The 52,720-nt window shown below is 64.6% G+C and carries 65 protein-coding genes and 2 tRNA genes (2 of these 67 running past the window's edge); 29 read left to right on the top strand and 38 right to left on the bottom strand.

Going from position 1 to position 52,720, the window contains the following annotated elements:
* Window positions 1-438, bottom strand: partial view of a DUF2125 domain-containing protein gene (locus tag AC0L4C_RS07425; protein ID WP_473402985.1) — the beginning only. 567 nt of this gene lie to the left of the window's left edge; the window shows 438 of its 1,005 coding nt (coding positions 1-438); it begins with the start codon at window positions 436-438; its stop codon lies beyond the left edge, outside the window.
* A gap of 85 nt (window positions 439-523) precedes the next feature.
* Between AC0L4C_RS07425 and AC0L4C_RS07430 the strand changes: the two genes are divergently transcribed.
* Window positions 524-1,066, top strand: coding sequence for a gamma-glutamylcyclotransferase (locus tag AC0L4C_RS07430; protein ID WP_473402986.1), 543 nt, complete (start codon window positions 524-526; stop codon window positions 1,064-1,066).
* Window positions 1,067-1,069: 3 nt separating this feature from the next.
* Here the strand turns inward: AC0L4C_RS07430 and AC0L4C_RS07435 are convergent, their stop codons facing one another.
* The 5 genes from AC0L4C_RS07435 to ftsE form a co-directional block, all read right to left on the bottom strand.
* Window positions 1,070-1,336, bottom strand: coding sequence for a hypothetical protein (locus tag AC0L4C_RS07435; protein ID WP_473402987.1), 267 nt, complete (start codon window positions 1,334-1,336; stop codon window positions 1,070-1,072).
* 80 nt (window positions 1,337-1,416) lie between these two features.
* On the bottom strand, window positions 1,417-1,758 hold the full coding sequence (locus AC0L4C_RS07440) for a hypothetical protein (RefSeq protein WP_473402988.1): 342 nt from the start codon (window positions 1,756-1,758) through the stop codon (window positions 1,417-1,419).
* A gap of 112 nt (window positions 1,759-1,870) precedes the next feature.
* The gene (locus AC0L4C_RS07445; protein ID WP_473402989.1) at window positions 1,871-2,707 is read right to left on the bottom strand and encodes a lysophospholipid acyltransferase family protein; all 837 of its coding nucleotides are present in this window, start codon (window positions 2,705-2,707) and stop codon (window positions 1,871-1,873) included.
* Window positions 2,708-2,761: 54 nt separating this feature from the next.
* Window positions 2,762-3,697: a cell division protein FtsX gene (locus AC0L4C_RS07450; RefSeq protein ID WP_473402990.1), complete on the bottom strand. Its 936-nt coding sequence runs from the start codon at window positions 3,695-3,697 to the stop codon at window positions 2,762-2,764.
* Window positions 3,690-4,349 (bottom strand): cell division ATP-binding protein FtsE, encoded by a 660-nt coding sequence (gene ftsE, locus AC0L4C_RS07455; protein ID WP_473403475.1) that lies wholly within the window; start codon window positions 4,347-4,349, stop codon window positions 3,690-3,692. Before ftsE ends, AC0L4C_RS07450 begins: the two co-directional genes overlap by 8 nt.
* Window positions 4,350-4,482: 133 nt before the next feature.
* Here ftsE and AC0L4C_RS07460 point away from each other — a divergent pair, with 133 nt between their 5' ends.
* The 3 genes from AC0L4C_RS07460 (at window position 4,483) to lysA (ending at window position 7,258) form a co-directional block, all read left to right on the top strand.
* The gene (locus AC0L4C_RS07460) at window positions 4,483-5,517 is read left to right on the top strand and encodes an MJ0042-type zinc finger domain-containing protein (protein ID WP_473402991.1); all 1,035 of its coding nucleotides are present in this window, start codon (window positions 4,483-4,485) and stop codon (window positions 5,515-5,517) included.
* Window positions 5,517-5,927: a response regulator gene (locus AC0L4C_RS07465; RefSeq protein WP_473402992.1), complete on the top strand. Its 411-nt coding sequence runs from the start codon at window positions 5,517-5,519 to the stop codon at window positions 5,925-5,927. The genes AC0L4C_RS07460 and AC0L4C_RS07465 overlap by 1 nt, the downstream gene beginning before the upstream one ends.
* A gap of 80 nt (window positions 5,928-6,007) precedes the next feature.
* Window positions 6,008-7,258: a diaminopimelate decarboxylase gene (gene lysA / locus AC0L4C_RS07470; protein ID WP_473402993.1), complete on the top strand. Its 1,251-nt coding sequence runs from the start codon at window positions 6,008-6,010 to the stop codon at window positions 7,256-7,258.
* Here lysA and AC0L4C_RS07475 read toward each other — a convergent pair whose 3' ends face one another.
* The 3 genes from AC0L4C_RS07475 to argH form a co-directional block, all read right to left on the bottom strand.
* Window positions 7,259-7,972: a gamma-glutamylcyclotransferase gene (locus AC0L4C_RS07475; RefSeq protein WP_473402994.1), complete on the bottom strand. Its 714-nt coding sequence runs from the start codon at window positions 7,970-7,972 to the stop codon at window positions 7,259-7,261.
* Window positions 7,969-8,706, bottom strand: a complete 738-nt coding sequence (locus AC0L4C_RS07480) for a gamma-glutamylcyclotransferase (protein ID WP_473402995.1) — start codon at window positions 8,704-8,706, stop codon at window positions 7,969-7,971. The genes AC0L4C_RS07475 and AC0L4C_RS07480 overlap by 4 nt, the downstream gene beginning before the upstream one ends.
* Before the next feature lie 118 nt (window positions 8,707-8,824).
* The gene (gene argH, locus AC0L4C_RS07485) at window positions 8,825-10,267 is read right to left on the bottom strand and encodes an argininosuccinate lyase (RefSeq protein ID WP_473402996.1); all 1,443 of its coding nucleotides are present in this window, start codon (window positions 10,265-10,267) and stop codon (window positions 8,825-8,827) included.
* 21 nt (window positions 10,268-10,288) lie between these two features.
* Here argH and AC0L4C_RS07490 point away from each other — a divergent pair, with 21 nt between their 5' ends.
* Both AC0L4C_RS07490 and AC0L4C_RS07495 read left to right on the top strand, forming a co-directional pair.
* On the top strand, window positions 10,289-10,942 hold the full coding sequence (locus AC0L4C_RS07490) for a TlpA disulfide reductase family protein (protein WP_473402998.1): 654 nt from the start codon (window positions 10,289-10,291) through the stop codon (window positions 10,940-10,942).
* A gap of 144 nt (window positions 10,943-11,086) precedes the next feature.
* Entirely contained in the window at window positions 11,087-11,977 is an 891-nt protein-coding gene (locus AC0L4C_RS07495) for a PfkB family carbohydrate kinase (protein WP_473402999.1), read from the top strand.
* Here AC0L4C_RS07495 and AC0L4C_RS07500 read toward each other — a convergent pair.
* The 7 genes from AC0L4C_RS07500 to AC0L4C_RS07530 form a co-directional block, all read right to left on the bottom strand.
* Complete coding sequence (locus AC0L4C_RS07500; protein ID WP_473403000.1) at window positions 11,967-12,572, bottom strand: sugar O-acetyltransferase; 606 nt, start codon at window positions 12,570-12,572, stop codon at window positions 11,967-11,969. The genes AC0L4C_RS07495 and AC0L4C_RS07500 overlap by 11 nt on opposite strands.
* 136 nt (window positions 12,573-12,708) lie before the next feature.
* Window positions 12,709-12,963, bottom strand: coding sequence for a hypothetical protein (locus tag AC0L4C_RS07505; RefSeq protein WP_473403001.1), 255 nt, complete (start codon window positions 12,961-12,963; stop codon window positions 12,709-12,711).
* A 24-nt stretch (window positions 12,964-12,987) separates the two neighbouring features.
* Window positions 12,988-13,179 carry a hypothetical protein gene (locus tag AC0L4C_RS07510; protein WP_473403002.1) on the bottom strand — a complete coding sequence of 64 codons (192 nt, stop codon included), beginning with the start codon at window positions 13,177-13,179 and terminating at the stop codon, window positions 12,988-12,990.
* Window positions 13,180-13,238: 59 nt separating this feature from the next.
* On the bottom strand, window positions 13,239-13,922 hold the full coding sequence (locus AC0L4C_RS07515) for a rhomboid family intramembrane serine protease (RefSeq protein WP_473403003.1): 684 nt from the start codon (window positions 13,920-13,922) through the stop codon (window positions 13,239-13,241).
* Window positions 13,923-14,531: a cob(I)yrinic acid a,c-diamide adenosyltransferase gene (locus AC0L4C_RS07520; protein ID WP_473403004.1), complete on the bottom strand. Its 609-nt coding sequence runs from the start codon at window positions 14,529-14,531 to the stop codon at window positions 13,923-13,925.
* 42 nt (window positions 14,532-14,573) lie between these two features.
* Window positions 14,574-14,765, bottom strand: a complete 192-nt coding sequence (locus tag AC0L4C_RS07525; protein WP_473403005.1) for a twin transmembrane helix small protein — start codon at window positions 14,763-14,765, stop codon at window positions 14,574-14,576.
* Window positions 14,762-15,658 (bottom strand): LysR family transcriptional regulator, encoded by an 897-nt coding sequence (locus AC0L4C_RS07530; protein ID WP_473403007.1) that lies wholly within the window; start codon window positions 15,656-15,658, stop codon window positions 14,762-14,764. The genes AC0L4C_RS07525 and AC0L4C_RS07530 overlap by 4 nt, the downstream gene beginning before the upstream one ends.
* Window positions 15,659-15,766: 108 nt before the next feature.
* On the opposite strand from AC0L4C_RS07530, the gene AC0L4C_RS07535 reads away from it, so the two are divergent.
* Entirely contained in the window at window positions 15,767-16,711 is a 945-nt protein-coding gene (locus tag AC0L4C_RS07535) for an NAD-dependent epimerase/dehydratase family protein (RefSeq protein WP_473403008.1), read from the top strand.
* Here AC0L4C_RS07535 and gluQRS read toward each other — a convergent pair.
* Complete coding sequence (gene gluQRS, locus AC0L4C_RS07540; protein WP_473403009.1) at window positions 16,708-17,556, bottom strand: tRNA glutamyl-Q(34) synthetase GluQRS; 849 nt, start codon at window positions 17,554-17,556, stop codon at window positions 16,708-16,710. The genes AC0L4C_RS07535 and gluQRS overlap by 4 nt on opposite strands.
* On the opposite strand from gluQRS, the gene AC0L4C_RS07545 reads away from it, so the two are divergent.
* From AC0L4C_RS07545 to AC0L4C_RS07565, 5 genes are all read left to right on the top strand, one after another.
* Complete coding sequence (locus AC0L4C_RS07545; RefSeq protein ID WP_473403010.1) at window positions 17,555-18,217, top strand: DNA-3-methyladenine glycosylase family protein; 663 nt, start codon at window positions 17,555-17,557, stop codon at window positions 18,215-18,217. The genes gluQRS and AC0L4C_RS07545 overlap by 2 nt on opposite strands.
* The gene (locus AC0L4C_RS07550; protein WP_473403011.1) at window positions 18,214-18,864 is read left to right on the top strand and encodes an alpha/beta hydrolase; all 651 of its coding nucleotides are present in this window, start codon (window positions 18,214-18,216) and stop codon (window positions 18,862-18,864) included. Before AC0L4C_RS07545 ends, AC0L4C_RS07550 begins: the two co-directional genes overlap by 4 nt.
* Before the next feature lie 94 nt (window positions 18,865-18,958).
* The gene (locus tag AC0L4C_RS07555; RefSeq protein WP_473403012.1) at window positions 18,959-19,516 is read left to right on the top strand and encodes an HNH endonuclease; all 558 of its coding nucleotides are present in this window, start codon (window positions 18,959-18,961) and stop codon (window positions 19,514-19,516) included.
* Between the two features lie 58 nt (window positions 19,517-19,574).
* Window positions 19,575-19,835, top strand: coding sequence for a type II toxin-antitoxin system ParD family antitoxin (locus AC0L4C_RS07560; RefSeq protein WP_473403013.1), 261 nt, complete (start codon window positions 19,575-19,577; stop codon window positions 19,833-19,835).
* Window positions 19,832-20,134: a type II toxin-antitoxin system RelE/ParE family toxin gene (locus AC0L4C_RS07565; protein WP_473403014.1), complete on the top strand. Its 303-nt coding sequence runs from the start codon at window positions 19,832-19,834 to the stop codon at window positions 20,132-20,134. The genes AC0L4C_RS07560 and AC0L4C_RS07565 overlap by 4 nt, the downstream gene beginning before the upstream one ends.
* On the opposite strand, the gene AC0L4C_RS07570 is transcribed toward AC0L4C_RS07565, so the two are convergent.
* Both AC0L4C_RS07570 and AC0L4C_RS07575 read right to left on the bottom strand, forming a co-directional pair.
* Window positions 20,131-20,655 (bottom strand): disulfide bond formation protein B, encoded by a 525-nt coding sequence (locus tag AC0L4C_RS07570; RefSeq protein ID WP_473403015.1) that lies wholly within the window; start codon window positions 20,653-20,655, stop codon window positions 20,131-20,133. The genes AC0L4C_RS07565 and AC0L4C_RS07570 overlap by 4 nt on opposite strands.
* A gap of 73 nt (window positions 20,656-20,728) precedes the next feature.
* The gene (locus AC0L4C_RS07575; protein WP_473403016.1) at window positions 20,729-21,592 is read right to left on the bottom strand and encodes a DUF72 domain-containing protein; all 864 of its coding nucleotides are present in this window, start codon (window positions 21,590-21,592) and stop codon (window positions 20,729-20,731) included.
* Between the two features lie 120 nt (window positions 21,593-21,712).
* Between AC0L4C_RS07575 and AC0L4C_RS07580 the strand changes: the two genes are divergently transcribed.
* Window positions 21,713-21,797 (top strand) — tRNA-Leu (locus tag AC0L4C_RS07580).
* A 15-nt stretch (window positions 21,798-21,812) separates the two neighbouring features.
* Here AC0L4C_RS07580 and AC0L4C_RS07585 read toward each other — a convergent pair.
* The 5 genes from AC0L4C_RS07585 to AC0L4C_RS07605 form a co-directional block, all read right to left on the bottom strand.
* On the bottom strand, window positions 21,813-22,406 hold the full coding sequence (locus AC0L4C_RS07585) for a hypothetical protein (protein WP_473403017.1): 594 nt from the start codon (window positions 22,404-22,406) through the stop codon (window positions 21,813-21,815).
* 57 nt (window positions 22,407-22,463) lie between these two features.
* Entirely contained in the window at window positions 22,464-22,766 is a 303-nt protein-coding gene (locus tag AC0L4C_RS07590) for an AzlD family protein (protein WP_473403018.1), read from the bottom strand.
* On the bottom strand, window positions 22,756-23,472 hold the full coding sequence (locus AC0L4C_RS07595; protein ID WP_473403019.1) for an AzlC family ABC transporter permease: 717 nt from the start codon (window positions 23,470-23,472) through the stop codon (window positions 22,756-22,758). Before AC0L4C_RS07595 ends, AC0L4C_RS07590 begins: the two co-directional genes overlap by 11 nt.
* 81 nt (window positions 23,473-23,553) lie before the next feature.
* A complete protein-coding gene (gene aac(3), locus AC0L4C_RS07600; RefSeq protein ID WP_473403020.1) occupies window positions 23,554-24,321 on the bottom strand; it encodes an aminoglycoside 3-N-acetyltransferase in 768 nt (255 codons plus the stop codon).
* Between the two features lies 1 nt (window position 24,322).
* Entirely contained in the window at window positions 24,323-24,766 is a 444-nt protein-coding gene (locus AC0L4C_RS07605) for a winged helix-turn-helix transcriptional regulator (RefSeq protein ID WP_473403021.1), read from the bottom strand.
* Window positions 24,767-24,955: 189 nt separating this feature from the next.
* On the opposite strand from AC0L4C_RS07605, the gene AC0L4C_RS07610 reads away from it, so the two are divergent.
* Window positions 24,956-25,384, top strand: a complete 429-nt coding sequence (locus AC0L4C_RS07610) for a DoxX family protein (protein WP_473403022.1) — start codon at window positions 24,956-24,958, stop codon at window positions 25,382-25,384.
* A 30-nt stretch (window positions 25,385-25,414) separates the two neighbouring features.
* On the opposite strand, the gene AC0L4C_RS07615 is transcribed toward AC0L4C_RS07610, so the two are convergent.
* A complete protein-coding gene (locus AC0L4C_RS07615) occupies window positions 25,415-25,987 on the bottom strand; it encodes a DJ-1/PfpI family protein (protein WP_473403023.1) in 573 nt (190 codons plus the stop codon).
* Between the two features lie 77 nt (window positions 25,988-26,064).
* Between AC0L4C_RS07615 and AC0L4C_RS07620 the strand changes: the two genes are divergently transcribed.
* Both AC0L4C_RS07620 and AC0L4C_RS07625 read left to right on the top strand, forming a co-directional pair.
* Window positions 26,065-26,757: a helix-turn-helix transcriptional regulator gene (locus AC0L4C_RS07620; protein ID WP_473403024.1), complete on the top strand. Its 693-nt coding sequence runs from the start codon at window positions 26,065-26,067 to the stop codon at window positions 26,755-26,757.
* A gap of 113 nt (window positions 26,758-26,870) precedes the next feature.
* Window positions 26,871-27,941 (top strand): D-alanyl-D-alanine carboxypeptidase family protein, encoded by a 1,071-nt coding sequence (locus tag AC0L4C_RS07625; protein ID WP_473403025.1) that lies wholly within the window; start codon window positions 26,871-26,873, stop codon window positions 27,939-27,941.
* On the opposite strand, the gene AC0L4C_RS07630 is transcribed toward AC0L4C_RS07625, so the two are convergent.
* The 3 genes from AC0L4C_RS07630 to AC0L4C_RS07640 all read right to left on the bottom strand — a co-directional run bounded on the left by AC0L4C_RS07630 (window position 27,938) and on the right by AC0L4C_RS07640 (window position 29,443).
* Window positions 27,938-28,186: a sulfurtransferase TusA family protein gene (locus AC0L4C_RS07630; RefSeq protein WP_473403026.1), complete on the bottom strand. Its 249-nt coding sequence runs from the start codon at window positions 28,184-28,186 to the stop codon at window positions 27,938-27,940. The two genes, AC0L4C_RS07625 and AC0L4C_RS07630, sit on opposite strands and share 4 nt — an antisense overlap.
* Complete coding sequence (locus tag AC0L4C_RS07635; RefSeq protein WP_473403027.1) at window positions 28,176-28,643, bottom strand: CAP domain-containing protein; 468 nt, start codon at window positions 28,641-28,643, stop codon at window positions 28,176-28,178. Before AC0L4C_RS07635 ends, AC0L4C_RS07630 begins: the two co-directional genes overlap by 11 nt.
* An 89-nt stretch (window positions 28,644-28,732) precedes the next feature.
* Entirely contained in the window at window positions 28,733-29,443 is a 711-nt protein-coding gene (locus AC0L4C_RS07640; RefSeq protein ID WP_473403028.1) for a flavodoxin family protein, read from the bottom strand.
* 160 nt (window positions 29,444-29,603) lie between these two features.
* Between AC0L4C_RS07640 and ribD the strand changes: the two genes are divergently transcribed.
* From ribD to AC0L4C_RS07660, 4 genes are all read left to right on the top strand, one after another.
* Window positions 29,604-30,659, top strand: coding sequence for a bifunctional diaminohydroxyphosphoribosylaminopyrimidine deaminase/5-amino-6-(5-phosphoribosylamino)uracil reductase RibD (gene ribD, locus AC0L4C_RS07645; protein WP_473403029.1), 1,056 nt, complete (start codon window positions 29,604-29,606; stop codon window positions 30,657-30,659).
* Window positions 30,656-31,270, top strand: a complete 615-nt coding sequence (locus tag AC0L4C_RS07650; protein WP_473403030.1) for a GTP cyclohydrolase II — start codon at window positions 30,656-30,658, stop codon at window positions 31,268-31,270. Before ribD ends, AC0L4C_RS07650 begins: the two co-directional genes overlap by 4 nt.
* 74 nt (window positions 31,271-31,344) lie before the next feature.
* Window positions 31,345-32,526: a mandelate racemase/muconate lactonizing enzyme family protein gene (locus tag AC0L4C_RS07655; protein ID WP_473403031.1), complete on the top strand. Its 1,182-nt coding sequence runs from the start codon at window positions 31,345-31,347 to the stop codon at window positions 32,524-32,526.
* Between the two features lie 256 nt (window positions 32,527-32,782).
* Complete coding sequence (locus AC0L4C_RS07660) at window positions 32,783-34,312, top strand: P-loop ATPase, Sll1717 family (protein ID WP_473403032.1); 1,530 nt, start codon at window positions 32,783-32,785, stop codon at window positions 34,310-34,312.
* 223 nt (window positions 34,313-34,535) lie between these two features.
* Here the strand turns inward: AC0L4C_RS07660 and AC0L4C_RS07665 are convergent.
* Window positions 34,536-34,612 (bottom strand) — tRNA-Arg (locus AC0L4C_RS07665).
* A gap of 389 nt (window positions 34,613-35,001) precedes the next feature.
* Between AC0L4C_RS07665 and AC0L4C_RS07670 the strand changes: the two genes are divergently transcribed.
* From AC0L4C_RS07670 to AC0L4C_RS07685, 4 genes are all read left to right on the top strand, one after another.
* Entirely contained in the window at window positions 35,002-36,012 is a 1,011-nt protein-coding gene (locus AC0L4C_RS07670; RefSeq protein WP_473403034.1) for a glycine betaine ABC transporter substrate-binding protein, read from the top strand.
* Window positions 36,013-36,082: 70 nt separating this feature from the next.
* Entirely contained in the window at window positions 36,083-36,955 is an 873-nt protein-coding gene (locus AC0L4C_RS07675) for an ABC transporter permease (protein WP_473403035.1), read from the top strand.
* Window positions 36,952-38,022: a quaternary amine ABC transporter ATP-binding protein gene (locus AC0L4C_RS07680; protein WP_473403036.1), complete on the top strand. Its 1,071-nt coding sequence runs from the start codon at window positions 36,952-36,954 to the stop codon at window positions 38,020-38,022. The genes AC0L4C_RS07675 and AC0L4C_RS07680 overlap by 4 nt, the downstream gene beginning before the upstream one ends.
* 1 nt (window position 38,023) lies before the next feature.
* Window positions 38,024-38,875 carry a universal stress protein gene (locus AC0L4C_RS07685; RefSeq protein WP_473403037.1) on the top strand — a complete coding sequence of 284 codons (852 nt, stop codon included), beginning with the start codon at window positions 38,024-38,026 and terminating at the stop codon, window positions 38,873-38,875.
* On the opposite strand, the gene AC0L4C_RS07690 is transcribed toward AC0L4C_RS07685, so the two are convergent.
* Together AC0L4C_RS07690 and AC0L4C_RS07695 are read right to left on the bottom strand one after the other, a co-directional pair.
* Window positions 38,858-39,133 carry a DUF6894 family protein gene (locus AC0L4C_RS07690; protein ID WP_473403038.1) on the bottom strand — a complete coding sequence of 92 codons (276 nt, stop codon included), beginning with the start codon at window positions 39,131-39,133 and terminating at the stop codon, window positions 38,858-38,860. The genes AC0L4C_RS07685 and AC0L4C_RS07690 overlap by 18 nt on opposite strands.
* Window positions 39,130-39,849: a Crp/Fnr family transcriptional regulator gene (locus AC0L4C_RS07695; RefSeq protein ID WP_473403476.1), complete on the bottom strand. Its 720-nt coding sequence runs from the start codon at window positions 39,847-39,849 to the stop codon at window positions 39,130-39,132. Before AC0L4C_RS07695 ends, AC0L4C_RS07690 begins: the two co-directional genes overlap by 4 nt.
* A gap of 295 nt (window positions 39,850-40,144) precedes the next feature.
* On the opposite strand from AC0L4C_RS07695, the gene AC0L4C_RS07700 reads away from it, so the two are divergent.
* The gene (locus tag AC0L4C_RS07700) at window positions 40,145-40,900 is read left to right on the top strand and encodes a thermonuclease family protein (protein WP_473403039.1); all 756 of its coding nucleotides are present in this window, start codon (window positions 40,145-40,147) and stop codon (window positions 40,898-40,900) included.
* A gap of 20 nt (window positions 40,901-40,920) precedes the next feature.
* On the top strand, window positions 40,921-42,375 hold the full coding sequence (locus AC0L4C_RS07705) for a M48 family metalloprotease (RefSeq protein ID WP_473403040.1): 1,455 nt from the start codon (window positions 40,921-40,923) through the stop codon (window positions 42,373-42,375).
* A gap of 68 nt (window positions 42,376-42,443) precedes the next feature.
* Here the strand turns inward: AC0L4C_RS07705 and AC0L4C_RS07710 are convergent, their stop codons facing one another.
* From AC0L4C_RS07710 to AC0L4C_RS07735, 6 genes are all read right to left on the bottom strand, one after another.
* Window positions 42,444-43,010, bottom strand: coding sequence for a CarD family transcriptional regulator (locus AC0L4C_RS07710; RefSeq protein WP_473403041.1), 567 nt, complete (start codon window positions 43,008-43,010; stop codon window positions 42,444-42,446).
* 306 nt (window positions 43,011-43,316) lie between these two features.
* On the bottom strand, window positions 43,317-43,655 hold the full coding sequence (fdxA, locus tag AC0L4C_RS07715) for a ferredoxin FdxA (protein WP_473403042.1): 339 nt from the start codon (window positions 43,653-43,655) through the stop codon (window positions 43,317-43,319).
* 172 nt (window positions 43,656-43,827) lie between these two features.
* Window positions 43,828-44,202, bottom strand: a complete 375-nt coding sequence (locus AC0L4C_RS07720) for an RNA-binding S4 domain-containing protein (RefSeq protein ID WP_473403043.1) — start codon at window positions 44,200-44,202, stop codon at window positions 43,828-43,830.
* A 14-nt stretch (window positions 44,203-44,216) separates the two neighbouring features.
* A complete protein-coding gene (locus AC0L4C_RS07725; protein WP_473403044.1) occupies window positions 44,217-47,357 on the bottom strand; it encodes a helicase-related protein in 3,141 nt (1,046 codons plus the stop codon).
* Between the two features lie 1,059 nt (window positions 47,358-48,416).
* Window positions 48,417-48,824: a hypothetical protein gene (locus AC0L4C_RS07730; RefSeq protein ID WP_473403045.1), complete on the bottom strand. Its 408-nt coding sequence runs from the start codon at window positions 48,822-48,824 to the stop codon at window positions 48,417-48,419.
* A 118-nt stretch (window positions 48,825-48,942) separates the two neighbouring features.
* Window positions 48,943-49,737, bottom strand: a complete 795-nt coding sequence (locus AC0L4C_RS07735) for an outer membrane protein (protein ID WP_473403046.1) — start codon at window positions 49,735-49,737, stop codon at window positions 48,943-48,945.
* A 222-nt stretch (window positions 49,738-49,959) separates the two neighbouring features.
* Here AC0L4C_RS07735 and AC0L4C_RS07740 point away from each other — a divergent pair, with 222 nt between their 5' ends.
* Entirely contained in the window at window positions 49,960-50,718 is a 759-nt protein-coding gene (locus AC0L4C_RS07740; RefSeq protein ID WP_473403047.1) for a hypothetical protein, read from the top strand.
* Between the two features lie 80 nt (window positions 50,719-50,798).
* Here the strand turns inward: AC0L4C_RS07740 and AC0L4C_RS07745 are convergent, their stop codons facing one another.
* Window positions 50,799-51,590, bottom strand: coding sequence for a DUF3108 domain-containing protein (locus AC0L4C_RS07745; protein ID WP_473403048.1), 792 nt, complete (start codon window positions 51,588-51,590; stop codon window positions 50,799-50,801).
* A 212-nt stretch (window positions 51,591-51,802) separates the two neighbouring features.
* Here AC0L4C_RS07745 and AC0L4C_RS07750 point away from each other — a divergent pair, with 212 nt between their 5' ends.
* Both AC0L4C_RS07750 and rpmB read left to right on the top strand, forming a co-directional pair.
* Window positions 51,803-52,426, top strand: a complete 624-nt coding sequence (locus AC0L4C_RS07750) for a hypothetical protein (RefSeq protein ID WP_473403049.1) — start codon at window positions 51,803-51,805, stop codon at window positions 52,424-52,426.
* A 141-nt stretch (window positions 52,427-52,567) separates the two neighbouring features.
* Window positions 52,568-52,720, top strand: the 5' portion of a protein-coding gene (gene rpmB / locus AC0L4C_RS07755; protein ID WP_473403050.1) for a 50S ribosomal protein L28. The gene runs 132 nt beyond the window's last position; the window shows 153 of its 285 coding nt (coding positions 1-153); it begins with the start codon at window positions 52,568-52,570; the stop codon falls past the right edge of the window.

Here is a 52,720-nt window from a genome sequence, read left to right on the forward strand (position 1 = left end):
AACGCGGGCGATGCGCCAGCCCTCGCCGGACAGACCCTTGAGGATATCGTCCGTGGTGGCGCGGAAGCTGCCCTGCAGGCTGTCGAACTCGAAACGGCTGGAACTGCCGTAAAAGGCGTCGGCCGAGGTCACGGGCGACTTGAGCGACACCAGCACGTGGCTGGGGTTGTCGACCTGGGCGCTGGCCCTGATGCCGGCCACCGTCACCGTCAGGTCGTCGGCAACGATCGTGACGTCCTCGCAGGTGACGTCGATGCGGAACGGAAAGCCGCCGACGCCGGAACTGGCGCAGGTGACGCGCGGGCTGGCGGCCGAGCCGTCATTGCTCGCCAGATTGGCGAGTTCCTGCTGCACCTGGCTGGCGACAAAGAACCAGCCGCCTCCCCACAGGACGGCAACCAGCGCGACGATCAAGAAAAGCCCGGCGAATCGTTTCATGGTGTTGTCCTAATCCGGCTATATGGCGCCGGAAAGAGCGTAGGCGAGGAAATCACGGAGCGACAGGGCCGGAATGGCGGGCAGGATGACGCATTGGGTGTTCGGCTACGGCTCGCTGATCTGGCGGCCGGGATTTCCGTTCATTCGGCAGGCACCGGCACTGCTCAGTGGCGCGCATCGCAGCCTCTGCATCTACTCGCATCGCCATCGCGGCACCGAAGCGCAGCCCGGTCTGGTGTTCGGGCTGGTGCGGGGCGGTTCGTGCCGGGGCATGGGGTTCGAGGTCGAGGACCGGCTGTGGCCCGAGGTGGTCGACTACCTGCGCGAGCGCGAACTCGACAAGGGGGTCTATCGCGAGACCCTGCGGCCGGTGCGTGTCGATGAGAACGGGGCCGTGGACGCGCTGACCTTCCTCGTCGACGAACGGCACGCCCAGTATGCCGGCCGGCTGGCGATCGCCGAGCAGGCCCGGCTGGTGCGCGGGGCGCATGGCGAGTCCGGTCCCAATACCGAATATGTGCTCGAAACGGCCCGCATCCTCAACGCCATGGGGATTCGCGACCGCTATCTCGACGAACTGGTCGAGACGCTGAACGGCGCCGATGTGGCGGTGATGCCCAGCATCTAGCGCTCAGTCGGCAACCTTGATGGCGTCGGAGACGATGCTGACTTCGCCAATATCGCCCTGGTTGCCGCGCTTGATCGCCCGGCCCATGGCTTCTTCGTCCTTCTCGGCCTGGCCGAGCGCGCGTTCATCGGCAATGGCGTCGTCGATGACGAGGACATGCTTTTGCGCTTCGATCACCGCTTCGGCGTCGCCCTGCTTGGCGGCCTGACGGCGTTTTTCGACCAGCGTGTCGCGCAGCGTGCGGAGCGCCTGGATGTTTCCCTGAGTCATAGATGTCTCCTGTTGCTAGCCAGGAGGAATGGCCGAAGGCAGATGTGAGTTGCGCAGGGGGACGGTTTGACGCGTCCTGTCTATGCAGCCACGACCCCGGATACGGGCTCGGCACCTTCGAGATCCCAAATGGTGGTGAGGCGTTCGACCTCATCCTGGCTCACCCCTACGAGGAAAGCGCGGTCGGCGCAATCGACGGCGAGGCGGAAGCGGGCGCGGCTGGTGCTGTCCTGGACAATGTCGTGCGCCGAGCCAGCCCAGAGCACATGGTTGCCCAGGGCCACCAGATAGAGTTCGCCCTCGCGCAGCGCGAAGTCGTGCAGGCGCAGCGGCTGCAGGGCGTAGAAGCGGCCGGACCGTCCACGCCAGTTGACGTGACGAAGTGGCAAGGCCTGCACGTTACTCGAAACCCAGACGCCCATTTGATCCTCCGACTCCCGACTGCGAAGAGAACAAAGATAGAACAAATGCGAGACAAATGTCAAGCGTATTTGTGCGACTCATCAAGATGTATGGTCGCGTTCGCGCGTGACGTCAAGATATAGTGGGTGCAACCGTTTCAGCCGCTTCTGGTGGTTTGCCGTCCGCAAGCCGCTGCAGCTTTTCGGCAAGGTCGGCGGGGAGCGGTCGACCGAGGCCCTCGCGATAGGCTTCGAGGATCAGTGCGTTGGTCTCGGTCTCGATCGCCTCGACCAGCCGGGCGTGAAAGGCATTGGCACTGAGCCCGGGCTGAATGGGTGGCAGGAAGCGGGCGCGCGCCGTGCCGGGCCAGAGGATCGGGCTCTTGCGGCTCCAGTAGAGGCCGGAGGTCAGGGCCACCGGCACCACGGGTACGCCGAGTTCGAGATACATGCGGACGATGCCGTAGCGGTAGTCGTGCGGGGCAAGTGGCGCCTTGCGCGTGCCCTCGGGGAAGATGACGATGCGGCATTTCTTGTCGACCGCCTGCCGGGCCTCCTTCATCATCAGCGGAATGGCGTCGCCGCCCTTGGAGCGATCGATGCGGATGGTGTCAAAGCTCAGTGCCGCCCAGCCGAAGAACGGAATGTCCATCAACTCCTTCTTGGCGATGAAGGCGGGGCGGCGCGTATGCGGCAGGATGGCGAAGATATCCCAGTCGCTCATATGCTTGGCGGCGAGGATGCAGGCGCCGGGCGGGATGTGCTCCTCGCCCTCCACCCGGGTCTTGATGCCGACGACATGATGCAGCAGCCAGAGGTTGGAATTGCCCCAGTACTGCGCCAGAACCCAGGTGAAACGGGTCGGCCCCTTGAGGATGCCGACGGTCCCGATAATGATGGCGAGCACGGCCGTCTGGCTAAAAAACAGCAGATAGAACACAGCGCTGCGCAATGCCTGGATGATGGTCATGCGAACTCCCTCGGGGTGAGAGTGCATGGCGCAAAGGTCGGGCGCAAGCGGGTGCTACGAGGTCTGGGTCAGGAAGCGGCGCACTGTGAGCCGCGAGGTGATGGCGGTGAGCGCTGCAATCACCGGTACCACGGCGGCAATGCCGATAATGCCGTCGACACCGAGTGCGAAGCGTCCGAACAGGATGCCGAGCTGCTGGTTGGATTCGGCCGGCATGACACTGCCGGCGGTCAGCGACACCAGCACGAAAAAGAGGATCGCTCCCAGCCCGCCGACAATGCCGCCGCGGAAGCCGATGGAGAGGAAGCGGCCCTGGAATTCGCCGGCAATGAAGCTGTTGGAGGCGCCGATGAAGTGCAGCACATCGACGATCTCGCGGTTCGAGGCCATGGTGCCGCGGGTGGCAAAGATGATCGCCAGCACGGTGGCGATGACGATCAGCGTCAGCACCAGCAGTCCGGAGACGACGATGGTGCCAGCCATGGCGTTGAGCTGCTGCCGCCAGGCGGCGTGACGGTCGAGGCTGGCGCCCTTGACGGTGAGCAGGTCGCGCTCGAGCTTGTCGATATCGGCCTCGCCCGGGTCGCCCAGTTGCACCACCACCAGCCGCGGGATCTCGATCGCCGAGAGGTCGAGGCCGCTGCCGAGCCAGGGTTCGAGCAGTTTCTGGCTTTCCTCAATGGTGAGGGCATGGGCGCTGGAGACGCCAGGAGTCTGCTCGGCGAGGGCAACGGCGGTGCGCAGGTTGGAGTCCATCACCTCGCCCTCCATCGGGCGGATCTGGATGGTGACTTCGCGCCCGACATCGGACGACCAGGCAATCGCCGATTTCTGCACCAGCACGACTCCGCCCAGCGTCACGCCGGAGAGGAAGGTCATGATGGCGATCAGCAGCACCAGCGTACGGCCGGCTACCGAGCGTTCGGGGACGATGGGGGCGGTACGGTTGCGCGTCGGCGCGGCCGCAATGTCGGGGGTGGCATCAGTCACGGAACACGACCTGCCCGTCGTCGAGCTGGATACGGGGGAAGGGGAAGCTGTCGAGCAGCGGCAGTTCGTGGGTGGCCAGGATGATGGTGGTGCCCATCTTGTTGAGCTCGGCAAACAGCCGAACCAGCCGCAGCGACAGCTCGGGATCGACATTGCCGGTCGGTTCGTCGGCGAGCAGGATGTCGGGGCGGCCGATGACGGCGCGAGCGATGGCGGCCCGCTGCTTCTCGCCGCCCGACAGCAGCGGCGGATGCGCATCCATGCGCTCGCCCAGCCCGACCCATTCGAGCAGTTCGCTGACATTGCCGCGATAGGCGCTCTCGGGCTGGCCGAGGACGCGCAGCGGCAGGGCAACGTTCTCAAACGTGGTGAGGTGGTCGAGCAGGCGGAATTCCTGGAAGACGATGCCGATATGACGGCGCATCTGCAGCAGCGAATCCTGGTCGAGCGCGCTGACGTCGCGGCCGAAAAGCTTGACCTCGCCGCGACTTGGCTTGAGCGACAGCAGCAGCAGCTTGAGCAGCGAGGTCTTGCCCGACCCCGACGGACCGGTCAGGAAATGAAACGAGCCCGGCTGGATGCGGAACGTCAGGTCCTTCAGGATTTCGGGGCCGTGGCCATACCGCAGGCCGACATTGGTGAACTCGATCACGCTCGTCATTGTCTCCGAATCAGTTTGGGCATCATACCTCAGCCGGCCCGCTTGTGCCGCGACCCGGTGGCGCGGGCTTTTCAGGCGAATGCAGCAGAATTCGGACCACGGGGGAATTTGAGGGTTCTTAACCGTGGAGCGCTACGATGCGGCCATGGCGTCACCGCAAAGCAAGACCGTTGTCATTGTCTGCCCGCACTGTACCACACGGTATCAGGTGCCGGGTGACACTGTGGGCCCCAAGGGCCGGCAGGTGCAGTGCGCGCATTGCAGCAAGACCTGGCAGGCGTTCGCGGAAAAGATCATCGAGCCGGTGGCCAAGCCGCCGCCGCCCAAGGTCGAGGTACCGTCCACAGCCCGGAGCACCGACGACGACCGGATGTTCGACGCCGATGCCGAGGCTGAACTCGACGCCCAGTTCGACGCCGAGCAGAAAGCGGCGGCCGAAGCGGCAGCGGCGCTCGATAATGGTGCGCTGGCCGATGTGCTCGCCGAGGACGTCACGGCAGCCATCGCGCCCAAGCCGCGCGAGCCCGAGCCCGAGGTGAAAAAACCGCCATCGGCGGCGGTTCGGAAGCTGCAGAAGGCGTTCAGCAAGCGGCAGCTGCAGCTGACGCGGCAATTGCCGATGGCGCGGGTGCGCCGCACCCTGCGCGTCGTCGGCCTTGCCACACTGGCGCTGCTGCTGGTCTCCGGCTTCACCTTCCGCTCCAATATCGTGCTGATCTTCCCCGACCTGGCCGGCGCCTATGCGGCGCTGGGTCTGAAGGTCAATGTGGTCGGCCTCGAGTTCCGCGATGTCACCACGCTGCGGGCGCTGCATGCCGGCGCCGAAGTCATGGAAGTGAACGCGCGCGTCTATTCGGTGGCCGGCAAGAAGGTCAAGATGCCCCCCGTGGTGGTGACGCTGCTCGATGCCGAAGGCGCACGCCTCTATGAATGGAGCGTCGCACCGACCGAGCCCTCGCTCGGGCCGGGCGAGGCGATCGACTTCCATACCCAGATCACATCCCCGCCGCAGGGCGCCGCCAGGGTGCGGCTGAGCTTTGCCAACGGGCAGGGGCAGTCGCAAGGCGTGACGCCGGCATCGCAGTCTGCCAGTGTGGCGCTGCCCTCCGACGCCCTCGCAGAACCCTCGCCGGCACACTCAAAGGAGTCCGCGCACTGATGGCCAAAATCCTGATTGCCGAAGATGACGACAATGTGCGGCAGTTCGTTGCCCGCGCACTCGCCCATGCCGGCCACGAGGTGACCGAGGCCGAAGACGGCGGACTGGCGGCGGAAATCCTGCAGGACGAGGCCGGGGCCTTCGATCTGCTGCTCTCCGACATCAAGATGCCGGTGATGGACGGCATCGCGCTGGCGCTCAATGTGGCGTCGACCTGGCCGGACCTGACCATCGTGCTGATGACCGGCTTTGCCGATCAGCGCGAACGGGCGCACGGGCTCGACGCCCTGATCTATGACGTCATCCCCAAGCCCTTCACGCTGCAGGCGCTGATGGCAAAGGTCGAAGATGCGCTCGAAGGCCGCCCGGTCGAGGTCATCTCCCTCGCCCGGCAGGCGATGCAGCAGTAACGATCAACCGCGGCGGTGGCTTTGCGGGCGGGCTGTTGTGGTTTACAGAGCGGCGGTAACCTGCCAGCCGGAAACCCGCCGTGACCCGACCCAGCGTCCTGCCTCTGCATCTGATCCAAGCCGCACTGCAGGCGGCGGGCGAAGTCGGAACGCCGGTCTGGCTCTATGACGCGGCGATGATCCGCGCGCGCGTGGCGCAGCTCAAGTCGTTCGATTGCGTCCGCTATGCGCAGAAAGCCAACAGCAACACCCATATCCTGGGGCTGCTGCGCGGCATGGGGGTGATGGTCGACGCGGTCTCGCTGGGCGAGATCGAGCGGGCGCTGCGGGCCGGCTACCGGCCGGGGACGCCGGACCACGAGATCGTCTTTACCGCCGACATCATCGATCAGGCGACGCTGGCCCGGGTGCTGGAACTCGGCATCCCGGTCAATTGCGGCTCGCCCGACATGCTGCGACAGGTCGGCGCGGCGAAGGCGGGGCATCCGGTCTGGCTGCGCATCAATCCGGGCTTCGGCCACGGCCACAGCCGCAAGACCAATACCGGTGGCCCATCGAGCAAGCACGGCATCTGGCATGACGATCTCGAGGATAGCTTGCGCATTGTCGACGAATTCGAGCTCGATCTGGTCGGCCTGCACATGCATATCGGCTCGGGCGTCGACTATCAGCACCTGCACCGGGTGTGCGACAGCATGGTCGACGCGGTGCGGCGGGCCAACCGGCCGCTGCACGCCATCTCGGCCGGTGGCGGCCTTTCGGTGCCTTATCGGGATGGCGACCCGGAGATCGACATCGAGGAATACCATTCGGCCTGGGACAAGGCGCGCAAGCAGGCCGAGGCGATTGCCGGCGGCCCACTGCGGCTCGAACTGGAGCCCGGCCGCTTCCTCGTCGCCAATGCCGGCCTGCTGGTCGCCGAAGTGCGCGCCGTCAAGAAGGTCGCCAACAACCACTTCGTCGTCGTCGATGCGGGATTTAGTGATCTGGCGCGCCCGGCAATGTACGGCAGCCATCACGATATCGGCTTCGTCACGCGTGAGGGCGAGCCGGTCTCGGGAGCGGTGGCGCCGGTGGCGGTCGCCGGACCGCTCTGCGAATCCGGCGACGTCTTCACCCAGGCCGACGGCGGCTATATCGAGTTCCGCGACCTGCCGATGCCCAAGGTCGGCGACCTGGCGCTGATCCGCGATGCCGGCGCCTACGGGGCCAGCATGTCGTCGAACTACAATTCGCGGCCGCTGGCGCCCGAAATGCTGCTCGACGAGGGCGCGCTGCGCGTCATCCGCCGACGACAGACGATCGACGAACTGCTGGCGCTCGAAGCCTGATCATTCCGCCGCTTCGTAGGCCGCCTCGATGCGGTCGGCGACGAGGTGCTGCAGGCGCCAGAGATGCGGGTCGTGGATGCCCATCTCCTCCAGGTGCGCCACCGTAGCAAAGAGATATTCGGCCATCGAGCCGCGGGTGCCCACCGCCGTCGCCAGCACGTCGGCGATCCGCTCGTCCGACAGCCCCGAGACATAGCGTCCCGAATTGCGATCGATGCAGAAGGTGAGGGCGCGGATGGTCCGTTCACCGGTCCGCACCGTCACCATGCGGGGCGGAAACGGGCTCGGCCGCCAGCCCATCTCGCGCTCGAAGAGCTTGATCAGGCTTTCGTCGCGCCGGTCGGGCGGCAGCCGGTAGAGCGCGCCCTTGCAGGCGCCGCCACGGTCGAGCGCCAGCATCAGGCCGGGCCGCTCCGGGCTGCCGCGGTGGCGGTTGTTCCAGCCGAGGCAGAAGGCGCGGTGCCAGCCATGCAGCAGGCCGATGCGCATTTCGACGAAGTCGCAGGCCGGTTTCCAGATCAGCGAGCCATAGGCAAAGATCCAGGTCTCGTCGTGGTCGGCGCTGTCGCCGAAGAATTCTGCGATGGAGCGGCGATGATCGTCTTCGGTGGCCGCGACCATGCCCTCGGGTGGCGGCGGCAGCACCTCGCTGATTTCGGTGGGCTGCAGATAGGCGACGTGGCGCGGCGTCAGCCGCATCTGGCGCTTGCTCATGCCACGGCATCCGGCTTGGCGTGAGCGGCCTCGACCTTTTCGGCGACCAGGGCCTGCAACTTCCAGAGATTGCGGTCGCGAATGCCCATGCTGTCGAGAATGGAGACTGTGGAAAACAGATATTCGACCATCGAGCCGCGGAAGCCGCAGGCGGTGGCGAGGATGCCCGCCAGCTCGTCGTCCGAAAGTCCGCCGATATAGCGCGGGGATTGCCGGTCCATGGCAAATGTCAGGACGCGCAACGGCCCGTCGTCGGTGACCACATCGATCCAGCGCCACGGAAAAGCCGAGGGCACCATGCTCATCTCGCGCCGGATGAGCTTGTGCAGTTCGGCCTCAAGCTCTGCCTCGGGCAGCTGGTAGATGACGCCCTTGCACTGGCCGCCGCGATCGAGCGCCATCATCAGCCCGGGGGTCTCCGGGCTGCCGCGATAGCGATGGTCCCAGCCCAGGCAGAAGCGGCGGTGCCAGCCGCGGGCCGTGGCGACCCGCTTGTCGACAAAGGCGGTTTCCGGACGCCAGATCAGCGAGCCATAGGCAAACAGCCAGAACGGTCCTTCCGGGCGGGTGCGCTGCATCTGGTCGACGATGCCGGCGAAGTCCTCGTCGGTGGCGGGACGAAAGCCGTCGATCAGCTGCGGGCCGGGATCAGGAATCTCCCGCTGCAGCAAATCGACATGGCGTTGGCTGAGGCGCATGGTCCTCGACACTGGTCCGGCTCGCATCTTTGTCATACGATAAACCTGCGTCCACGAGCGCGCCGGTTCAAGCCGTTTCTGACACAGCCGCGTGCATGGCGGGTCTGCGCGCAGAGGCGGCAGATCGGGGCGGAAGGCAGGAGCGTGGCGGCGCCTACTCCGTCGCGCCCTCGCCATGGCCGCCGGGCTTTCTGACCTTGCGGGGCTCGGTCTTTTCGCCGGTCAGCAGTTCCTTCCAGCGGGCGGCCTGGGCCAGCACGTTTTCCGGAGCCGTGCCGCCGTAGGATTTGCGGCTGGCGACCGAAGCCTCGACGCTGAGCACCTTGTGGATGCGGCTGTCGATGCGCTCGTCGATGGTCTTGAAGTCCTCGATGGTCAGCCCGTCGAGGCCGCAGCCCTTCTGCTCGGCCAGCGCCACCACCTGGCCGGTGATGTGATGGGCGTCGCGGAAGGGAATGTTGGCCTCGCGCACCAGCCAGTCCGCGAGATCGGTGGCGGTCGAGAACCCGGCGGCAGCCGAAGCATGCATGCGGTCGCGATTGGCAACCAGATCGCCGACCATGCCGGTCATGGCGGCGAGCGACAGGCTGAGCGAATTGAGGGCGTCGAAGGCGACTTCCTTGTCTTCCTGCATGTCCTTGGAATAGGCGAGCGGCAGGCCCTTCATGACCACCAGCAGCGAGGTCAGCGCGCCGAGGATGCGGCCGATCTTGGCGCGCACCAGTTCGGCGGCGTCGGGATTGCGCTTCTGCGGCATGATCGAGGAGCCGGTGCTGAACTTGTCGGAGAGCCTGACGAAGTTGAACTGCGCCGAGGACCAGATCACCAGCTCTTCGGAAAAACGGCTGAGATGCACGGCGCAGAGGCTGGCTGCGGCCAGCGTCTCGAGCACGAAGTCGCGGTCGGAGACGGCGTCGAGCGAGTTGGCGGTGGGGCGATCAAAGCCGAGCGCTGCGCTCGTGGCGTCGCGATCGATGGGGTAGGGAGTGCCGGCGAGAGCGGCAGAGCCGAGCGGGTTCTCGTTGAGCCGCTTGCGCGCATCGGCAAAGCGGCCGGCATCGCGGCCCAGCATCTCGACATAGGCCAGCAGATGGTGGCCGAAGGTCACCGGCTGGGCGTTCTGCAGGTGGGTGAAGCCGGGCATGATGGTCTCGGCCTCGCGCTCGGCGCGGTCGACGAGGGCGATCTGCAGCGCCTTGATCTGGGCGGCGATGGTATCGATGGCGTCGCGCACGTAGAGGCGGAAGTCGGTCGCTACCTGGTCGTTGCGGCTGCGCGCCGTATGCAGGCGGCCGGCGGCATCGCCGATCAGTTCTTTCAATCGGCTCTCGACATTCATGTGAATGTCTTCGAGCGAACGCGAGAACGTGAATTTCTGTGACTCGATCTCGGCGAGAACATCGCCCAGACCCTTGACGATCGCGTCGCGGTCGCCCTCGGTCAAAATGCCGCTGGCCGCCAGCATGCGGGCGTGCGCAATTGACCCGGCAATGTCCTGCCGGTAGAGCCGATGGTCAAAACCGATGGAAGCGTTGATCTCTTCCATGATGGCGTCGGGGCCGGAGGAAAACCGTCCACCCCACATGCGATTGCTCATCAGAACTCCGTGGAACCTGCAATGACCGACCAGCCGACCCCGCAGCCCCCAAGATTGCAGCCGCGGCGCGTGGTGATCATTGCCCTTATCTGTGCGGCGATAGCCTTAGCGATTACCCTTTGGCTTGGCAATAATTCGAGCCAGGCGGCCTCTTGCCCGCCCAACCTCGAGGCGGCGCAGAAGCTCGATGCGGCGGCGCTGGGCGAGTTGGCCGCCGTCAACGGCACCGGACAGGGGCGGTCCTACGCCGACATGGCGCTCAAGGATGACGCCGGCCAGGACCTGACCGTCGCCGACTTTGCCGGCAGGAAGCTGCTGGTCAATTTCTGGGCCAGCTGGTGCATCCCGTGCCGCGAGGAAATGCCGGCGCTCAATGCGTTGGCCGCGCAATATAACTCGGACCAGTTTATGGTACTGCCGGTCAATACCGGCGACACCCAGGAGGGCAAGGCAGCCAGCTTCCTCGCTTCCGGCAACTGGGAACACCTGCCGCTCTACGCCGATCCGACAGGTTTTTCGATCATCGAGCGCCTCAAGACCTCGGCGGTCTCGGCCGGCCTGCCGGCGTCCGTGCTGGTCGACGAGAACGGTTGTGAGCTGGCAGTGCTGCAGGGTCCCGCCGAGTGGGACACCCCCGACGGTCACAAGCTGATCGAGACATTTCTTGCGCTCTGAGATGTCCAGACGTTTGCGCCGACTTCCCAGTCGACCTTCCCTCCCCCTTGAGGGGAGGGATCGAGGGTGGAGGTGGTTCGTTTGGTCACTGATGGACCCCCACCCCCTCCCCTCAAGGGGGAGGGGAGTCGATCCGGCGTACTCATGACCTTCAAAATCCTCTGCGTCGGTGCACTGACGATGGACACCATCTTCCGGCTCGAGGCGCTGCCGCGCGGGCCGGGCAAGTTCATTCCGCTCGACGCGGTGGAAGTGGCCGAAGGCATGGCCGCGGCGCAGGCGGCAACCATCGCGCGGCTGGGCGGACAGGTCGCGCTCTGGGCCTCGGCCGGCGACGATGCCATCGGCGATCGGCTGGTCGAGCAGATTGCCGGCGAGGGCGTCGATGTCAGCCGGGTGCGGCGGGTTGCCGGCGCGCGCTCGGGCTTTTCGACCATTTTCATGGATCTGGCGGGCGAGCGCACCATCGTGCCGAAATACGATGCCGATCTGATGGCAGCGCCCGAGGCGGCGCCGGATCTCACCGGGTTTGCCGCGGTCATGACGGATGTGCGCTGGCCCGGGGCGGCCGCGCTGGCGCTGAAGGCGGCGCGGGCGGCGGGCGTTCCCGGCATTCTCGATGCCGATGTGGGGCCGCGCGAGGTGATCGAGCGCCTGGTCGGTCTCGCCAGTCACGTGGTCGCCTCCGAGGGTGGCGCTGCGCTGGTGACCGGCGGGACGACGCCGCTGCTCTCGGCCGAGCGGCTGTCGTCCGGCCATCCGGGCTTTGTGGCGGTCACGGCCGGCGAGCAGGGCTGCTGGTGGGGTGAAGGCGGCACCGTGCGCCACACCCCGGCGCCGCAGATCCAGCCGGTGGATACGCTCGCCGCCGGCGACGTGTTCCACGGCGCCTTTGCCTTCGGGCTCGTCGAGGGTTTTGCGATGGAGCAGGTGATCGCCTTTGCCTCGGCCGCCGCGGCGATCAAATGCACGCGGTTCGGCGGCCGGCTCGGCGCTCCGACACGCGCCGAGGTCGAGGCGCTCCTCAGGCGCTAGCAGTCACTCCCAGCGTGCGGATGACGCGGCACGGATTGCCGGCGGCGACGACGCCGGGCGGAATATCCCTCGTCACCACGCTGCCTGCGCCGATCGTCGTGCCGTCGCCGATGCTCACGCCGCCCACGATGATGGCGCCGGCGCCGATCCAGCAGTCGCGACCGACGGTGATGGGCTTGTTGAGGCCGATGCCGCCGGTGCGTTCTCCGGTCAACGGGTCGAAGATGGTCCGTTCCATGGGATCGACCGGGTGGCCGGCAGTCAGAAACTGCACGCGCGGCGCCACAACCGTGCCGTCGCCAATGCGGATATCGGCGCCATCAAGGAAGATGCACTCGAAATTGACAAAGACCGCGTCGCCGAGATGGATGTGCTCGCCATATTCCCAGGTGACGGGAGAGAGCACGAAGGCCCGGCCGGCGCTGCCCAGCATCTGCTTGAGCATGGCGCCGCGCGCTTCCATGTCCGCCATGGGAGCAGCGTTGTAGCGGTTGAGTTTGTCGCGTGCGGCCGCCTGGCGGGCGATCAGGTCCCAGTCGGGGTTCGCATAGGGCTCGCCGGCGCGCATCCTGTCGTATCCAGTTCGGCTGGACATGATGAACACTCCTCGTCTGCGCCCCTCGCAGTGGGCGCAAATGACCGATCATCGGGCGTGCCGCAAGTCGATTATTTCGCGGTCGCGGCGCAGCGGGCCGCAACCGTTCAGTCGGCGTTCAGAGTGGTGACGATTTTCAGACGGTCTTGTTGACCACGGCACCGGACGTGTCGTCGGGGTGGAGCCTGCGCTGCAGCTCGGAGCTGCGCTCCTCCATGTCCTTGAGGGCCTGATCGATGGTGGCGTTGGCTGCCTCGGGACCCTTGGTCACGGTCTCGCGGGCCACGCGCAGCTCGAGTTCCTGCCGCTTCCGGGCCACCAGTGCCTGGGCCATGCCGAGCGTTTCGGCTTCCCGGAAGGCCATGCGGTGGATCGAGAGATCGGCAATCACGGCACGTCTCCTGCGATCGGGTGATCAGGCGGTCTTGTCGACCCGTGTGCCCTGGCCGGGAGGCGCCGGCGGCGGGGCGGACTGGGCGATGTCGTCGACGGCCTGGGCCATGGCCGCGTCGGCCTGCTGGTTGGCCTTGACCATGGCGATCTGCGGGGAGACGTGGGTTCTCGCGCCCTGCAATGCGGTCAGCTGTGTCGAAAGATCTGTTTCCATGATCCGCAAGATACGCGCCGCGTCTAAACGAAGGTTTCGCGGATTTGGTTAAATTGCAGCTATCGGCCGCCGAACAGCGGCACGTCGCGGCGGCGGAGCGGAATGCAGAGAATCGCGCCGGCAACGACGCCACCCAGATGCGCCCACCAGGCGACGGGGCTGGCATCGCCGATCACCAGGTAGAACACCTGCGTTGCCACCCAGACGCCCAGCATCCAGAGCGCCGGCACCGGCAGCGGAATGGGGATGACGATGCGGAACAGCACGTAGACCCTGGCATGCGGGTAGAGGACGATGTAGGCGCCCATGACGCCGGCAACCGCGCCTGAAGCGCCGATCAGCCAGCCGGTATCGGCGAAGGCAAAGAAGGTGAGGGCGGCCAGCGCGGCACATGCGAGATAGAAGAGGAGAAACTTGGCGTGGCCGAGCGCGTCCTCGATATTGTCGCCGAACACCCAGAGAAACAGCATGTTGCTCAGGAGGTGCAGCCAGTCGGCATGCAGGAAGGCATAGGTTGCCAGGGTGATCTCGTCGGGCAGGCCGGGGATGCGGTCAAGCACCGGGCCGAGCCAGGCGCTGGGCGGCACGGCCGCAAAGGTCACCGCGAACTCGTTGAAGGCCTGCTCGGGCTGATGCGTGAGCTGGAACAGGAAGACGATGACGTTCACCGCGATCAGCCCATAGGTCACATAGGGGAAAGTGATGTGACGGATGGGGTTCTGATCGTGGAGCGGGATGAACATCTAGTCCTGCGGCGACGGGGATGAAATGCTGCGCTGCTCGGTGTGCTTGCCGGGGGTCCAGAGGACGTCGGAGCTGCCGTTGGCGTTGGCCACGCGCGCCATCACGAACATCAGGTCCGACAGGCGGTTGAGGTAGGTCATGGCATTGGAATTGATGTCGGATTCCTTGTTGACCAGTTCCACCACCAGCCGTTCGGCCCGGCGGACGACGGTGCGAACCACGTGCAGCGCCGCCGACAGGGGCGTGCCGCCGGGCAGCACGAAGCTGGTCAGCGGCGGCAGCGCTTCATTGTACTGATCGATCTGTGCCTCGACCCAATCGACCTGCACGGGCGTGATGCGCAGCGAGGTGACGCCTTCCGGGTCAGCGCCCGGGGTCGCCAGATCCGACCCGAGGTCGAAGAGGTCGTTCTGGATGCGCGACAGCATGCGGTCGAGCTTGGGCATCGAACCGGTCGAGAGCCGCGCCATGCCGATGAAACTGTTGGCCTCGTCGATGGTGCCGAAGCACTCGACGCGCAGATCGAACTTCATGCGCCGCGGGCCGCGCACCAGTCCGGTCGTGCCGTTGTCACCGGTCTTGGTATAAATCTTGTTGAGCTTGACCAATTGTGTCCCCGGGCGATGAAACGTCAGCGTCCCCCTACCACGCTATCCCCGCCCAAAAAAGAAAAGTGCGCCGAGAATAACGAGAAGGGCCACGGCCTGGGCGATGACGCGTGCGCGCATCAGCATCTGGCTACGGTTGCCATCGCCGCCCTTGAACATGTTCCAGAGGCCCATGAAGAGAATGACGGCGACGACCGCCACGGCGATGATCGAGACGATGGCAGTGATGTTCATGCGGATATCCTTGCGAGGTAGCGGGTAAAGTCCTCGCCCAATCGGTCATAGATGGCACGAATGCGGCGGCTGGTGAACAGTTCCCGGTGGGTGGTGAGCCAGACTTCCAGCGGCGGCGGAGCGAATCCCTGCAACAGATGCACCATGCCGGGCGTGTCGCGGACCAGCCCGCCCTGGGCGAAGGTGACGCCGAGGCCGGCCTTGGCCAGTTCCCAGATGGCGGTCTGGCTGTCGGTCCGCAACACAAAGTCTTCGCGGCTCATCTCGTAGCCCATCTGGCGGGCGCTGGAGATGAAGAGATCGGAGCGGTCAAAGCCGATGAGGTCGTGATCGCGCAGATGCTCGGGCTTGGTGGGGCGCCCACGGCGGGCGATGTAGCTCTCATGGGCAGTAGCAACGAGAGGAATGTCGCCGAGTTTCCGGGCAATCAGGTCAAGTTGTCGCGGCCTGAACATGCGCAGCGCGATATCGGCTTCGCGCAGCAGCAGATTCTCTGCCGAATCCGAGGAGACCAGCTCAATGGCGATGCCCGGAAAGCTCTGCCGCAGGTCGGCCAGCATCCCGGGCAGCACGTAGTGGCAGGTGACATTGCTGGAGGTGATCCGCACCGATCCGGTCAGATCCTCCTGCGACCCGGCCGCCATGAGGGCCGCCTCCGAGAGGGCGCGCTGCGCGCCCTCGACCGGCTCGAACAGTCGCAGGCCGGTCTCGGTTGGCTTCAACCCCTGCAGTGTCCGCTCGAAGAGCGTCACCCCCAGGGTGCGCTCCAGTTCCTCGATATGGCGGCCCATGGTCGGCTGCGTCATGCCCAAATGCCGCGCGGCGCCCGACAGCGAGCCGTGCTCGACCACCGCGGCGAAGCTGCGCCAGTGACTCCAGTCGGGCTCTGTCATGCAGTTCATCCTTGATATTCATTTTCGTATATCACTCGAACGATTTTCCGCAATCGATATACGGTTTGGCATGGCCTAGTTTCGTCTCATCACAAGCGGAGAGCAGCCATGGACAAAGTTACCATTCTCGGAATCAACGGCCATATCGGCCATCACGCAGCGCAGGCCTTCGCGGCGGCCGGCTGGGAGGTCATCGGCATGGGCCGGTCGAACAAGCAGCCGATTGCCGGCGTGCAGTTCTACCAAGGCGATGCGGACAGCGTCGCCGACATGAAGGCCGCCATCGGCGACAGCGAGGTCGTCGTCAATGCGCTCAACCTGCCCTATCACCAGTGGGACAAGGGGCGCATGGAAGCGCAGGCGACACGCGTCACCGAGGCGATGGGAGCGTCGGGACGGACGCTGCTGTTTCCGGGCAATATCTACAACTACGCGGCCAGCGACCACGTGCTGACGCCCGACCTGCCGCAGCACCCGCAGACGCCGCGCGGCAAGATCAGGAAGCGCGTCGAGGCGCAGTTCGCTGCAGCCGCACGGCGCGGCGACATGCAGGTGATCATCCTGCGGGCCGGCGATTTCTATGGCCCCGACAATGTCGGCGACTGGTTCGACCAGGCCATGCTGATGGAGGCGGGAAAGGGCAAGCTGGCCCTGATGGGGACGCCGGGCGTCGGCCATGCCTGGGCCTATCTGCCCGATCTGGGGCGCGCCTTCGAGAAGCTGGCCTGGCACCGTGAGGAACTCGGCGCGTTCGAGACCTTTCACTTCGGCGGAAATTTCGTCACGCCCGAGGTGCTGGCGGCGGCCGTGCAAAAGGCGGCGCCGGTCCGGCTCAAGGTCAGCTATTTTCCGCGCCTGCTGATATCGGCTCTCGGTCTATTCCAGCCGATCATGCGCGAAGTTGCCAAGATGGGTTATCTCTGGGAGCTGCCGATCGAACTGCGCGATCCCCGCCTCGAGGCGCTGCTCGGGCCGGAGTTTCACACGCCGTTCGACGCCGCCATCGCAACTGCGACGCGGCAGTTCTTCCCCGATCGCAAGGCGGCTGCCTAGAAGCCGACGGCGCGGCGGACATCGTCAGCAGTCCAGCCTTCGGAGCGCAAGTCCCGGAGGCTCTTCGAGCCTTTCGACTTGGCGAGCTTCTTGCCCTCGTCGTCGAGCAGCAGCCTGTGGAAGGTATAGACCGGGGAGGGCAGGCCGAGCAGAAACTGCAGCAGCACATGGATGTCGGTGGCCGCCTCCATGTCGCGGCCGCGGGTCACATGGGTGACGCCCTGCGCGGCGTCGTCGACGACGACGCTGAGGTGGTAGCTGGTCGGGGTGTCCTTGCGGCGGATGACCACGTCGCCCCAGCGTTCGGGCCGCGCATAGCGGATCTGCGGCCGGTCAAGCGGCGTGGGGCCGGCGATCGTGTAGGTCAGCGGGCCGGTCCGCGCGGTGGCGGCGGCGCAGTCCAGCCGGTATTGCACCGGATCGCCGCGGGCGAGCCTTTCCTCTACATCGGCATTGGCAAGATGCCGGCAGGTGCCGGCATAGAGCGGCGCGCCGTCAGGATCGGTGGCCGTTGCAGCGGCAGCAATCTCGGTGCGGGAACAGAAGCAGGGATAGAGCAGGTCCTGCCGCCAAAGCTCTTCGGCATAACCCAGGTAAGTTTCAAAGCGCGTCGACTGGTGCATGACGGGCTCTTCCCAGGCGAGACCGAGCCAGCGCAGGTCCTCGAAGATCGCCGCGGTGAATTCCGGCTTGCCACGCGTCATGTCTATGTCTTCGATGCGCAGCAGGAACCGCCCGCCCATGCGTTCCGCCCAGAACGCGGTAAACAGGGCGGAGTAGGCATGTCCCAGATGCAGATAGCCGTTGGGGCTGGGCGCAAAGCGAAAGACCGGTCGAGAGTTCATGAGTTCATCTAGCACAGTCGTCGAGCGGCTCGACAGCGCCGAGACGCTGGCGCGCCACCTCGCGCGCCTGCTCGAGGTCGATGACCGGCTTGCCGATGTGTATCAGCGGGCAGGGACATTCGACATCCGCAAGCAGCCCGGCGGCTTTGCCGGTCTCGCCAAGGTGATCTGCGGTCAGCAGCTGTCCGTGGCCAGTGCGCGGGCCATCTGGGGGCGGTTCGAGCAACTCGAGGGGGCGCTCGATCCGGCGCGCTATCTGCAGTTGAGCGAAGTGGCGGTACGTTCGACCGGGTTCTCGCTCGGCAAGTTCCGGACAGTCGGGGTGATCGCGGAGGCGGTGATGGACGGGCGGCTGGATTTCGACCGGCTGGACCGGCTGCCGTCGGAGGCGGCGGTGGCGGAACTGGTGGCCCTCAAGGGCATCGGACCGTGGACGGCCGAAGTCTACCTGATGTTCTGCGCCGGCCACCCCGACATCTTTCCCGCAGGCGACTTGGCGCTGCAGAAGGCCGTGCAGCACGGGCTCGGACTTGACGCGCAGCCCTCGATCAAGGAGTTGATCGACATGGCCCGTGCCTGGTCGCCGCATCGTCATACCGCGGCCCTGCTGTTCTGGCGCTATTATGCGATGATGAAGAAAAGGGAAGGCGTGCTGCAGTGACTGAAACCCTCTCAGGCCCGATGCTCCTCTCCAGGACCCCCAAGCCCCGGAAGCTGATGGTGCTGCTGCACGGCTATGGTTCGGATGGGTCCGATCTCATCTCGCTCGGCCAGCACTGGGCGACCGAGCTCGGTGACATGATGTTCGTGGCTCCGAATGCGCCGCATCCCTGTGCCATCAACCCGCAGGGGTTCGAGTGGTTTCCGCTGCAGACCGACCGCACCATCGGCCGGGTCGAAGGGGCAGAGAAGGTCCGCGAGGTGGTGATCAACTTCCTCATCGACCTCTGGGGGCAGACCGGGCTCAAGCCGGAAGACACCATCCTTGCCGGTTTCTCGCAGGGGGCGATGGTGGCGCTGCATGCCGGCCTGTCGCTGGACGAAGATCTTGCCGGGATCGTTTCTTTCTCCGGCGCGCTGATTCCGCCTCCGGGTCTCGTCGAAGGATCCGCGGCCCGGCCGCCGGTGGCGATTCTGCATGGCGATCTCGATACCGTCGTCGATCCCAGGCTCAGCCAAGAGGCGGTAGAGACGCTGACCGGCCTCAACTACGACGTGAGCTATCACCGCTCGCCGTCCACGGGGCACGGGATTTCGCCCGATATGCTGGACTTTGCGCTCGCTTTCATCCGCACCCGTACGGCCTGACACGGCTTTGCAATAGCCGCTTCACAGCGCTGTCATAGTCGGCATAGACTATGAGCAATATGACTGATGCAGATTCCGGTTCCGGGAGGCTCTTGTGACAGTTCATGTGTCGCCTGAGTCATGCCCAGCTCTCGTTCTGAACGCCGATTTCAGGCCGCTCAGCTATTATCCTTTGTCCTTGTGGTCGTGGCAGGACGCCGTCAAGGCAATCTGCCTGGATCGCGTGCATGTCGTCTCCAACTACGAGCGGATCATCAAAAGCCCGAGCTTTGAGATGTTCCTGCCCAGCGTGGTGTCGCTCAAGGACTATGTGAAACCGGCGCGTCATCCGGCCTTCACACGCTTCAACGTCTTCCTGCGCGACCGCTTCTGCTGCCAATATTGCGGATCGCGCGACGACCTGACATTCGATCACGTCATTCCCCGCTCAAAGGGCGGCCGGACGACGTGGGAAAACGTCGTTGCGGCCTGTGCCCCCTGCAATCTGCGGAAGTCGAACCGGCTGCCCGGCGAAATCAAGATGTGGCCGATGCAGCGGCCCTACCAGCCGACGGTGCACGACCTGCACAATAACGGCCGGGCCTTTCCGCCCAACCACCTGCACCAGAGCTGGCTCGACTATCTCTACTGGGACATCGAGCTGGAGCCGTAGGGCTCGACTTCCAGCCGGCCAATAACTATTATTGGGTTGTCCAGTTCTGGAGGACGCCATGGCCATCAGTGCCGATCTTGGTGAAAAGCTTGAAGCGGTGGTGACGGATCTCGTCGCCAACGGCCGCTACAACTCGAAAAGCGAAGTCCTGCGCGAAGGCGTGCGGCTGGTGCAGGAGCGCGAGGCCTATCTCAAGCGCGTCGACGAGGGCCTAGTGCGTGGGCTGGCCGACATCGAGGCCGGTCGCATGTCTCCTGCAGAAGAGGTGTTTGCGGAGCTTCGGGCCAGGTATCAGGCCTTGGCTGACGCCGACAAGTGACACGGGTCCGCCTGACCAGAAACGCTCGTGACGATCTGCTGGGCATTCTGGACTACCTTGCGGAGGAATCGCCTCGCGTGGCGGCCAGGACTGTCGATCGTCTCCAGGCGGCATGCGCCGAGCTTGGCGAGCGGGCAATGATGTACCCGCTGGTGCCACGGCATGAAGAGACCGGTGTGCGCCGTCGGCTGGTTGGCAACTACGGCGTCTACTACGTGCTGCGCGAGGGAGATGTAGTGGTTCTCCAGGTCCTCCACGCCGCCCGCGACCACGAGCGTATCCTGTTTCCCGAAACCTAGGCCTTCCGGTAGCGGCGCACCTGATCGTAGATGGCAACCAGCAGCAGCGCGACAATTGCCAGCGAGACAAGTGCATTATAGCCGGCCAGCGAGACGCCGAGGAAGCGGAACTGCACGACGTCGCAGGGGATCACCGCTTCAATCTCGCCACTGAGATCGCCGAAGCTGAGGTCGGTTGATCCAAGGCCGGTGCAGGCCGTGGGGCCGGGCCAGAAGCCCCATTCGACGCCGGCGTGGAAGCCGCCCATATAGGTGCCCCAGGCGAAGATGGCGACGGCGACAGCCATGGCGACGTACCAGACGGTCAGTGGCAAGCGGTTCCAGAGAACGAGGATTGCGGCCAGCACCGGCAGTCCCCAGTAATAGGCGAGGCGCTGCTCGAGGCAGAGTTCGCAAGGGACGAGGCCGCCGATCAGTTCGCTGCCCCAGGCCCCGATGATGGCAACAAGGCCGAGGCCGAAGGCCAGCCAGGTCGCCTTCTTGTCCAGTGCGCCTGATGATGCGGAAGTGATATCGCTCACGTGATGGTCCTCGGCCCGATGGTGCGCGGTTTATTCGCTGCCAATTCCAAGGTGTCAATCGAGGCGGGGTAAACTAGGCGTCATCGCCGCGCGCAATGCCGAGCTTGTGCATGACGTAGCGGGCGTTGCGCGGCGCGTGCACCTTGTCGGTGGAAACGAAGAAGGCAAAGACATCTCTTGCGCTCCCTTTGGCGGGCGGCGCCAGGGTTGGTGCATCGGGCACATCGCCCTTGCTCCAGACATCGAGCCAGCCGGCGCGCTGGTCGAGCTGGGCGGGGTCGTAGTGCTCGGCCCCGGGAGCCCCCTGGAAACGGCAATAGGCGAAATCGGCGGTGACGTCGGTGGTTGGCCAGGCCGCCGTGTCGGCGGTAATGAGCGCCACATTGTGAGCCCGGAAGAGGTCGGCCACCTCCGGCGTGGCAAAGCTCTCGTGCCGAACTTCGATGGCGTGGCGGACTGTCTCGATACCGGCGATGTCGAGACAGGGCTCGTTCTTGAGGCCGTCATGCTGTTTCGCCAGGGCCAGCAGGGCGTCGGGGTCCTGCGGCAGGAGGCCCAGAAAGGTCTCGAGTCGCTCGCGGTCATATTTGAGGTTGGGCGGCAATTGCCAGCAGAACGGACCGAGCCGGCTGCCCAGCGCCAGCACGCCCGAGGCAAAGAAATTGGCGAGCGGCGTCTCCACATCCTTCAGGCGCTTGATGTGGGTGACGAACTGGTGGCCCTTGACGGTGAAGACGAAGTCGTCGGGCGTCTCGCCCGCCCAGTTGCGAAAGCTCTGCGCCTTCTGGTGAGAATAGAAGGTCGAATTGATTTCGATACTGCCGAGGTGGCGGCTGGCATAGGCCAGTTCCTCCTTCTGCTTGAGCCCGGCAGGATAGAACTCGCCGCGCCAGTCGGCGAATACCCAGCCGGCAATGCCCAGCCTGATCGTTCCCATGATCGTCCTCCAGATGCCGTCCCTACGGGCGGCCGCAGTTTGTCGGGAATGCGGCGCGAGGGGAAGCCAGTCCATTGACGAGAACCGGGCTTTCGCTTAACTCCGGCTCGTCCTTCTGCTGCGGGTGTGGTGGAATTGGTAGACGCGCCGGACTCAAAATCCGGTTCCGAAAGGAGTGCCGGTTCGACCCCGGCCACCCGCACCACCATCTCCTGCAGCGCTAGATCAGCGGCGGCACGACGGGTGGCGCCTCGTCCTTTTCCTTGCCGTCGGTAATCGCGTCGTGTTCGAAATGCGACCAGCCTTCTGACTGGTAGGTCTGGCGGCGGTCCTCGATATCGATGCCGCCGCAATTCTGCAGGATGTCGGCGGCGGTGTGGGCATGGGCATCGTCGATCCGCACTGTCACCAGCGCGCCGCCGCGGCGCACGCCTTCGGCATAGACATGCGCATCGTGTTCGGGCACCCCGGCACTGGTCAGCGATCCCACCAGACCGCCGGCTGTGGCACCGATGCCGGCGCCGGTGACGGCACCCATGGCGGTGGCCAGCAGCCAGCCGCCGGCGACGACCGGGCCGAGGCCGGGAATGGTCAGCAGGCCAAGTCCGGCCAGCAGCCCGCCGGCGCCACCGATCAGCGCGCCGACTTCGGCACCGGTGGTGGCATCATCGCCGATGACGTCGACTTCCTCGATCTCTTCGGGAGAGTTGGCAATAAAGCTGATATCGGCCGACCGGATGCCGGCGTCCTTGAGTGCGCGCACAGCGTCGGCAGCGTGCTGGTAGGTATCGAAGAGTCCCGTAACGGTCCGCATGCGCAGCTCCCTGAGTGTCTTGCCGGACCGCAAGCAGAGCGGCCTGTTCCGCTCGCGTTATCCGCCCAGCAGCATACGTAGCAGAAAGACGCTGGCCACCCCACCAATCATCGCAGCAAAGAGATTTCTGCTGACCACGTAGGCCAGCAGCGTCACGGCCGCCGCGATGGCTTCGGCAAGGCCGCCGCCGGCGACGGCCGGCGCCACCAGCGAGGCGAGCACGGCGGCGGGGAGATGGCGCATCCATGCGGCGACAAAGCCGGTGCGGGGCAGGCGGTCGGCCAGCAGCAGGCCGCCGGCGCGGATGGCGAAGGTGACGGCGGCCATGCCGAGGATGGTGAGCAGTGCTTCAGGCGACATCGGGCGCTGCCTTCCGGCTGTCGATGGCGGCGCCGCAGAGGCTGCCGGCAAGGCCGCCGATGATGATGTACCAGTTCCCCGGAATGGTCCTTGCGGCGACGATGGCGACGAGCGCCGCCACCAGCCAGGACAACAGATCGCCCTTGCCCTTCCACATGCCGAGCAGCAGGGCAATGAAGGTGGCGGTAAAGGCAAAGTCGAGGCCGTAGCGGGTGGGATCGTCGATGGCGGCGCCGGCAAGGCGGCCGAGCAGCGTCGAACCGGTCCAGGCAAGCCAGGAGCAGACGCCGGAGCCAACCAGAAAGCCGACAGTGCCACGGCCTCTGGCGACTTCGCCCATGGTCATGGCCCAGTTCTCGTCGGCGACCAGATAGACCGAGAGCAGTGCCTTCCAGGTAGGCAGCCCGGTGGTCAGCGGCCGCAGCGTGGCGGTCATCAGCAGCATGCGCAGATTGACGATGGCGGTGGTGATGATGATGGCGAGAACCGGCAGATGGCCGGGTGTCCAGGTCTCGAGGGCGACGAACTGGCTGGCCCCGGCAAAGACCAGGCCGCTCATCAGCAGGACCTCGAGCGGCGACAGTCCTGCCTGTCCGGCGAGGACGCCCCAGACGAGGCCGTAGGCCGCGATCGAGATGGCGACCGGCAGGAAGACGCGCATGCCGAGAAGAAAGCTGCTGCCGGCTGGTGAAGCGGAAGAGGTCATGCCGCTCTACTAGCGCGAATTCTCATGTCCCGGCGATGATTTCGGGTGATCAGCACGATCATTCACCGTGATCGTCGATGGTCAGCCGAAGCGCGATTCCAGCCAGGCGATGGCGAAGCGGACGATGTCGGCGGCGGGCACCAGTACGGAGGACGCCCGGCCGACCGTGCCGCGTTTTCCCCTGCCGGTTTCCAGGAAGGCTTCGACCACCAGCGCGAAATAGTCGTCGGGCAGGGATTTGACGATCGGGTCGCCGGTGTCGAATTCCTCGAAGCTCTGCCACACCACTTCGCCGTCAACGAGGACCGGCGCCTCATAGCGGCGGATCGGCTTGTCGGGCAGGCGGGCGTGGTGCAGCAGCGTCATGGCGTCGAGCGGCGCGCCGAGCATCAGAACCTTGCCTTCGGCCGCCACCAGTTCGCCGAATGGCGAGTCCGGGCCATAGCCGAAATTCATGGCATGGTCGGCCACAAAGAACTCGGCGCGCTGGCCCAGCGCAACGCAGGAGGCGCCGGGATTGGCGCTGCGCAGCGCGCCCGGGGTGGTGCGCAGCATCTCGGCAAAGGCGCCGTAGGCACGATTGGCACGAGAGGTTCTTACATCGAACGGCGGGATGTCGTTGCGCAGGGCGGGATCGGCGAGAGCCGCGTCATCGCCCTGCCAGTCGGCATAGGCCAGCAGGGTCCCGGTTGGTCCCACAGCGTCGCGCAATGCGGCAATCACCGTGTCGGCGCCACCCAGTACCGGTCCGATGGCGCGGAGGCCGGCATGCACCATCAGGGAATCGCCCGGAGCGACTCCGATGGCCGCGAGATCGGCCCGGAGCGTGCGGCGCGTCTGCCATGGCACTTTAGCGGACGGCACCGGCGTAGCGGCGTTCCGGCGGCCGTTCCTCCTCGACGCCATGATCGACGTCATAGGCGTGGCGGGCCTGCTGCACCTTGGACTGGTTCTCGCCCGCCCAGAGCCACAGCGCCTCCAAGGGTGCGGTCAGGGTGCGGCCGAGATCGGTCAGCTGATACTCGACGCGCGGCGGAATTTCGGGAAACACGGTGCGCGTGACGAGGCCGTCACGCTCGAGGTTGCGCAGCGTCAGGGTCAGCATGCGCTGGCTGATGCCGCCAATCGCATGGCGCAGTTCATTGAAACGCATGGTCTTGTGGGTCAGTTGTCCCACAATCATGACGCTCCATTTGTCACCGATGCGGTTGAGGATGTCGCCCATGGCAGTGCAGGTGGCGGACAGCTCCGGATCGCGCTTGGCGATTGCTGGTTCTTTGAATGGCGTGCTCATGGTCACAAATATAGACACGGTTACTCAAAGTGACTAGGGGCGTCCCGAGAGATTTCCGGTTGCGGGGGCGCGGCTCAGGCCAACCGGTCACATCTGGAGCCAGTGTAAAGAATGTGCCTGCTTGCGACCGGTACTCAGTCACGCATATAGCCTAGGTTCTTATTGGTAACCGAAGCTTTGGAGGCTTTCGTGACTGACGCAACGACACACACATCCGCCGGCAGGAACTGGTGGAGCATCTCTCTTTGGGCGGCACAGGTGCTGCTTGCCATCGGCTTCGGCATGGCGGGCGTGATGAAGCTGATGACGCCCGTCGCCGATCTGGGCGCCATGATGACCTGGGTCACGGTCAGCCCGGAATGGCTGGTCCGTTTCATCGGCGCAGTCGAGTTCCTCGGTGCTCTCGGCGTCATCCTGCCGGCGGCCACCCGCATCCTGCCATGGCTGACGCCTCTGGCGGCAGCCGGCTTTGCGGTGATCCAGGTGCTTGCCATCGGCACGCACGCCTCGCTCGGCGAAACGGCGTCGACCCTGCCGATCAACATCGTGCTGCTGGCGCTGGCCGTGTTCGTGGCCTGGGGGCGCTGGAAGAAGTCGCCCATCGCACCGCGCGGCTGATCGGCGCGGCGGGGTCACCCGCCACCATCGTCACGCTGCCTGGCGAAACTGGGCAGCGTGCAGCCCGACATAGTAGGCGAGATTGTCGTCACCCTTGCCGAGCGCGGTCATGATCGCGCTCATGAAGCTGACCGGCGCGGTGCCGGGGGCAGTGATGATGGTGCCGTCCGTCACCGCTGTCGGGACGTCGCGATAGCGGTCCCTGCCTTTGTACCCCGTGGCATCGAGATAGCCGACGCCATTCGAGGTGTGGACGATCTGGTCCAGCAGTTCGGTGCGGGCCAGCGCAACTGTCCCGTCGCAGATGCCGGCAACAATCTTGCCCTCTCGCGCTACGGCCTTGGCCAGTGCGGCCAGGTCGGGCGCACCGGGCGCCTGCCACGCCGTGCCGCCACAAATGATCAGGGCGTCAAGGGCGCCGACGTCGATCGCCTCGATGGCCAGATCCGGGGTCACCCGCAGGCCGCCCGCCGAAACCACCGGCTTCCCGCCCGGCGAAGCGTAGCTGGTGTCGAGCTGGTAGAAGCTGCGGGCAGCGGCATTGAGCAGGGCAGTTTCCCAATCGGCAAAGCCGTCGGTGAGGATTGTCACCAGAGTTGTCATCGTCCATCTCCTTGTGTCTGATGGGCAGAGCCTAATCGCGGGCTCCACCCAATTGTGTCAGCAGGGCAGGGCAGGCAATGGCCAGGCGATCGGAACGTCTTCTGGTGCTAATGCAGGCGCTGCGGCGCCGGCGTCGGCCGGTCACCGGCGCGGTGCTGGCCGAGGAAACCGGGGTGTCGCTGCGCTCGCTCTATCGCGACATCGACAGCCTCAAGTCGATGGGCGTGGCCATTGATGGCGAGGCGGGGCTCGGCTTCCAGCTGCGCGCCGACACCTTCATGCCGCCATTGATGTTTTCCGACGAGGAGGTCGAGGCGCTGGTGCTCGGCCTGCGCCTGCTGATGCAGGGGCCGGACAGCCAGATGGCGCGCACGGCGCACGATGCCAGCGCCAAGATCGCCGCGGTGCTGCCGGGCGAGCGCCGCGACGAGATGGAATCGGTGGGGCTGTTTGCCATTCCGCCCCAGACGCTGCCCAGCGGCAGTCCGCTGGCCGACCTGCGCCGGGCCCTGCGCGAGGAGCGGCAGATCAGCATCGGCTATCGTGACAAGCAGGGGCAGGTGACGTCGCGCGTCGTCTATCCGGTGGCGCTGGGCTATTTCGAAAACCACCAGGCGCTGATGGCCTTCTGTACGCTGCGGCAGGACTTTCGCAGTTTCCGCATCGACCGGATGCAGAGCCTCGAGCTGTTGGCCGCCGCGCTGCCGGAACCACGGCGGACGCTGTTCCATCGTTGGCGAAAGGCCAACAATCTGCCCGATTTGACCTAGAAGACGGGCGCCGCGCCTATTCAAAAACCTGTCAGTCGGGACTGGTCTTGTTGAGCTTGCACCCTGCCGCTGTTACAAGCGGCCCACATCAAAATCGACAAACGGGAGTCGCCTTGGCTGCGCATCTGTTCAGGCGTTTGTTTGCCATTCCGCTGCTCGTCCTGTCGCTGCTGCTGTCCGGCCCGGGCATGGCCAATCCCATGCTGCTGGTCGACATGCAGAGCGGCGAAGTGCTCTACAATGACGATGGCGGGCAGCCCTGGCATCCGGCCTCGCTGACCAAGCTGATGACGGCCTATGTCACCTTTGCCGCCATCGCGCAGGGCCGCGTCAGCCTCGATACCAAGGTCAAGATCTCCAAGAACGCCTGGAACCAGGCGCCGTCCAAATCCGGGCTGGCGGTGGGGGCATCGATCACTCTAAAGGATGCGCTCTACATTCTGGTGGTGAAGTCGGCCAACGACATCGCCGTCGCCATCAGCGAGACGGTGTCGGGGTCATCGGACAAGTTCGTCGCCGAGATGAACGCCATGGCCACGGCCATGGGCCTGACCGCCACCCATTATGAAAACCCGCATGGTCTGCATCATCCGGGTCAGGTGACGTCGGCGCGCGATCTGGCCGTGCTGACGCTCTACATCTGGCGCGACTATCCGCAATACCTGCCGATGTTCGGCACCGAAGCGGTGCAACTGGGCAAGGCCAGCCTCGAGACCAATAACGGGCTGCTCGAGCACTTTCAGGGCACCACCGGCATGAAGACCGGCTATGTCTGCGCCTCCGGTCTCAATATAGTGGCAACGGTCAACCGGTCCGGCCGGCAGTTGCTCGGCGTGGTGCTGGGCGGCTCATCGGCGCGCGAGCGCAACGAGATGGCGGCCGAGCTCTTCCTGCGCGGTCTTTCCGGCGCCGTGAAGGGCAGGGGCCAGAGCATTCTGGACGTGCGCAACATCGCGGCGGAGCCGGTCGACATGCGGCCGCTGATCTGCGGCAAGCAGTCCAAGGAATATGTCGCAGCGCGTCAGGCGGAATATCCGCTGGGGCTGAAGGGCCAGCCGAGCTATCTCACCGACGAGATCGACGGTGTCACCTATGAGGCAACCGACCTCGGCATCCTCGTCGATGTGCCGCTGCCGCGCCCGCGTCCCTATACCGCGCCGATGGCGACGGCGTCCGTCAACTAGCCAGGCTGGTTCGCTGCCGCCGGTCTGGTGATGGCAAAGCGCAGCACGTCGCCCTCGCTGGAGACGGCGCAGTCATAGCCATGCTGCCGGCAATAGAGCGGGATATCGATCTTCGCCATCGGGTCGGTGGCCAGCACGACAAGCGCGGCGCCAGCGCCGAGTTGCGCCAGTCGTTTTTCCATCTTGAGCACCGGTAGCGGGCATTTCAGCCCGCGGGCGTCGAGTGTTTCCGGCTCAGTCGTCAAGCAGCAGCACCCAGTAGATGCCGTAGGTCGAGCTCGGGTCATAGGCCACGCCGATGCCGGCGCGTGTCGCGGCCCGGTCGGTCAGCACCGAGGCGTCCTCGGGGGCATTGCGCCAGCCTGAAAAGGTCTCGGCGAAATTGGGATAGCCGGCGCTGGAGCGGAGGCCGACCGTGCCGTCGGGGCGCTTGGGCGAGGTGCCGGACCGGGCATAGGCGGCTGCAAGACCCTGCGCGGTGGCGTCGAGCGAGCTGTCTGCCGCCAGCTGGCCGACGCCGCTGGCGGCGCGGAAGTGATTGACGATGCCGAGCGCCTCGGCCTGGTTCAGGCTGGCGCCGGGCTGGTCCATGCGCTGGGTCAGACCTGCCGACAGGGCACCGCCGCCGCCGGGCGAACAGGCGGCAAGCGCCAGAGCGGCCAGGCCGGCAGCAAGGATCGGGGCGAGGGCGGTGGCTTTCATCGGACATCCTTGGCGCGTGACAGGTGGGCGCACTAGCCCTGCAATTGGGGCAAGGTCAAGGTGCGCCCGCCGGCAACATCAGAATAGGCTCAGGCGCGGTATTCCGGGTTCTCGTAGCCGAAATGCTGCCCGGCCTTCCAGGCATTGCGGTCGTTGCCCTCGTTGGGGTAGCCGCCCGACTGCTTGAGCATGCGGGCGAGATGGATGAGGTTCCAGGTCATGATGGTGGTGTTGCGCTTGGTGAAGTCATTGTCGAATCCCGCCGGCTTGCCATCGACATCGTCGCCATAGGAGGGACCGGGACCGGCCTCGCCGATCCAGCCGCAATCGGCCTGCGGCGGAATGGTGTAGCCGATGTGTCCCATCGAATAGAGGATCGACATGGCGCAGGCCTTGATGCCGTCCTCATTGCCGGTAATGGCCGCGCCGCCGACCTTGCCGTAGAAAATGCTCTGGCCCTCGTCGTTGAGCATGCCCGACATGGCATAGAGCCGCTCGATCACCACGCGGCAGATCGAGCTCTCGCGGCCCAGCCAGATCGGCGTGCCGATCACGAGGATGTCGGCGGCATCGACCTTCTTCCAGAGTTCGGGCCAGTCGTCCTTGGTGGCGCCGTGCTCGGTCATGTCCGGATAGACACCGAAGGCGATATCGTGCGCCGCGGCATGGATCATGTCGACGTCAGTGTGGTTCTTTTCGAGGATGCCCTGCACCGATTGCAGCAGGGTGCCGGTATGCGACTTTCCGGCCTCGCGCTTCAGGCTGCAATTGATGATGACGGCTTTGAGCTGGGTGGGCATGTCGGTCTCCGGCTTGATCTGGGTTCCTCAGGCTAACTGCCGAGCGGCAGAGACGTTGCCATTCCATGGCCCAGATTGATTGGGCCCGGATTGATTTCGAACGCTGCGGCGCCTGGCGCGTTGAGGCGCCAGAGACCATTCCAGCAAGGTGAATATCCGCATGTCGCAACACGCCGGCCCCGATCCTGTCGCTATTGCCAAGGGGTTTGAAAAGGCGATTGAACTCGCCCTGGATCGCTGCGGCGCCACGGCACCCAATCCCCCCGTCGGCTGCGTGCTTCTCGACAGTGACGGACGCGTGCTGGCCGCCGCCGCGCATCAGCGCGCCGGCGAAGCGCATGCAGAAGTGCTGGCACTGGAGCTTTGCCGGCGGAACGGCAGCTACGAGCGGATCGACACGGTTCTGGTGACACTCGAACCCTGTACCCATAGCGGGCGCACGCCACCCTGCAGCGCTGCGCTCCTGGCCAGTCCGGCGCGACGCGTCTGGGTAGGCACCCGTGATCCCAACCCGCAGGTGCGTGGTGGCGGCATGGAGGTGCTGGTGGCGGCAGGCCTGTCGGTGCAGCTGATCGCTGACCTCCCCGTACCTGAGGCGCCGCATTTCGCGGCGATCTGCACGCGGCTGATTGCGCCGTTCAGCAAGTGGGTCCGGACCGGAGTGCCCTGGGTGACGGTCAAGCAGGCGCTGACTCGCGCCGGCAGCATGGTCCCGCCCGCCGGCCACACCACCTTCACCGACCCGGCGTCGCTGACCCTGGCGCACCAATTGCGCAAGGAGGCGGACGCGGTACTGACCGGGTCGGGGACCATCCTCGCCGACGATCCGGCCTTCACCGTGCGTCTGGTGCAGGACTTCCCCGAAAAACGACGGCAACTGGTGATCATGGACCGCCGCCGACGCGTGCCGCAGACCTACATCGAGGCTGCACGGGCGCGCGGCTTCGGCGTTTCCATCCATGCCGATCTGCACGAGGCGCTGACACATCTGGGCAGCAGCGGCTGCCTGGACGTTCTGGTCGAGGCCGGACCGGCGCTCACCCGGGCGGTACTGCAGACCGGCCAGTGGGACGAGCACGTGCTGATCCAGCAGGCCGCCCGCGACGGCGCGCCGGACAAGGTGCTGCTGCGGTCCCGCGCCGGTGACACAGCGCGGATCATGACCTCTCCACTCCGGCACGACATTGTCGGTGAGCCCGTGAGGGAGTCAGCATGACCCATCCGGCCCCTCCCCAGATCGAGCATGCTGGCGATGCGGCGCTGCCGACAGAGTTCTCCGCCGATCCCATGCGCATGCATGCCTTCGTCACGGCCGACGGGGTCGAGCACCTCGCCATCGTGTCGGCGCCCTGGCCTGACGTGCCGCTGGTCCGTGTGCATTCCGAGTGCCTGACCGGCGATGCGCTGGGCTCGCTGCGCTGCGATTGCGGCGCACAGCTCCGCGAGGCCATGCGGCTGGTCGGCGAGGCGGGTGGCATCGTGGTCTACCTGCGCGATCATGAGGGGCGCGGCATCGGGCTCGCCAACAAGGTCCGTGCCTATGCCCGGCAGGACGCGGGCGAGGATACGGTGGCCGCCAATATCGGCCTCGGCCTGCCGGCGGACAGCCGGGATTATGCCGCCGCGGCCGACATCCTCACCTGGTTCGGCATCGGGACGATCGACCTGCTGACCAACAATCCGGCCAAGGTCGCCGCCCTCGCGCGCCACGGCATCGCCGTCCGCCAGCAGCGGCCGCTGGTCGTGCCGCCCAACCGGTTCAACCTCGACTACCTGATGACCAAACAGGCGCGACTGGGTCACGACCTGCAACTGCCGAAAAGCTGACGACCCGTCGCCGTCTGCAGGTGACAAGTGGCCGGTGGTGGGCAAGGATGCGCGCCAATGAGGGGGACACGACTTTGACTGAACTCGACAGTGCTGCCGCGCCACTGCGTGGCCTGACCAAGATCACCGACATCCGGGCCATGCGGCTCGACAGCGGCTTCTGCCTCGTGCGTGTCGACACCGATGCGGGTGTTTCCGGCTATGGCGAGTGCGGCGACATCGACGGCACCCACGTGCGGGCGACCATCGACACGCACGCCAAGGGCGGCGGCCGCCTGCCGCATCTGGGACTGATCGGCAAGGACCCGCTGGCCATCAAGGTGCACCACCACAACATGTTCAGCATCTTCCCGCAGCGGCGGCGCGAGATGCAGGTGCTCTCGGGCATCGACATGGCGCTCTGGGACCTCGCCGGCAAGCTGCTGGGCCAGCCGGTCCACCAGCTGCTGGGCGGCCGCTTCCGCGATGACATCGCGCTCTATTCGCATTGTCCGCAGGGCGATTTCACCGATGCCGGTGCCTGGCCCGACCGCGTCGCCCAGCTCAGGGCCGAGCCGCAGGGCTTCACCGCCTACAAGGTGGATATCCACTCGTGCCTCGGTCTGCACATGCAGCAATATGTGCCGAGCCTGTCGCCCGGCGACATCCGCAAGGTCCGCCGCTCCTATGAGCTGGCGCGCGAGCATTTCGGCGAAGAGATCGACATTATCGTGCATTGCCACAACGAGCTCGATACCCCCAGCGCCATTGCCGTGGCCAAGGCGGTCGAGGAGATCAAGCCGCTCTACTACGAGGATCCGCTGCAGCCGGGCTATGCCGAAAACTGGATGGCGCTGCGTCGCCACACCAGCCTGCCGATCATGACCGGCGAGAACATCGAACTAGCCGAGCAAGCGCTGCCTTTCCTGCAGCACCAGGCCGTCGATTGCCTGCAGCCCGATATCTTCTGTTCGGGCGGCATCACCGGCACCAAGGCGATCGCCGATCTGGCCGCGCTCTATCGCACGCCGATGACGCTGCACAATGTCAGCGGCCTGCTGCTCAATCTGGCCAGCCAGCAACTGGGCGCCGCCATCTTCAACTGTCCGCGCATCGAGTGCGCGCATCGCGCCATCGGGCTGGAATGGGCGGCCGAAAACCCGCTGCAAATCAAGGACGGCCGCATGACCATCGGCACGGCGCCCGGCCTCGGCTTCCTGCCCGACCACGACTGGCTCAAGGGCCACCGCTACGCGGGCGAGCCGTACTGGGACTGATGTCGTTGCGAGGGGAAGTTGGTGGTGACCCCGATGAGACTACACAGTTTGTTTAAAATCAAGGGGTTAGAATGTTTTGAGGCCGTCAAATCTCCCGTATGTGCCCGTTGTAACCCTTATGCAATTTGGGAAATGTTCTAACCTTTTGGTAGGGCAAACGGCGGTCGGCTCAGCGACACGCGCGACGCGACATTGGCTATATAGGCAGCGCATCTCTGTAGAAAATTTGCGCTTAACACTGCAGGTATTGTGAGTATTGTATGTCGATATTTTTTTGAGGGAAAATATGAACCGCCTATCCTTACTTAAAGAGATGACGTTTGGTTCCCAGGTCGCCGAGGATGAGGTTCAGTTCCTCGAGAACTATTTTGTTCAGACCGATCAGTGGGTTCGTATTGAACGAGGCGAGATTGACATAATTCGTGGAGAAAAAGGCGCTGGCAAGAGCGCAATTTATCTTCTCTTGAAGAAGAATATTAACAAGTTTTTTGACCGCAAAATACTTCTGGTAAGTGGAGAAAACCCACGCGGTACGACCGTATTCCGTGACTTAATATCGGACCCTCCAGCTAGCGAGGCCGAGTTTGTAGTTCTTTGGAAAATCTATTTGTTAACTATCGTTTGCCACGAGCTGAGAGATTTTGGCGTAGATGATGGCGAGGTGGGTAAGGTATATGCCGCCTTGGAGGAGCAGGGACTTCTCGAAGCAAAGCTAAATCTTCCGGGGCTTTTGCGAATGGCCCAAAACTTCGCTCGGCGGCTTTTGGCAGGTGGGATTGAGGCAGGGGTGGAGCTTGACCCGAACTCAGGAGCACCTACTGGTATCATTGGACGAATTTCGCTCAAGGAACCGTCTGGGGAACTGCGCACGAAGGGCTATGCTTCTTTGGACGGCATGTTCACCCATGTGAACCGTGCACTGAAACTGAGCGGATATACGACTTGGATACTCCTCGATCGGCTTGATGTCGCCTTTGCGGAAAACCATCTTCTAGAAGCCAACGCGATCCGAGCCTTAGTACGTGTTTATAGCGATCTTGGAGCGCTCGAGAATATTGCCCTGAAGATCTTCCTCCGAGAGGACATCTGGAACCGCATCGTCGGTCCTGGCATGCGCGAGCTAAGCCACATCACTCGATATATCGTCATGCAGTGGACGTCGGAGATGCTCCGAAATCTAGTCATGCGTCGGGTGCTCAGTAACGATGTCTTCGTTGGTGACTATGGCATCAACCGTGATGCGGTGATGGCCGACATCAAGCTTCAAGACGAGCTTTTTGGGAGGATATTTCCCAAGCAGGTCGAACAGGGGCCTCAGAAAGCAACAACTTTCAACTGGATGGTGGCTCGGTGTGCCGATGGTTCTGGTAAGACTGCGCCCAGAGAGTTGATACACCTCTTGAACTGCATTCTGGGAGAGGAGATTAGGCGTCTTGAGCGCGGCGGGGCACCGCAGGGCGAGCAGCTATTCGACCGTACAGTGTTCAAGCTTGCGCTCCCTACAGTCTCGAGTGCGAGGCTTACAAGTTACATTTACGCTGAGTATCCCAAAGAGCGCGACCTTGTCGAAAAACTTGAAGGGCAGAAGGCCGAGCAGACGCCAGATAGCTTGTCAGGCCTTTGGCGTTTGAACCGAGAGGAAGCCATTGCAAAAGCACGGGAACTAGTGGCGATCGGTTTCTTTGAGGAGCGGGGATCGAAAGCCGAACCAACCTTCTGGGTGCCATTCCTATATCGCGATGCACTGAAGCTAGTGCAGGGCAAGGCCGATGCCGACGATGTCTAGTGCGCATCTCTAGCCCCCCGGCGGAGTGCGGGTGCTGCACGCACATACGTTACAGTTTTGGGTGGACACAAAAGTTGGAATTGCCGCCGAAGCTTTCAGTGCGTTGGCCACGTTGACCAATGCAGAAAGTGCGCCAATTGCAGCGGCGCATCGCTGCGTCTAGGACGTGCACGTTCTAACCTTCTCAGAAAAAACGTTCTAACCCACTGATTATCCACAATAGTGGCGACCCCGATGAGATTCGAACTCATGGCCTCAGGATTAGGAATCCTGCGCTCTATCCGGCTGAGCTACGGGGTCACATCTGCCACATAGCAAAACCTGCTGATCCTGCAAACCACCAAGTCCGGCGGGCGCCGCGCGCTGCGGGGCAAAACGGTCGTCGCCGCCCGGATGCCACGGCGGGTGACTCGATGTCCGGGCGGGCGAGCGGGCTGCCACCGTGCCTGCGGCGTCTACTTCCAGTCGACATGTAGTTATCAGTGAACGATTTGACGTGTCTTGCAGGGTAGTAGGCGTAAAGTTGACGATGTGAAGTAGAAATACCTCGTATAGTTCGTGCTGGATTATCTACTTATTGCAAATATGTATTCAACGGTCACTCTTGGTTTCTAACTTGCTACGGTTGACGACTGCTGCTGCGAGGCGGTATACGCCGCGCCTCAGACATCATCCAAGGAGAATATTGCATGAAGAATTTCTGGAAAGGCGTGCTGACTGCGGTTGCTCTTGGTGCCGCGGCGAGCTTGCCAGTTCAGGCAACGGGCGCCGAGACGGCGTGCGGTACCGACAAGAAGATCGATATTGCCGAGATGGATTGGGCCTCAGCCTCCGCGCTGGCGCACATCCATGCGAAGATTCTGGCCGATGGCTACGGCTGCAACGTCGAGGTCGTGCCGGGCAACACCGTGCCGACCGCCGCGTCGATGATCGGCCGCGGCCAGCCGGCCGTTGCGCCCGAGCTCTGGATGAGCTCGATCGAGGACGCATGGGGCGAGGGTGAAGCCGAAGGTACCGTCAAGGACCTCGGCCAGGCCATCACCGACGGTACCATCGAGGGTGTGTTCATCCCGACCGCCGTGGCCAAGGCCAACAACATCGTCACCATCGACGATGCGATCGCGCAGCCGACGCTGTTTGCCGATCCCGAAGATCCGTCCAAGGGCCGTATCTACGGTGGTCCTCCGGGCTGGGCTGCCGAGCTTGCCGTTTCGAGCATGTTCGAAGCCTATGAGATGGAAGACAAGGGTTGGAACCTGTTCTCGACCGGTTCGGCTGCACTTGCCGCATCGATCCAGCGCGCCTTCCTGCGCGATGAGCCGATCATGTTCTACTACTGGGGCCCGACGGCCATCCTCGGTTCGGTCGATGCGACCAAGCTGGAAATGCCGCCGGTCGACATGGACATCTACACCTGCAACACGGATTCGGACTGCACCGAGTCGGGCAAGACCGACTGGCCGTCGTCGCGCGTGATCGTCGGCGCTGCCTCCTGGGTCGCCGAGGAAGCTCCGGCCGTTGCCGAGTACTTCGGCAAGGTGGGCATGCCCAATGACGAGATCAGCTCGCTCCTCGTCTATGGCCTCGAGAATCAGGCCGGTGGCATCGAGACCGCCGAGAACTTCCTGAAGACCCGTGAGGAAGTCTGGACCAAGTGGGTTCCGGCCGACGTCGCGGACAAGGTTCGCGCCAGTCTCTAGTCAATAGCAGCAGAGCTTTCGTGCGGCCGGGCCTTGCCCGGCCGCATTCTGCTTTCAAACGAGGCAACACATGTTTCCTGAAATTGTCGATACCAAGCCACTGCGCAAGGCGGTGGATGAAGGTCTGAACTGGGTCGTCCGCAACTGGGGCGACTTTTTCGAGGGCGCAGCCTATCCGCTGCTGATCCTGCTGCGCAGCATCGAACAGTTGCTGCTGGCCACGCCATGGTGGTTGATCATCTCGCTGCTCACCGGCATCGCCTGGCTAGCCACTCGCAAATGGCAGCTCCCCGCCGTGGTGCTGGTCTCCCTGCTGCTGACCGGCATCATGGAGCTGTGGAATGACGCCATGGTCACCACGGCGCTCATGCTGTCGGCGACCATCACCGCCATCATCCTCTCGATCCCGGTCGGCGTATGGATGTCGCGGTCGCTCAAGGTGCGGCAGGTCCTGACGCCGATCCTCGACCTGATGCAGACGCTGCCCAGCTTCGTCTATCTCATTCCGACGGTGATGATCTTCGGCCCGGGCAAGATCCCGGCGCTGATCGCCACCATCATCTATGCGGCGCCGCCGCTGGTGCGCCTCACCGACCTCGGTCTGCGCTCGGTCGATCCGGCGGTGATGGAAGCCAGCCGGTCGTTCGGCACCAATCCGACACAGCGACTGCTGGGCGTGCAGATTCCGCTGGCGCTGCCAACCATTCTCGCCGGCATCAACCAGACGACCATGATGGCGCTGGCCATGGTGGTCATCGCCTCGATGATCGGTGCGGGTGGCCTCGGTTACCAGGTGCTGCAGGGTATCGGCCGTCTGGAAGTCAGCCGCGGCCTGTTTGCCGGTCTCGGCATCGTTGTCCTGGCGATCATCTTTGATCGCATCACCCAGTCCTTCGGCAAGCAGCTGCAGGGACGCATCGGTCTGGCGGAGGCACGCACATGAGCGAGGTTTCGGAAAAAGAGCTGGCCATCAAGATCCGCAACGTCACCAAGATCTTCGGCAAGGATCCGCAGGGGGCGCTGGCCGAACTGCAGTCGGGCAAGTCGAAGTCGCAGGTGCAGGCCGAGACCGGCCACGTGGTCGGCCTCGACAATGTCTCGCTCGACATTGCGAGCGGGCAGATCTTTGTGGTGATGGGCCTGTCCGGTTCGGGCAAGTCCACCCTCATCCGGCACGTCAACCGGCTGATGGAGCCGACCGCCGGCGAGATCTTCGTGCACGGGACCGACGTGCTCAAGATGAGCCTCGAAGAGCTGCGGACCTTCCGGCGCACCCGTGTCGCCATGGTGTTCCAGAAATTCGGCCTGCTGCCGCACCGTTCGGTCATCGACAATGTCGCCTATGGTCTGGAGGTGCGGGGCGTACCCAAGCGCCAGCGTCTTGACGAGGCGGCCAAGTGGATCGAGATCGTGGGTCTGGCCGGGTACGAGAACTCGCAGCCGCGTCAGCTCTCGGGCGGTCAGCAGCAGCGCGTCGGTCTCGCCCGGGCGCTGGCCCTCGATACCGACATTATCCTGATGGACGAGGCGTTCTCGGCCCTGGATCCGCTGATCCGTTCGGGCATGCAGGATCAGCTGATCTCGCTGCAGAAGGAGCTCAACAAGACCATCCTGTTCATCACCCATGACTTCGACGAGGCGCTCAAGATCGGCGATCGCGTCGCGGTGCTCAAGGATGGTGCGGTGCAGCAGGTCGGCAAGCCGGAGGAGATCGTTCTCAACCCGGCCAACGAGCACATCGAGGAGTTCGTCCGCGACGTGAACAAGGCGCGTGCCATTCACGTCAAGACGATCATGGAAGCGAACACCGAACCGTGCGAAGTTGCAGTGCCTGCCTCGGCGCGCTGCGAGGATGTGCTGCCGCTGTTTGCAGACCATGAATGGGTGGGTGTCGTCGATGCCGACGGTGCCCAGATCGGACGCGTCACGGCCCGCCGGGTCATCAAGGCACTGGCGCGCTATACGCCAGCACCGGCGGAGCCGGCAGCGGCGAGCCTGGAGAACGCCTGACATGCGCATACTGGCAGCCATCGATGGGTCGATCTACGCGCAGAGCGTGATCGAGCATGCCGCCTGGGTCGCCGCACAGACCGGTGCGGACATCGACCTGCTGCATGTCATCTCGCCCGCCGAACTGCAGGCGCGCAGCCTGGCAGTGGCGGGTCCGGTGGTTGCCGGGGGCGCACCGTTCCTCGCGCAGGAACTTGCCCATGGCAATCGCGAGGAAATCGAGGATGCGCGGGTGCGGGCCGAGGTGCAGTTCACCCAGGCCCGCGCCACACTGGCGGAGCGGGGGGTGACCCTGGCCCGCGCCCGCATCCTTGAGGGCGACCTGCAGCAGACCATTGCCGAAGAGAATGCCGATGCCGATCTCGTCATCATCGGCAAGCGCGGGGAGAACGCCGATCTGGCGCGGTTGCCGCTGGGGTCCAATGTCGAGCGTGTGGTGCGGGCCAGCAGCAAACCCGTGCTGGTAGTGCCGCGCTCGTTCCGCGACATCGGTCGCTGCCTCGTGGCCTTCGACAGTGACGCGTCCTCGGCTGCCTCGGTGGACACTCTGGTGTCAGGTGGCCTTGTCAGGCCCATGCCCTGCACGGTGCTGCATGTCGGCCCGGCCGACGCCAAGTTGCAGTCACTGCTCGACAGTGCCGGCGAGCGCCTGCGGGCCGCCGGCTTCGAGGCTCGTGTCGAGGTTGCCGATGGCGATCCGGAGCGGGTCATCCCGGTCCGCGTCGTCGAGGACAATGTCGATCTCGTGGTGATGGGAGCCTTCGGCCGCTCGCGGATCAAGTCGCTGATCTTTGGCAGCCTGACCAGCGAAGTCACCCGGGCCTGCCAGACGCCGCTACTGCTTTGCAGCTGATTTTTCTGCTTCTGCCGCTGCCGCGTCAGCGGAAGAAATGCCGTCGCTGCTGACCCAGAGCAGGTAGGGCCCTTCGACGCCATCGCGGATGCGGATTTCAAAGTGGTTGCGCTCGGTGGCGTGCAGCGCATCCATGAGCATTTCGCCCAGCGCCCGCCGCGCCTCCGCCACTGCTTCTCCGATACTGTCGAGCTCGATGCCGATATCGTCCCGGACGGTGCCGTCGCGGTCGGATATGTCGAAGAAATAACGGGTCATCGTGGCTCCTGGTTCAATTGCAGGTAGGTGGGGTCGAATTCGGCAGCATCCACCAGTTTCTGCCAGTCGAGGATCTCGATATGGGAGCCTTTCCAGCTGACCAGTGCCTTGTCCCGCATCTCCTGCAGCACGCGGTTCACGTGTACAGCCGAAATGCCCAGAGTGTCGGCCAGTTCCATCTGGGTGATCGGCAGGTCGAAATGCGCGCTGCTGGTCTGCCCAGTAACATTGAGCCGGACGTAGAGCTCGCAGATCAGATGCGCCAGCCGGGCAAAGGCCGACAGCCGCCCCATGCCGACGATCCATTCCCGATGCACGGCGCCGTCCAGCAGCGTCGACAGCCAGAGCATGCGGGTCAGGTGCGGGTGGCGCCGCGTCACCGCCTCGAGATCCTTGTGGTCATAGACCACCACCGAGCAGGCGCTCAGGGCGCCGACGCTGTGGTCCATGGTCTTGAGCAGAAAGCTGTGCAGGTCGACGAAGTCGCCAGGGATGTGAATGGCGGTAATCTGCCGCTCGCCCCCGGCCAGCATGCGATAGCGGATCGAGTAGCCGCTGACCATGAGCGTACTGCGGGTGACGCGGGCGCCCTCCGTCACCATGTCGGTCCCGGCCATGAAGGTGCGGATCGGTCCGGCGATGGCGCGCAGTTCGCGCCGTTCGTCGGCCCGCAACTGGTCGCGCGCTCCCAGCCGCGCATAGAGCGGGTCGAGCAGGTCGTCGATGGCGTCGATCATCGCGACAATCTCCGGTGTCGTCCGGTTCGGATCATTCCATTCATACAGTCGATAACCGGCTGACCCGCCGCGGGGTTGCAGTTCGACCCGGCGCGGCTCCCCCTGCCGGCCTCCCGAAGCGGGGGCGTTGCCGCGCTGCAACAGTGGCCGGCAGCCCGCTGCAGGCGGATGATTTTTGCCGCAATTGCATGCTTTTATGCGCCGCGTCGATTTGGGGCGGATTTTGCGGATCACACATGCAGCTGGACTGGCCGTCATGGCGGTAAGCTTGGCCATGACCAGTGTATCGTCTGGCTGCGACGGCCTCGTCGCGGGTCCGAAGGGCAAGGTGGTGAGCGTCACCGACGGCGACACCGTGCTGCTCGACAACGACCTCAAGGTGCGCCTCGTCGGCATCCAGGCGCCCAAGCTGCCGCAGGGCCGCGAGGACTTCCCGGCCTGGCCGCAGGCCGAAACGGCAAAGGCGCGGCTCGAGGCCCTCGTCATGGGCAAGGATGTCGAGGTGCGTCATGGCGGCGAGACCCGCGACCGCTACGACCGCGTCCTCGGCCAGCTGTTCGTCATCGACGAACCGCAGCTGTGGGTGCAGCGGCAGATGGTGGCCGATGGCCTGGCGCGGGTCTACTCGTTCCCCGACAACCGGCGATGCATTGCAGATTTGATGGCCGCCGAGACCACGGCGCGCACGATGCGGCTTGGCATCTGGAGCGATCCCTACTACACCGTGCGCCGTGCGGACCGGCCCGACGCGATTGTTGCGCGTGCAGGCCAATACGAACTTGTCGAGGGACGGGTGCTGCTGGCGGAAAACTCCGGCGGGCGCGTCTTTCTCAACTTCGGCCGCTACTGGAAAGAAGATTTCACTGCCGTGATCGAGGGACGGGCGTTGCGCCTGTTCGTCGACAGCGGACTGGACCCTCTGGCGCTTGAGGGAGCGCTGGTGCGAATACGCGGGTGGGTGGACGACCGGGATGGTCCACGCATCGAAGTGACCCATCCCGAGCAGATCGAGGTTCTGGCCGCGCGATGACGTCCGTTCGCCGCACATTGATGAGAGCCCTGGCCCTGCCGCCGCTGGCCGTGTCGCTTGTGGCGCTGGTGGCGTGCACCAGCTTCGGGCCCAATATTGCCGTCAGCCAGACCGAGGGGCAGAAGGCCCCGGTCGTCTCGACCAGCAGTGATCCCGAAGAAGACGTGATCGGGGCGCGCGAACATCCGCGCATCGTCGCCTCCTATGGCGGCGTCTATCAGGACCGGCAGGCCGAGGTGATGCTGGCGCGCATCGTCGGACGGCTCCTGGTGGCTGCCGACCAGCCGAGCACCCGGTTCACCGTCACCATTCTCGATACCTCCGAGGTCAACGCCTTCGCGCTGCCCGGCGGCTATATCTACGTGACGCGCGGCATCCTGGCGCTGGCGTCCGACACCAGCGAACTGGCGGCCGTGCTGGCGCACGAGATCGCTCACGTCGTGCTCAAGCATGCGCGGGCCCGCACCAACCGCGTGCGCACCAACGAGATCGTCGACAAGGTGGTGAGCGGCGTGTTCGGCGCCAATGTCGAGACCGACCAGTCGTCCAACCGCGCCAAGCTGCAACTGGCCGCCTTCAGCCAGCAGCAGGAACTGGCGGCCGACAAGGAAGGCATCCAGATCTCGGGCAAGGCCGGGTACGACCCGCACGCTGCGGCGCGCTTCCTCGGCGCCATGAGCCGCTTTGCCAAGTTCTCGGCCGGTGAGGACGGGCAGCAGGACGATTTCCTCTCGTCGCACCCGTCGACGCCCGATCGTATCCAGAAGGCCATCGAGAATGCCCGCTCGTCGTTCGGTGCCCCGGGCATCGGCGAGACCGATCGCGAGGGCTACATGGCGGGCATCCAGGGCCTCGCCTTTGGCGACAGCCCCAACCAGGGCGCCATTGTCGGGCAGCGCTACATCCAGCCGTCGCTCAACTTCACCTTCACGGTGCCCAGGAACTACACCCTGCAGTCCTCCAAGGGCGCGGTGGTGGGTGTCGCCGGCGATGGCGAGGCGGTGCGCTTCGACAGCGCCGTGGTGCCCGAGAGCATGGCCCTGACCGACTATCTGAAATCGGGCTGGATCGCCGGACTGCAGCCCGGCACGGTCAAGCGCGAGAGCTATAACGGTATCGAGATGGCGTCAGGCGTCGCCGTCACCGACCAGTGGAACTTCCGCGTTGCCGTGGCCCGGCTCGGCGGCCAGGTGTTCCGCTTCATCTTCGCGGCCAAGTTCACCTCGCCCGCGTTCGAGCAGGCAGCGGCCGAGACCCTCAAGAGCTTCCGCAACACCACCGACAAGGACATCAAGCTAGTGCGCCGCCTCGTGGTGCAGAGCGTGGTGGCCGGCAACATGGATACGGCAGATTCGCTGGCCCGCCGGATGAACGGCCTGACCCGCGGCAACGACCTCTTCTACATCCTCAACAACCTCTACCCGGGCGATCCGCTGCAGACGGGCCAGAAGTACAAGATCGTCGTCGTGCAGTAGGATGTGACGGTAAAAGAAAAGGCCGGTCCAACGGACCGGCCTCGGGTATTTCTGCAGATGAAAGCGCCTCAGGCGGCAGCTTCCTCGGCGTCGTCGGCGGAATCGGTCTTGGGACCGCGGCGCGGGCTCTTCTGCAGGTTCTTTTCGATCAGCTGGATGGCTTCGGTCAGCGTCAGGCGGTTGACCGCACCGATTTCGCGGCTCATCCGGTCCATGGCCTGCTCGAACAGCTGGCGCTCGGAATAGGACTGCTCCGGCTGGTCGTCGGAACGATAGAGATCGCGCACGACTTCCGAGATCGAGATCAGGTCGCCCGAATTGATCTTGGCTTCATATTCTTGGGCACGGCGGCTCCACATGGTGCGCTTGACGCGGGCGCGGCCAGTGACGGTCTCGAGGGCCTTGGCGACCATGTCCTCTTCGGCCAGCTTGCGCATGCCGACGGACTTGATCTTGGCGACGGGGACGCGCAACGTCAGCTTGTCCTGCTCGAAGGAAATCACAAAGAGCTCAAGGCTCATGCCGGCGACTTCCTGCTCCTCGATGGAGACAATCTGCCCCACGCCGTGGGCCGGGTAGACGACGAATTCGCCGGTCTTGAAGCCTAGACGCTGCGTGGTCTTCTTGATTGACATTCTCTAACTCCTATCAACGCCGCCGATGGACAGGGTCTGGCGCAGACCGTCCATTTCTTACTTGCTTCAGCGCAGTACAAACCATCGCATCCGAGCGGTCCGCCCGACCTGCCGGATGCGTAAAAGACCTCAAACTGTCAAGAAAAAGGGTGCCAGTTGGCACGTGCTGGGTGATGGGTGTCCTGCATTGGTGGACGCACCATAGCACAATTTTTCGGCAAAATCAAAAACGACGAATCAACGCCCAGACCGGACGAGATTCGCCCGGTTTGCAAGCTTCACAGTGTCATTTCACCCGGGTGCGGGTCAGTCGCCCTCACCGGGGGCCGGCGAGAAATATTTCTCGAACTTGCCGGTCTCGCCGTCGAAATCCTTGGCATCGGGAGGCGCATCGCGCTTCTCGGTGATGTTGGGCCAGACGGCGGCATATTTGGTGTTGATCTCGAGCCAGGTGTCGAGGCCGCCCTCGGTGTCGGGCTTGATGGCCTCGGCCGGGCATTCCGGTTCGCAGACGCCACAGTCGATACACTCGTCCGGATGGATGACGAGCATGTTCTCGCCCTCATAGAAGCAGTCGACGGGGCAAACCTCGACGCAATCCATGTATTTGCACTTAATGCAATTGTCCGTGACGATATAGGTCATCTGGCCGTTCGGGTCCTCAGCGGAACTAGGGGATGGCAGGCCGGCGAGCCTGCGGGTCAGGTGCTAAACCGTTTTTCCCGTCGCCGCAAGCCGCCCGGATGCATGGCGGCATGGTCCATGATGCGGGGTTGACCTCAACCATGGTTGAGGGTGCAGACTGCGCTGCGCCGAGCTATTCGCCGTCGCCGGTGAGGCGGTCGGTGTCGCGGCGCTCTTTCTTGGTCGGCCGCCCGGCCCCCGCCTCGCGAAAGCCAAAGAGCGGCGGCGCCTCGGCCCTGGGCAGCGGCGGCGGCGAAATGTCTTCGTAGAGCCCCTGGGCTTCGGCGGCGGGGCCGCGGCGGCTGCCGGTATCAAGCACGCGCCAGACGCGCAGCTGGCTGTGGATGGTCATGGTGAGGACGTCGCCGGCGCCCACCTTGTGGTCGGAGCGGTCGGTGCGCTCGGAATTGACCCGGACATCACCGGCCTCGATCAGCTTCTGCGCCAGGGTGCGCGATTTGACGGCGCGCGAAAAGAACAGCCATTTGTCGAGCCGCTGCTTGTCCAAGCACCGCCCCTCGATCAGGACTTCGGGTTCTTGAGCGCTGCGAGAGCCGCCCAGGGCGAGTTGGGATCGATCTTGGTCTCGCGCTGTTCGCGCGGACGGTGTTCTTTCCAGTCGTCCTTGGGCTTGTCGAAGCGCTTGCCGCCGCCACCGCCCGGCTTGCCACCCTTGCCGTCACGCCGGCCCTCGAAACGCGGCCGTCCGCCCGACTTGCCATCGGCATCGGGACGGGTGAAGCGCTTGGGACGGTCCTGGCCCTCGGCGCCTGACGTGCCATCGGCGGCGGGTGCATTGGCGGAGCGGTTGCGACGCGGCCCCTTGTTGTCGTGGCGGGCATTGTCGCGGCGACCGCCGGGGAACCAGACCTCGTCGAATTCGGGCTCGGCCTTCTCGGCCGGCGCGGCCTCGGCAGCCACGTCGGGTCCATCGGCCTGAGATGCATCAGCCTGAGGTGCTGCAGTTGCTTCCGCAGCGGCCGCCGCTTCGGCGCCGGGAGCTGACGCGCCTAGATCGCTGGCAGCGGCATCGATCGCGGCATTGTCCGTTCCGGCCTCGGCGGCTGCCGGGGCAGGGACGCCCTCGATGGCCTCCTGGGCCGCATCGTTGACGGCCGCATCGGCCAGATCGGCGGCATCCGGTGCCTCGGTGGCCGTTGCTTCGGCAGCAGCGGCCTGCGGAGCGGCGGTGTCATCGGCTACTGGCGCGGGGGGCGGCGTCTCGACAACCTTGGGCGTGCGGCGCACGCGGTAGCCGAGCGAGGTCAGGATCGAGGCAAAGTCGTCGCCGGCCGTGCCCAGCAGCGATGTCATCTCGACGGTCACGCGGAAACCGTTGCCCTCGGCAACGCCGGCCGGCGGCTCGCCTTCGTGGCGCTTGGGATCCATGGCAATCAGCGGCCGGATGATATCGGCGAGGCGCTCCAGAATATCGACGCGTACGGCGCGCTTGCCGGCCACCTTGAAGCCCGCGACTTCATAAAGCTTGGGATTGACCTCGGGGTCGATCAGGAAGCTGGTGCGGCCCGACAGCACGATCTGCGGCAGGTCGGAGACGCCCGGCTGGCGGACGCCGCCGTTCTTGAGGGCCCAGAGGATCAGCGCCAGCTCGCGCGGCGCGGGTTTCAGGCTCATGGGCACGTAGATGTGGTAGGCCCCGAACTTGACGCCGAGCTTGCGCATCTTGGCGCGCACGTCCTGGTCCAGTCCCTTGACGTCGTCGGCCACGGCCGAGCGCGGCAGCAGGCCGAGATGCTCGGAGAGCTGGAAGGCGATGCCGCGGGCGGTGCCTTCAAGATCGGCGGGCTCAGCCAGCTGCATGATCGATTCAAGCTGCGTGTTGATGGAGTGGCGCAGCCAGAGGTTGAGCCGGTCCTGCACGCGTTCGAGCTCGGGGCCGCTCAGGCTGTCGTCGGCCAGCACCAGAAGGCGCGGCGCCAGCAGCGTCTCGCCCTCGGCCAGGTTGGCGACGACTTCGCCCCGCCAGCGCACGGTGCCGTCGGTGGCGAGCACGAATTCCTCATTGGGCGCGCCGGCGAGGCGCTCGGCCCGCTTGGCGATCTCGGGGGCGACCACCTGGCTGGCGGCGGCGCGCAGGTTCTTCGAGTCGCCGTCATCGGACCGCGCCAAGGTGAAGCGGAAGCCCTCGATCGAGCCAATAAGATGACCTTCGAGGCTCACTTCGCCGCGGTCGTTTACTTCAGGCGATACCATATGCTTGTCTCTCAAGTGGCGCATGAGAACGCTGGTCCGGCGGTCCACGAAACGCTGTGTGAGGCGTTCGTGCAAAGCGTCGCTCAGGCGGTCTTCAATGTCCCGCGTCTTTTCGCGCCAATGCGCGGGGTCTTCAAGCCAATTTCTGCGGTTGGCGACGAACGTCCAGGTGCGGATCTGGCGTATCCGGTTGGATAGCGTATCGATATCACCTGAAACATTGTCGCAGAAGCGTACCTGCTCGGCAATCCAGTCCTCGTCGACTTTGCCGCGCCTGATCAGATCGACATAGACGCGGGTGATGATTTCGCCGTGCTGCGCCGGCGAGATGTCGCGATAGTCGGGAATACTGCAGCAGGCCCAGAGCAACTCCACGGCGGCGCGATTGGTTGCCAGCGCGGCGGCCTCGTTGCGGGCCAGGAACTCCAGCGCATGCTGGTCGGTGGCCATCGGCACCCGGGTCAGCTGCTTGCGGTCCGGCGAGCGGTCGAGGCTGCCCAGCAGCCTGTCGAGCGAGGCGAAATCAAGCTCGCTGTTGCGCCACTGCAGCACCCGGACCGGTTCGAAATCGTGGGTTTCGAGCCGGACGATCAGTTCCTCGTCGAAATCGCCGGCATTGCCGGTGACGCCGAAACTGCCGTTGATCATGTGGCGGCCGGCGCGGCCGGCGATCTGGCCAAACTCCGCCGGGGTCAGCGGCCGGGTCTGGTGGCCATCGAACTTGCGGTCGTCGGCGAAGGCGACATGGTGGACATCGAGATTGAGCCCCATGCCGATGGCGTCGGTGGCGACGAGAAAGTCGACATCGCCGTTCTGGTACATGTCGACCTGGGCATTGCGGGTGCGGGGGCTGAGGGCGCCCATTACCACTGCCGCGCCGCCGCGCTCGCGGCGGATCAGTTCGGCAATGGCGTAGACCTGGCTGGCCGAGAAGGCGACGATGGCCGAGCGCTTGGGCTGGCGCGAGATCTTCTTGGAGCCCGAGTAGAGCAGTTCGGAAAAGCGCGGCCGGTAGATGATGTCGGCGTCCGGCAGCAGGGCACGGATGACGGGTGCCATGGTGGCGGCGCCCAGCAGCAGCGTTTCGTGGATGCCGCGGGCGTGCAGGATGCGGTTGGTGAAGACGTGGCCGCGGTCGAAATCGGTGGCCACCTGGATTTCGTCGATGGCAAGGCACTCGACCGGCATGTCGAGCGGCATGGCCTCGACGGTACAGACCCAGTAGCGCGCCTTGGGCGGAACGATGCGCTCCTCTCCGGTCACCAGCGCCACGTGCTGGGCGCCGATGCGGTCGACGACCTTGTGGTAGACCTCGCGCGCCAGCAGCCGCAATGGCAGGCCGATCATGCCCGAGCGGTGCGCCAGCATGCGCTCGATGGCGAAGAACGTCTTGCCGGTGTTGGTGGGGCCGAGGATCGCCTTGAGCGAGCCGGAATTACCTGCGGTCATCTATCGCTATGTAAGGAGGAACGGCGCGCGATGCGAGTGTTTCAAAGGGAGACCAGATTTCTCCCGTTTTGGGCGCCGGAGTTAAGGGTTGGCACGAAACGCGAACAAAACGAGACAGAATCGGCCGCGACTCGAAAATCCGCCTTTGTTCACCCCAGCATATGGTGTGCCACCCGCTGATTCTAGCGCTAGAGGCGATCAAAGGTGTGCGTGATCCCCGGTTTCTCCCCCGAAACGGTTCAGCTTCCTTACCAGAGTGCTAATTTCGGCCCTCTGGCGGCCCGATGCCGGTAGTTGTGAAGCGAAGGTAAACGGCTCTGGTGCAAATATTTTTTTGCATGTTCATGGGGGAGCGCCCGGCGCACGGGGATCGCCGAGGCGCATATTGAGAAAATCGGCATTGACCGTGCCATCGCGGGACGGCCCGGGCGTTAGGACGCTGTTAACCATGAATGCGGGGCCGGCGCTTTCGGAGCGCAGTTCGCCGCATCATGGTCTCAGGCCCGCCGGGATCGACCGCTTCGACAACCTGTGCCGCTTCGGCACGGAAACCGGCAGCCTGAGACGCGCGCGTTAACTCCTGCATCAAACCGTGAACGAACATGGGGCGAATCGTGGGCCTGTGGATAAAAGTGCTTTGTTCACCCACACTTGGTGGTGGTCGCCAGGCTGCCGACCCACAAGCGACCCGATATCGGACCGATCCGACCGCACGATCGGGGGTCCGACGTTCATCTCCGTCACCAAAGCCTTAAGAAATCAGGGTTTTCCTGCCAGCGCAGGCAAGTGTTAGCAGCCGGTTAACAGCACCCGCTGTCGAAGATTTCTGCTGCTCACCTTTGCATCCCCGGCCGGCGGCGGCCTTGAGGCGCAAAATTGAGGAAAAAGCCTTTGACCGTCCCGGCATGGGACGCCCGAGATCTTCATGTTTCGCTAACCATAAATGTGGCGGCGTCTGGTTGAGACTTCCGCGGCCTGGCGTCCGCACCCGGTTCGAGTGTCGGAGGCACGCGCCATCGCCGGTCTGTTGCCGGCGCGGCGGGGCCGCGGAGAAAATGCTCAGCAGTCGGCGGTGAGCGGGACCCAGTTGCTGGCCACGGTGCTGCCGGGAATGACGACGCGGTATTCCGCATCGATCGGGGTGACGATGTTCATCGGCTTGGAATAGCTGCCCATGATCACGCCATTGGCGCCCTTGACGGTGGTGACGTTATAGGGGCCGGACACCTGGCCGCCCTTGCGCACGATCAGGATCGGCAGGGTGCCGGGCTTGTTGGTGCGGACCCAGGCGGTCAGCTTGGCCGGGCCGGGGCAGATATTGTTGGCCGGCGAGATGATGCCGAGCTGGGCGCTGGTCGCCTTGAGCTTGACCTGGCCACCGGCCTTGAGGTCGAGGGCACTGGCGCTGCCGGTGACGGCAGTCAGGGTGAGCAGCGCGATGAGGCCGGCTTTGAGGGTCGAGGTCATGGTGTGCTTCTCCGTTGGTGCAGAGAAGATGTGGCCTGGGGATTGAACTCCGCCTGAGCGATGCGTTTATCCGAGGTTCATCGTGGCGGCCGGCAGAGCGGTCTTGCGCCCGGCGGGTTCAGTTGCCGATCGGAAGGCGCAGGCCGACGGTCAGGGCGTGCGATGCCATGCGGAAGTTATAGGGCTCCGTTGGCGAATTGTTGGGCGGAGGCGCCACCGGCACACCGCCACCGCTCGCCTGTCCCAGGTCGGTATAGCGATAGGTGAAGTCCAGAGTGCCGTTGCCGCCTATCAGATCGGCCAGGGCAAAGGACACGCCGCCCCCGGCAGACCACGCCAGATTGATCTGATCGCTGCCGCTCCAACTGCGCGTCGTCTGCGCAGACGCGGCATTGTTGCGGGTCCATTCGCCCATCGAGACGCGGGCGATGCCGACGCCGCCGGTGAGGAAAGGCTGGATAGCCGACTCCGAGCCCGAGAGTGTCAGCGGCTCGACATAGAGATTGGCCATCAGCGCGAACGCGGACACGGCGCCATGGATGTCGGTCGCATGGTCGCCGGCGGGCGAAGGGTTGCCGCCCACGGCCGTGAGATAGGTGCCATCGACCTGCGTGGAACTGACGAAGCCGGCCGAGCCGTCGACGCGGACGCCGTTGCCCCAGTCATAGCCGAGGCCGATGCCGCCGGTGACCGATACTGGGCGATTGAGCGAAAAGGTAATGCGCGGGTCGCCCGCGCCGCCCGGACCATGCCAGTAGCCGCGGTCGGTAGCCAGCACATTGGCGCCCAGTTCGCCGCGGACGAACCAGCCTTCGTAGCCAGACACCACCGTGTCCTGAGCAAGCCCTGAGGCGGTCGTGCCGACGAGCAGCATTGTGGCAAGGGTCACTGTCTTGAGCGGGTTTGCGAGCATAGGTGGCCTCCTTGGGTATTCCGGGATCGACATCGGCGAGCCGCTCCCGCCATGCACTGATCGGCAGAGGACCGCGCCCGTGCTTCTGCACGGCAGTCCGTGACTATTCGCAATCCCGCTGCCTGACATTGATGGCCGTCAAAGCCGTGCGCGAATTCTGTTCCGATACTCGGTCAGCGGGCGGATTCCATCCCGTCCATCATGCAAACTTGGAGATCCGGCATGTTCAGAAAGATATCGCAGCGCTGGCTTTTGAGCGGAGTCGCGGCCGCCGCATTGCTGGTTGGTTCGGGCGCCTTGCCCGGAACCGTCGCTTCCGCAGCGGAAGGCAAGGGCACGCAGACCCAAACCCAGACCGGTCCAAATGCGGGCGCTGGTGGCAATTCGGACCAGGCAGGCGAAGGCGGCAAGGGCGCCATGGGCGGCGGCGTCGGCAGCGCCGCGGAAGAGGAGTCGGACGGCAAGGGCCCCAAGGCGGGCCAACCTGCGGGTGATAGCGGCGGCAAGCCGATCTGGGCCCAGGAAGGTATCCCGGAGGTTGAACTGGGCCGTCTCAGCGTCATCCGCAGTCCTGATCGGGTTCTGGACCACGCCCTCGACGAGGCCGTGAACAATTTCGATCCGGCACTGACCAGCATCTACGAGATGAGTGTCCTGCAGTTCGATGTCTATATCACGGCGCACTGGGATGACCCGGATTTCGCCATCATCGACTCGCCTCTCGAAAATCTGGCTCTGCTCAAGGAGCTCTGGACGTTGCAGACGACCAGCCTGCCTGTCGATCTGACCCAGACCAACATTATCGAACTCTCCGCTATCTTCATCGGCGTGGCGTCCGACAAGGCCATTCCGGTCAGCGTCGACACCATTATTGCTCTGGCACGGATCACGGGCGTGGACATGTCGCTCGCGACGGCGCAGGCGATCGCCGACAAGGCAGACGACGTTCGCGAAGCGGTGGCCGCCGCGCACGACGCCTAGTCGTAAGGCATGAACTGTTGCGAAGGTCGGGCGATTGCCCGGCCTTTGGTGTTGCTGCCCGCCGTCCGCCCCGGCCGCCGTTAGTGCCGCAGGCGGGTCAGCACCATGGAGAGGTCGCCCATGCTGGTGGTCAGCAGCACACGATAGGGGATGAAGGTGTCGGTGCCGGCCAGCGGCGCATACCAGATCAGGATGCGGTCGCTTTCCTTGAGGTAGTTTGTCACTTCCGACGTGGTGAAGTGCCCCGAGATCGGGGTGTAGCGGATGTTGCAGAGAATCACCGGGCCCTGGTAGCCGGTCTTCTTGCTGGTCGCCTGGTCTTCCTTGGTGAAGCGCAGCGCGATGTTGAAGCGCTCGAGGCCGGTGAAAACCTGCATCTTGCGATTGCAGAGGTTCTTGTCGAGCTTGCCGCCCTTGAGCACGAAGGCGGCGATCATGTCGTTGACGCCGCGCAGGTGCTTCCGCTCGATGGCCACCCGGTCGATATTGTTGAGCAGTGGCGGATTGACGACAAAACTCTCGACGTTCCTGCCGGCATAGGTGATGGCGACGGTAAAATCCTCGCCGCCACTGGAGGTCAGCAGGTCGAAGCGCTGCGAGGTCAGCGCGCTCGGCGACGATGGCCCCTCGGACTCGATCTTGCCGCTGCCGCTGGCCACCAGCGTGGCAAGACCGGTGATCCGGGCGTCGACATTGAGCTTGTAGTGCCGGTCGTCGTCCTCGAGCGCGATGGTCACCGCGGCGATATTGTTCTTGCCCAGCGACACGCTGTAGTCGGCGACGGCCGCGACCGGGGCGGCGACCGCAGGCCATGTCAGGGCGCCAAGCGCCAGGATCAGGGCTCCCGCAAGCGACGGCAATCTCAAGGACAAATCAACCTCTGGCACAGGTTCGGGTGCGAACGAATCGACGGGCCCGAAAATGCCTGCTCCGCCGGAGCGAGGCAAGGTATTCACCGATTTGCGATGCTGTGGCGGCAGGGACACGCAGGCCAAGCTTGCATGAATTGCATCTGGACTCGCCGTGCATCGATGTGGAAGTAAGCACCAGCGTCAGAGTTTATGCCATTCGAGGGCCTTGATTGATGCTGCGTGCCTGTTTCCTGACATTTGTTCTCGGCCTCACCGCCATTCTCGCGCCCACGGCCGCGACGGCGGGCAACGAGTACCGCTACCCTGAAAAGACGGTGCTGTCGCAGTATGACGAGGCGGTGTTCTTCTTTGGCGGACGCTTCCACACCGGCTGGTTCGTCGAAAGCTTCTACCCGTGGCAGGCCGATTGGGACGACACCTATGTGCTGGGCGCCGGCTATCAGCGCACCTGGCTCGACTGGAAGGATCTGCGGATCGGCGGCGAGGTGGGCGTGGGCGGCCGGTTCGGCAGGGATGCCTCGTCGGCCGAGTTCTGGGCGGCGATCTTTGCCCGCTATGACGGGTTCGCCTATGGCAATTTCCGCGTCACGCCGATCTTTTCGATCGGCCTGAGCTATGCCACCGGCACGCAGGGCTACGAATCCACCCGCATGACCGAGTGGGGGCGCTATCAGCCGCTGCTGGTCTATCTGGGGCCGGAAATCGCCGTGTCGCTGGTCGATCAGCCGCAGTGGGAAGTCTTCACCCGGTTCCATCACCGGTCCGGCGCCTATGGCCTGATTGCCGACATGGATGCCTCCAATGCGGTGACGGCGGGCCTGCGCTACAAGTTCTAGTGCCGCTGATACGCCGTTACGCGTCGATATCTTGACGAGACCGGCCCGTTTCTCTATGGAACGCGCACAATCAAGAACAGACTCCAGCCCGTTGCGCGGGATTTCTCGCGCCGAGGGCCTTTGACACAGGATAAAGACCAGATGGCACGCCGCTGTGAACTGACCGGTAAAGGCGTTATGACCGGTAATACCGTGAGCCACGCGCTCAACCGCACCCGTCGCCGGTTCCTTCCGAACCTGCTCAACGTCACGCTGCTGTCGGACGTGCTGGGTCGCGGCGTCAAGCTGCGCATC

Source organism: Devosia sp. J20-27, from assembly GCF_055808595.1.

Coding starts and splice junctions, on each gene's coding strand:
- argH (WP_473402996.1), bottom strand. CDS start 10,267: ATGAGCAATCGCATGTGGGGTGGACGGTTTTCCTCCGGCCCCGACGCC.
- AC0L4C_RS07700 (WP_473403039.1), top strand. CDS start 40,145: ATGACCAGTGTATCGTCTGGCTGCGACGGCCTCGTCGCGGGTCCGAAG.
- AC0L4C_RS07480 (WP_473402995.1), bottom strand. CDS start 8,706: ATGACAAAGATGCGAGCCGGACCAGTGTCGAGGACCATGCGCCTCAGC.
- AC0L4C_RS07435 (WP_473402987.1), bottom strand. CDS start 1,336: ATGACTCAGGGAAACATCCAGGCGCTCCGCACGCTGCGCGACACGCTG.
- AC0L4C_RS07590 (WP_473403018.1), bottom strand. CDS start 22,766: ATGTCGCCTGAAGCACTGCTCACCATCCTCGGCATGGCCGCCGTCACC.
- AC0L4C_RS07495 (WP_473402999.1), top strand. CDS start 11,087: ATGACCTTCAAAATCCTCTGCGTCGGTGCACTGACGATGGACACCATC.
- AC0L4C_RS07430 (WP_473402986.1), top strand. CDS start 524: ATGACGCATTGGGTGTTCGGCTACGGCTCGCTGATCTGGCGGCCGGGA.
- AC0L4C_RS07635 (WP_473403027.1), bottom strand. CDS start 28,643: ATGAAAGCCACCGCCCTCGCCCCGATCCTTGCTGCCGGCCTGGCCGCT.
- AC0L4C_RS07670 (WP_473403034.1), top strand. CDS start 35,002: ATGAAGAATTTCTGGAAAGGCGTGCTGACTGCGGTTGCTCTTGGTGCC.
- AC0L4C_RS07535 (WP_473403008.1), top strand. CDS start 15,767: ATGGACAAAGTTACCATTCTCGGAATCAACGGCCATATCGGCCATCAC.
- AC0L4C_RS07675 (WP_473403035.1), top strand. CDS start 36,083: ATGTTTCCTGAAATTGTCGATACCAAGCCACTGCGCAAGGCGGTGGAT.
- ribD (WP_473403029.1), top strand. CDS start 29,604: ATGTCGCAACACGCCGGCCCCGATCCTGTCGCTATTGCCAAGGGGTTT.
- AC0L4C_RS07685 (WP_473403037.1), top strand. CDS start 38,024: ATGCGCATACTGGCAGCCATCGATGGGTCGATCTACGCGCAGAGCGTG.
- AC0L4C_RS07735 (WP_473403046.1), bottom strand. CDS start 49,737: ATGCTCGCAAACCCGCTCAAGACAGTGACCCTTGCCACAATGCTGCTC.
- AC0L4C_RS07530 (WP_473403007.1), bottom strand. CDS start 15,658: ATGACAGAGCCCGACTGGAGTCACTGGCGCAGCTTCGCCGCGGTGGTC.
- AC0L4C_RS07730 (WP_473403045.1), bottom strand. CDS start 48,824: ATGACCTCGACCCTCAAAGCCGGCCTCATCGCGCTGCTCACCCTGACT.
- AC0L4C_RS07585 (WP_473403017.1), bottom strand. CDS start 22,406: ATGCGGACCGTTACGGGACTCTTCGATACCTACCAGCACGCTGCCGAC.
- AC0L4C_RS07650 (WP_473403030.1), top strand. CDS start 30,656: ATGACCCATCCGGCCCCTCCCCAGATCGAGCATGCTGGCGATGCGGCG.
- AC0L4C_RS07500 (WP_473403000.1), bottom strand. CDS start 12,572: ATGTCCAGCCGAACTGGATACGACAGGATGCGCGCCGGCGAGCCCTAT.
- AC0L4C_RS07440 (WP_473402988.1), bottom strand. CDS start 1,758: ATGGGCGTCTGGGTTTCGAGTAACGTGCAGGCCTTGCCACTTCGTCAC.
- AC0L4C_RS07680 (WP_473403036.1), top strand. CDS start 36,952: ATGAGCGAGGTTTCGGAAAAAGAGCTGGCCATCAAGATCCGCAACGTC.
- AC0L4C_RS07705 (WP_473403040.1), top strand. CDS start 40,921: ATGAGAGCCCTGGCCCTGCCGCCGCTGGCCGTGTCGCTTGTGGCGCTG.
- AC0L4C_RS07690 (WP_473403038.1), bottom strand. CDS start 39,133: ATGACCCGTTATTTCTTCGACATATCCGACCGCGACGGCACCGTCCGG.
- gluQRS (WP_473403009.1), bottom strand. CDS start 17,556: ATGAACTCTCGACCGGTCTTTCGCTTTGCGCCCAGCCCCAACGGCTAT.
- AC0L4C_RS07515 (WP_473403003.1), bottom strand. CDS start 13,922: ATGTTCATCCCGCTCCACGATCAGAACCCCATCCGTCACATCACTTTC.
- AC0L4C_RS07710 (WP_473403041.1), bottom strand. CDS start 43,010: ATGTCAATCAAGAAGACCACGCAGCGTCTAGGCTTCAAGACCGGCGAA.
- fdxA (WP_473403042.1), bottom strand. CDS start 43,655: ATGACCTATATCGTCACGGACAATTGCATTAAGTGCAAATACATGGAT.
- AC0L4C_RS07475 (WP_473402994.1), bottom strand. CDS start 7,972: ATGAGCAAGCGCCAGATGCGGCTGACGCCGCGCCACGTCGCCTATCTG.
- AC0L4C_RS07525 (WP_473403005.1), bottom strand. CDS start 14,765: ATGAACATCACTGCCATCGTCTCGATCATCGCCGTGGCGGTCGTCGCC.
- AC0L4C_RS07545 (WP_473403010.1), top strand. CDS start 17,555: ATGAGTTCATCTAGCACAGTCGTCGAGCGGCTCGACAGCGCCGAGACG.
- AC0L4C_RS07620 (WP_473403024.1), top strand. CDS start 26,065: ATGGCCAGGCGATCGGAACGTCTTCTGGTGCTAATGCAGGCGCTGCGG.
- AC0L4C_RS07510 (WP_473403002.1), bottom strand. CDS start 13,179: ATGGAAACAGATCTTTCGACACAGCTGACCGCATTGCAGGGCGCGAGA.
- AC0L4C_RS07640 (WP_473403028.1), bottom strand. CDS start 29,443: ATGCCCACCCAGCTCAAAGCCGTCATCATCAATTGCAGCCTGAAGCGC.
- AC0L4C_RS07595 (WP_473403019.1), bottom strand. CDS start 23,472: ATGACCTCTTCCGCTTCACCAGCCGGCAGCAGCTTTCTTCTCGGCATG.
- AC0L4C_RS07740 (WP_473403047.1), top strand. CDS start 49,960: ATGTTCAGAAAGATATCGCAGCGCTGGCTTTTGAGCGGAGTCGCGGCC.
- AC0L4C_RS07445 (WP_473402989.1), bottom strand. CDS start 2,707: ATGACCATCATCCAGGCATTGCGCAGCGCTGTGTTCTATCTGCTGTTT.
- AC0L4C_RS07605 (WP_473403021.1), bottom strand. CDS start 24,766: ATGAGCACGCCATTCAAAGAACCAGCAATCGCCAAGCGCGATCCGGAG.
- AC0L4C_RS07490 (WP_473402998.1), top strand. CDS start 10,289: ATGACCGACCAGCCGACCCCGCAGCCCCCAAGATTGCAGCCGCGGCGC.
- AC0L4C_RS07615 (WP_473403023.1), bottom strand. CDS start 25,987: ATGACAACTCTGGTGACAATCCTCACCGACGGCTTTGCCGATTGGGAA.
- AC0L4C_RS07750 (WP_473403049.1), top strand. CDS start 51,803: ATGCTGCGTGCCTGTTTCCTGACATTTGTTCTCGGCCTCACCGCCATT.
- AC0L4C_RS07575 (WP_473403016.1), bottom strand. CDS start 21,592: ATGGGAACGATCAGGCTGGGCATTGCCGGCTGGGTATTCGCCGACTGG.
- AC0L4C_RS07465 (WP_473402992.1), top strand. CDS start 5,517: ATGGCCAAAATCCTGATTGCCGAAGATGACGACAATGTGCGGCAGTTC.
- AC0L4C_RS07560 (WP_473403013.1), top strand. CDS start 19,575: ATGGCCATCAGTGCCGATCTTGGTGAAAAGCTTGAAGCGGTGGTGACG.
- AC0L4C_RS07725 (WP_473403044.1), bottom strand. CDS start 47,357: ATGACCGCAGGTAATTCCGGCTCGCTCAAGGCGATCCTCGGCCCCACC.